This window comes from Blattabacterium cuenoti (genome assembly GCF_014252035.1).
In the GTDB taxonomy this organism is placed as follows: Bacteria; Bacteroidota; Bacteroidia; order Flavobacteriales; family Blattabacteriaceae; genus Blattabacterium; species Blattabacterium cuenoti_Z.
Genome location: NZ_CP059207.1, coordinates 1 through 57,671 on the forward strand (window position 1 = coordinate 1; position 57,671 = coordinate 57,671).

45 protein-coding genes, 3 tRNA genes, 1 other RNA gene and 1 pseudogene (1 of these 50 running past the window's edge) are annotated in these 57,671 nt (G+C 23.8%); 34 read left to right on the top strand and 16 right to left on the bottom strand.

Annotated elements, in window-relative coordinates:
* From nusA to aspS, 3 genes are all read left to right on the top strand, one after another.
* Positions 1 to 1,257, top strand: coding sequence for a transcription termination factor NusA (gene nusA, locus H0H49_RS00005; protein ID WP_185864471.1), 1,257 nt, complete (start codon positions 1 to 3; stop codon positions 1,255 to 1,257).
* A gap of 75 nt (positions 1,258 to 1,332) precedes the next feature.
* On the top strand, positions 1,333 to 3,888 hold the full coding sequence (gene infB / locus H0H49_RS00010; RefSeq protein ID WP_185864472.1) for a translation initiation factor IF-2: 2,556 nt from the start codon (positions 1,333 to 1,335) through the stop codon (positions 3,886 to 3,888).
* 17 nt (positions 3,889 to 3,905) lie between these two features.
* The gene (aspS, locus tag H0H49_RS00015; RefSeq protein WP_185864718.1) at positions 3,906 to 5,627 is read left to right on the top strand and encodes an aspartate--tRNA ligase; all 1,722 of its coding nucleotides are present in this window, start codon (positions 3,906 to 3,908) and stop codon (positions 5,625 to 5,627) included.
* A gap of 56 nt (positions 5,628 to 5,683) precedes the next feature.
* On the opposite strand, the gene H0H49_RS00020 is transcribed toward aspS, so the two are convergent.
* Positions 5,684 to 6,196 (bottom strand): inorganic diphosphatase, encoded by a 513-nt coding sequence (locus H0H49_RS00020; protein WP_185864473.1) that lies wholly within the window; start codon positions 6,194 to 6,196, stop codon positions 5,684 to 5,686.
* Positions 6,197 to 6,210: 14 nt separating this feature from the next.
* Positions 6,211 to 7,434: a dihydrolipoamide acetyltransferase family protein gene (locus H0H49_RS00025; protein ID WP_185864474.1), complete on the bottom strand. Its 1,224-nt coding sequence runs from the start codon at positions 7,432 to 7,434 to the stop codon at positions 6,211 to 6,213.
* 107 nt (positions 7,435 to 7,541) lie between these two features.
* On the opposite strand from H0H49_RS00025, the gene H0H49_RS00030 reads away from it, so the two are divergent.
* Positions 7,542 to 9,098 (top strand): NAD(P)H-hydrate dehydratase, encoded by a 1,557-nt coding sequence (locus tag H0H49_RS00030; RefSeq protein ID WP_185864475.1) that lies wholly within the window; start codon positions 7,542 to 7,544, stop codon positions 9,096 to 9,098.
* Here the strand turns inward: H0H49_RS00030 and lnt are convergent.
* The 6 genes from lnt to H0H49_RS00060 all read right to left on the bottom strand — a co-directional run bounded on the left by lnt (position 9,081) and on the right by H0H49_RS00060 (position 16,806).
* Complete coding sequence (lnt, locus tag H0H49_RS00035) at positions 9,081 to 10,751, bottom strand: apolipoprotein N-acyltransferase (RefSeq protein WP_317168708.1); 1,671 nt, start codon at positions 10,749 to 10,751, stop codon at positions 9,081 to 9,083. The genes H0H49_RS00030 and lnt overlap by 18 nt on opposite strands.
* A gap of 15 nt (positions 10,752 to 10,766) precedes the next feature.
* Positions 10,767 to 11,179: a transfer-messenger RNA gene (gene ssrA / locus H0H49_RS00040) on the bottom strand.
* A 74-nt stretch (positions 11,180 to 11,253) separates the two neighbouring features.
* Positions 11,254 to 12,498: a rod shape-determining protein RodA gene (gene rodA, locus H0H49_RS00045; protein ID WP_185864476.1), complete on the bottom strand. Its 1,245-nt coding sequence runs from the start codon at positions 12,496 to 12,498 to the stop codon at positions 11,254 to 11,256.
* Complete coding sequence (mrdA, locus tag H0H49_RS00050; protein ID WP_185864477.1) at positions 12,482 to 14,380, bottom strand: penicillin-binding protein 2; 1,899 nt, start codon at positions 14,378 to 14,380, stop codon at positions 12,482 to 12,484. The genes rodA and mrdA overlap by 17 nt, the downstream gene beginning before the upstream one ends.
* A 523-nt stretch (positions 14,381 to 14,903) precedes the next feature.
* Positions 14,904 to 15,734 carry a rod shape-determining protein MreC gene (gene mreC / locus H0H49_RS00055; protein WP_185864478.1) on the bottom strand — a complete coding sequence of 277 codons (831 nt, stop codon included), beginning with the start codon at positions 15,732 to 15,734 and terminating at the stop codon, positions 14,904 to 14,906.
* A 31-nt stretch (positions 15,735 to 15,765) separates the two neighbouring features.
* Positions 15,766 to 16,806, bottom strand: coding sequence for a rod shape-determining protein (locus H0H49_RS00060; protein WP_185864720.1), 1,041 nt, complete (start codon positions 16,804 to 16,806; stop codon positions 15,766 to 15,768).
* Between the two features lie 63 nt (positions 16,807 to 16,869).
* Here H0H49_RS00060 and folK point away from each other — a divergent pair, with 63 nt between their 5' ends.
* The 7 genes and pseudogenes from folK (at position 16,870) to H0H49_RS00090 (ending at position 22,898) form a co-directional block, all read left to right on the top strand.
* A complete protein-coding gene (folK, locus tag H0H49_RS00065; protein WP_185864479.1) occupies positions 16,870 to 17,376 on the top strand; it encodes a 2-amino-4-hydroxy-6-hydroxymethyldihydropteridine diphosphokinase in 507 nt (168 codons plus the stop codon).
* A gap of 20 nt (positions 17,377 to 17,396) precedes the next feature.
* Entirely contained in the window at positions 17,397 to 17,768 is a 372-nt protein-coding gene (locus tag H0H49_RS00070; RefSeq protein WP_185864480.1) for a RidA family protein, read from the top strand.
* A gap of 179 nt (positions 17,769 to 17,947) precedes the next feature.
* Positions 17,948 to 18,124, top strand: a pseudogene (locus tag H0H49_RS03095) (hypothetical protein); the annotation flags it as partial.
* A gap of 168 nt (positions 18,125 to 18,292) precedes the next feature.
* A complete protein-coding gene (locus tag H0H49_RS03025) occupies positions 18,293 to 19,132 on the top strand; it encodes a hypothetical protein (RefSeq protein WP_238784945.1) in 840 nt (279 codons plus the stop codon).
* Between the two features lie 84 nt (positions 19,133 to 19,216).
* Positions 19,217 to 20,395: an aspartate aminotransferase family protein gene (locus H0H49_RS00080; protein WP_185864481.1), complete on the top strand. Its 1,179-nt coding sequence runs from the start codon at positions 19,217 to 19,219 to the stop codon at positions 20,393 to 20,395.
* Positions 20,396 to 21,157 (top strand): tRNA pseudouridine(38-40) synthase TruA, encoded by a 762-nt coding sequence (gene truA, locus H0H49_RS00085; RefSeq protein ID WP_185864482.1) that lies wholly within the window; start codon positions 20,396 to 20,398, stop codon positions 21,155 to 21,157. It begins immediately after the preceding gene.
* Positions 21,135 to 22,898 (top strand): ABC transporter ATP-binding protein, encoded by a 1,764-nt coding sequence (locus tag H0H49_RS00090; RefSeq protein ID WP_185864483.1) that lies wholly within the window; start codon positions 21,135 to 21,137, stop codon positions 22,896 to 22,898. The genes truA and H0H49_RS00090 overlap by 23 nt, the downstream gene beginning before the upstream one ends.
* On the opposite strand, the gene H0H49_RS00095 is transcribed toward H0H49_RS00090, so the two are convergent.
* The gene (locus tag H0H49_RS00095) at positions 22,895 to 24,151 is read right to left on the bottom strand and encodes a peptidylprolyl isomerase (RefSeq protein ID WP_185864484.1); all 1,257 of its coding nucleotides are present in this window, start codon (positions 24,149 to 24,151) and stop codon (positions 22,895 to 22,897) included. The two genes, H0H49_RS00090 and H0H49_RS00095, sit on opposite strands and share 4 nt — an antisense overlap.
* A gap of 64 nt (positions 24,152 to 24,215) precedes the next feature.
* On the opposite strand from H0H49_RS00095, the gene lptB reads away from it, so the two are divergent.
* Positions 24,216 to 24,944, top strand: a complete 729-nt coding sequence (gene lptB, locus H0H49_RS00100; RefSeq protein ID WP_185864485.1) for an LPS export ABC transporter ATP-binding protein — start codon at positions 24,216 to 24,218, stop codon at positions 24,942 to 24,944.
* A 6-nt stretch (positions 24,945 to 24,950) separates the two neighbouring features.
* Positions 24,951 to 25,577: a thiamine diphosphokinase gene (locus tag H0H49_RS00105; RefSeq protein ID WP_185864486.1), complete on the top strand. Its 627-nt coding sequence runs from the start codon at positions 24,951 to 24,953 to the stop codon at positions 25,575 to 25,577.
* A gap of 12 nt (positions 25,578 to 25,589) precedes the next feature.
* On the opposite strand, the gene mdh is transcribed toward H0H49_RS00105, so the two are convergent.
* A complete protein-coding gene (mdh, locus tag H0H49_RS00110) occupies positions 25,590 to 26,516 on the bottom strand; it encodes a malate dehydrogenase (protein ID WP_185864487.1) in 927 nt (308 codons plus the stop codon).
* Between the two features lie 111 nt (positions 26,517 to 26,627).
* Here mdh and gcvP point away from each other — a divergent pair, with 111 nt between their 5' ends.
* On the top strand, positions 26,628 to 29,537 hold the full coding sequence (gcvP, locus tag H0H49_RS00115; RefSeq protein ID WP_185864488.1) for an aminomethyl-transferring glycine dehydrogenase: 2,910 nt from the start codon (positions 26,628 to 26,630) through the stop codon (positions 29,535 to 29,537).
* Here the strand turns inward: gcvP and tsaD are convergent.
* Positions 29,534 to 30,562, bottom strand: coding sequence for a tRNA (adenosine(37)-N6)-threonylcarbamoyltransferase complex transferase subunit TsaD (tsaD, locus tag H0H49_RS00120; RefSeq protein ID WP_185864489.1), 1,029 nt, complete (start codon positions 30,560 to 30,562; stop codon positions 29,534 to 29,536). The two genes, gcvP and tsaD, sit on opposite strands and share 4 nt — an antisense overlap.
* A 228-nt stretch (positions 30,563 to 30,790) precedes the next feature.
* On the opposite strand from tsaD, the gene H0H49_RS00125 reads away from it, so the two are divergent.
* The 5 genes from H0H49_RS00125 (at position 30,791) to H0H49_RS00145 (ending at position 33,715) form a co-directional block, all read left to right on the top strand.
* The gene (locus tag H0H49_RS00125; protein ID WP_185864490.1) at positions 30,791 to 31,285 is read left to right on the top strand and encodes an Lrp/AsnC family transcriptional regulator; all 495 of its coding nucleotides are present in this window, start codon (positions 30,791 to 30,793) and stop codon (positions 31,283 to 31,285) included.
* An 84-nt stretch (positions 31,286 to 31,369) separates the two neighbouring features.
* Positions 31,370 to 33,409, top strand: coding sequence for an HDIG domain-containing metalloprotein (locus tag H0H49_RS00130; RefSeq protein WP_185864491.1), 2,040 nt, complete (start codon positions 31,370 to 31,372; stop codon positions 33,407 to 33,409).
* A gap of 50 nt (positions 33,410 to 33,459) precedes the next feature.
* Positions 33,460 to 33,545, top strand: a tRNA-Ser gene (locus H0H49_RS00135).
* Positions 33,546 to 33,550: 5 nt separating this feature from the next.
* Positions 33,551 to 33,625: transfer RNA gene (locus H0H49_RS00140), tRNA-Pro, on the top strand.
* 16 nt (positions 33,626 to 33,641) lie between these two features.
* A tRNA-Arg gene (locus tag H0H49_RS00145) sits at positions 33,642 to 33,715 on the top strand.
* Between the two features lie 4 nt (positions 33,716 to 33,719).
* Here the strand turns inward: H0H49_RS00145 and clpP are convergent.
* Positions 33,720 to 34,397 carry an ATP-dependent Clp endopeptidase proteolytic subunit ClpP gene (gene clpP, locus H0H49_RS00150; RefSeq protein WP_185864492.1) on the bottom strand — a complete coding sequence of 226 codons (678 nt, stop codon included), beginning with the start codon at positions 34,395 to 34,397 and terminating at the stop codon, positions 33,720 to 33,722.
* 124 nt (positions 34,398 to 34,521) lie between these two features.
* On the opposite strand from clpP, the gene H0H49_RS00155 reads away from it, so the two are divergent.
* From H0H49_RS00155 to odhB, 12 genes are all read left to right on the top strand, one after another.
* A complete protein-coding gene (locus H0H49_RS00155) occupies positions 34,522 to 35,985 on the top strand; it encodes a lipopolysaccharide biosynthesis protein (protein WP_185864493.1) in 1,464 nt (487 codons plus the stop codon).
* Complete coding sequence (locus H0H49_RS00160; RefSeq protein ID WP_185864494.1) at positions 35,986 to 36,357, top strand: dUTP diphosphatase; 372 nt, start codon at positions 35,986 to 35,988, stop codon at positions 36,355 to 36,357. It begins immediately after the preceding gene.
* 13 nt (positions 36,358 to 36,370) lie between these two features.
* A complete protein-coding gene (locus tag H0H49_RS00165) occupies positions 36,371 to 37,408 on the top strand; it encodes a sugar phosphate nucleotidyltransferase (protein ID WP_185864495.1) in 1,038 nt (345 codons plus the stop codon).
* 160 nt (positions 37,409 to 37,568) lie between these two features.
* Positions 37,569 to 37,763, top strand: a complete 195-nt coding sequence (locus tag H0H49_RS00170) for a Sec-independent protein translocase subunit TatA/TatB (RefSeq protein ID WP_185864496.1) — start codon at positions 37,569 to 37,571, stop codon at positions 37,761 to 37,763.
* A 322-nt stretch (positions 37,764 to 38,085) separates the two neighbouring features.
* Positions 38,086 to 39,096 (top strand): recombinase RecA, encoded by a 1,011-nt coding sequence (gene recA, locus H0H49_RS00175; RefSeq protein ID WP_185864497.1) that lies wholly within the window; start codon positions 38,086 to 38,088, stop codon positions 39,094 to 39,096.
* 4 nt (positions 39,097 to 39,100) lie between these two features.
* The gene (locus H0H49_RS00180) at positions 39,101 to 39,871 is read left to right on the top strand and encodes an MBL fold metallo-hydrolase (RefSeq protein ID WP_185864498.1); all 771 of its coding nucleotides are present in this window, start codon (positions 39,101 to 39,103) and stop codon (positions 39,869 to 39,871) included.
* Positions 39,872 to 39,926: 55 nt separating this feature from the next.
* A complete protein-coding gene (locus H0H49_RS03030; protein ID WP_238784946.1) occupies positions 39,927 to 41,360 on the top strand; it encodes a cytochrome c biogenesis ResB family protein in 1,434 nt (477 codons plus the stop codon).
* Positions 41,350 to 43,125 carry a cytochrome c biogenesis protein gene (locus H0H49_RS03035; protein WP_238784947.1) on the top strand — a complete coding sequence of 592 codons (1,776 nt, stop codon included), beginning with the start codon at positions 41,350 to 41,352 and terminating at the stop codon, positions 43,123 to 43,125. The genes H0H49_RS03030 and H0H49_RS03035 overlap by 11 nt, the downstream gene beginning before the upstream one ends.
* 8 nt (positions 43,126 to 43,133) lie before the next feature.
* Positions 43,134 to 43,925 (top strand): lysophospholipid acyltransferase family protein, encoded by a 792-nt coding sequence (locus tag H0H49_RS00190; RefSeq protein ID WP_394798474.1) that lies wholly within the window; start codon positions 43,134 to 43,136, stop codon positions 43,923 to 43,925.
* Between the two features lie 4 nt (positions 43,926 to 43,929).
* Positions 43,930 to 46,641: an alanine--tRNA ligase gene (gene alaS, locus H0H49_RS00195; RefSeq protein ID WP_185864499.1), complete on the top strand. Its 2,712-nt coding sequence runs from the start codon at positions 43,930 to 43,932 to the stop codon at positions 46,639 to 46,641.
* Between the two features lie 58 nt (positions 46,642 to 46,699).
* Positions 46,700 to 49,504, top strand: a complete 2,805-nt coding sequence (locus tag H0H49_RS00200; protein ID WP_185864500.1) for a 2-oxoglutarate dehydrogenase E1 component — start codon at positions 46,700 to 46,702, stop codon at positions 49,502 to 49,504.
* A gap of 13 nt (positions 49,505 to 49,517) precedes the next feature.
* Complete coding sequence (gene odhB / locus H0H49_RS00205; RefSeq protein ID WP_185864501.1) at positions 49,518 to 50,789, top strand: 2-oxoglutarate dehydrogenase complex dihydrolipoyllysine-residue succinyltransferase; 1,272 nt, start codon at positions 49,518 to 49,520, stop codon at positions 50,787 to 50,789.
* Between the two features lie 3 nt (positions 50,790 to 50,792).
* On the opposite strand, the gene H0H49_RS00210 is transcribed toward odhB, so the two are convergent.
* From H0H49_RS00210 to H0H49_RS03085, 4 genes are all read right to left on the bottom strand, one after another.
* Positions 50,793 to 51,173 (bottom strand): hypothetical protein, encoded by a 381-nt coding sequence (locus H0H49_RS00210; RefSeq protein WP_238784948.1) that lies wholly within the window; start codon positions 51,171 to 51,173, stop codon positions 50,793 to 50,795.
* Positions 51,174 to 51,364: 191 nt separating this feature from the next.
* Positions 51,365 to 52,024 (bottom strand): alpha/beta hydrolase, encoded by a 660-nt coding sequence (locus H0H49_RS00215; protein ID WP_185864502.1) that lies wholly within the window; start codon positions 52,022 to 52,024, stop codon positions 51,365 to 51,367.
* 5 nt (positions 52,025 to 52,029) lie between these two features.
* Positions 52,030 to 52,494, bottom strand: coding sequence for an ABC transporter ATP-binding protein (locus tag H0H49_RS00220; protein ID WP_317168698.1), 465 nt, complete (start codon positions 52,492 to 52,494; stop codon positions 52,030 to 52,032).
* A 38-nt stretch (positions 52,495 to 52,532) separates the two neighbouring features.
* On the bottom strand, positions 52,533 to 52,712 hold the full coding sequence (locus H0H49_RS03085; protein WP_317168699.1) for an ATP-binding cassette domain-containing protein: 180 nt from the start codon (positions 52,710 to 52,712) through the stop codon (positions 52,533 to 52,535).
* Between the two features lie 95 nt (positions 52,713 to 52,807).
* Here H0H49_RS03085 and sucC point away from each other — a divergent pair, with 95 nt between their 5' ends.
* The 3 genes from sucC to H0H49_RS00235 all read left to right on the top strand — a co-directional run.
* Positions 52,808 to 54,001, top strand: coding sequence for an ADP-forming succinate--CoA ligase subunit beta (gene sucC, locus H0H49_RS00225; protein ID WP_185864503.1), 1,194 nt, complete (start codon positions 52,808 to 52,810; stop codon positions 53,999 to 54,001).
* A gap of 25 nt (positions 54,002 to 54,026) precedes the next feature.
* Complete coding sequence (locus tag H0H49_RS00230; RefSeq protein WP_185864504.1) at positions 54,027 to 55,511, top strand: DNA polymerase III delta subunit-related protein; 1,485 nt, start codon at positions 54,027 to 54,029, stop codon at positions 55,509 to 55,511.
* Positions 55,512 to 55,602: 91 nt separating this feature from the next.
* A protein-coding gene (locus tag H0H49_RS00235; protein WP_185864505.1) for an ATP-dependent Clp protease ATP-binding subunit crosses the window boundary here: on the top strand, positions 55,603 to 57,671 show its 5' portion. The gene runs 49 nt beyond the window's last position; 2,069 of the gene's 2,118 nt are visible here — the first part of the coding sequence; its start codon is at positions 55,603 to 55,605; its stop codon lies off the right edge, out of view.

Sequence of the window (57,671 nt, forward strand, 5' to 3'; positions counted from 1 at the left end):
ATGGATAATGAAGCTTTAATAGATTCTTTTTCAGATTTTAAGTCTGAAAAAAATATAGATAGAGTAAATCTTATGGCAATTCTTGAAGAATCTATACGATGTGTATTAAAAAAAAAATATGATTCATCTAAAAATTATGACATTATTGTAAATCCTGATCAAGGAGATTTAGAAATATGGAGAAATAGAATAGTAGTACAAAATGAAAAAATAAAAGATAAAAATAAAGAAATAACATTATCTCAAGCAAAAGAGATTGAACCTGATTTTGAAATTGGAGAAGAAGTTACTGAAAAAGTAGAGTTACAAACTTTAGGAAGACGTTCTATTTTAGCTTTAAAACAAAATCTACTTTCAAAAATTAATGAATATGATAATACAAATACCTATAATAGATTTAAAAAAAAAATAGGAGAAATTGTAAATGTTGAGGTTTATCATATTTTACCCAAACAAATTATCACAAAAGATGAAGAACAAAATGAAATGGTATTACCAAGACAAGAACAAATACCAAGTGATTTTTTTCGAAAAGGAGATCCTATAAGAGCATTAGTAAAAAAAGTAGAATGGAAAGATAATAAACCTTTTGCTATATTAACCAGAAAAGACGATTCTTTTTTAGAGGAACTTTTTAAGTTAGAGATACCAGAAGTTTCTGATGGTTTAATTACTGTAAAAAAAGTTGCCAGAATTCCAGGAGAAAAAGCTAAAATAGCTGTAGAATCTTATGATGATCGTATAGATCCAGTTGGAGCTTGTGTAGGTATGAAAGGATCCAGAATACATCCAATTGTGAGAGAATTAAAAAATGAAAATATAGACGTTATTAATTACACATCAAATATTCAATTATATATAACAAGAGCATTAAGTCCTGCGAAAATATCTATGATGGAAGTAAATGAAGAACATAAATATGTCAATGTTTATGTAAAAATTGAAGAAATATCAAAAGCTATTGGTAAAGGTGGACAAAATATAAAATTAGCAAGTTATCTAACTGGTTATAAAATACATATATTTAGAGATTTTCCTTTTGAAGATGATGTTGAGTTAACAGAATTTTCTGATGAGATAGAATCAGAAGTTTTAGAAAAATTTCATAAAGTAGGTTTAAATACTGCAAAATCTGTTTTAAGTTACGGAAAAAATGATCTTAGTAAACGTACTAAATTAGAAGAAAAAATCATTAATAAAGTTATAAACATATTAAAAAAAGAATTTGAGGAAGAGTTAAATAATATAAAAACCTAATAATACTAATAAAGACCTAAATTTAATCATATTTTTGTTTTTGTTCTTGCTGTGTTTTATTTTTATATTAGATGTATGACTGATAAGATCAGATTAAAAACTATATTGACTCAATTTAACATTTCTTTGCAAAGAGTAGTTAAATTTCTGCAAAATAAAGGTATTGAAATAGATAATAATCCTAATGCAAAAGTAGAAGATCGTATTTACAAATTTCTAGTACGAGAATTTCAAACTTATAAAGAAATACGAGATGCTTCTGAAAAGGTTTTTTTACAAAAAAGAATAGAAAAAGAAAAAATAAAAAAAGAGCTAATAAAATCAAAAAATATTGTTCGTACTAAATCAGAAAATTTTATTGAATTTAGAAAAAAAAATATAAATACCAATACTTTGGATAAAAAAAAATATGAAAATAAAGAAAAAAAAAATAATAAAGAAAAAAAAATAGAAAGTTTTAAACCGGAACATATAGATACTATCTATCAAAAACTAGATGGAGTTATGTTGACGGGAGACAAAATAGATTTATCTCAATTTGAAAAGAAAAAAACAAAACAAGAAAGTTTTTTTAAAAAAAAACGTAAAAGAATTAAAAAAGAAATATCCTTTGAGGAAGTAAGAAATGTCAATAAAAAAAGACAGGATAAAGAAAGAAAAAATTCATATGAAAAAAAAGGAGAAAAATTCAGAAATAAAAAAAATATTCAAAAACAAAAACAAATCGTCACAGATGAACAAATAAAAAAACAAATTAAAGAAACTTTAGAAAAATTATCCTCAAAAAAAACAAAATCAAAATCTTCAAAAATTAGAAAAGAAAAACGTCAGCAAAAAAAAGAAAAAAGGCTACTTCAAAAGGAAAAAAATAGTGAAAACAAAGAAAAACTACTTAAAGTAGCTGAATTTACAACAGTAAATGAACTAGCATCTATGATGAAAGTAAATCCTGCTGATGTCATTGTATCTTGTATGTCTTTGGGAATTATGGTTACTATGAATCAAAGATTAGATGCAGAAATATTAACTTTAGTTGCAGATGAATTTGGATATAACGTAGAATTTGTTGGATTAGATTTAGAAGAAGCAATTCAAGATGATAAAGATTCGGAAGATAGCTTGAAACCAAGACCTCCTATAATAACAGTAATGGGTCATGTAGACCATGGAAAGACATCTTTATTAGATTATATAAGAAATACGAATGTCATTGCTGGAGAAGCTGGAGGTATTACTCAACATATAGCTGCATATAGCGTAGAATGCTCCAATAATCAAAGTATTACGTTTTTAGATACTCCAGGTCATGAAGCATTTACTGCTATGCGTGCAAGAGGTGCTCAAATAACAGATATTGCAATCATAGTAATTGCTGCAGATGATGAAGTTATGCCTCAAACTAAAGAAGCTATTAGTCATGCTCAAGCTGCTAATGTCCCTATAATTTTTGTATTTAATAAAATAGATAAAAAAAATGCTAATCCTGATAAAATTAGAGAACAATTAGCAAATTTAAATTTTTTAGTAGAAGAATGGGGAGGAAAATATCCATCTCAAGAAATATCAGCAAAATTAGGAGATGGAATAGATAAACTATTAGAAAAAGTATTACTAGTATCAGAATTATTAGATCTCAAAGCTAACCCAAATAAACCAGCAGTAGGAACTATAATAGAAGCTTCTTTGGATAAAGGAAGAGGTTATATTACAACTTTACTTTTGCAAGGAGGTACTTTAAAATGTGGAGATTATGTGTTGGCAGGAAGATATCACGGTAAAGTAAAAAATATTTTAGATGAAAGAGGGAATTCTATTTCTTCAGCAGGTCCATCAAAACCAATAACTATACTAGGCCTAAATGGAGCTCCTACAGCTGGAGACAAATTTAAAGTTTTTGAAGATGAAAAAGAAGCAAAACAACTTGCTTCTAGAAGAGAACAGTTACAAAGAGAACAAAATATCAGAGCTCAAAAACATCTGACACTTGATGAAATAGGTAGAAGAATAGCATTAGGAGATTTCAAAGAATTGAAAATAATTCTTAAGGGAGATGTAGATGGATCTGTTGAAGCTATAGCAGATGCTCTTCAAAAATTATCTACAAATACTATAATGATAAATATTATTTATAAAGGTGTAGGACAAATAACGGAATCAGATGTTTTACTAGCAAGTGCTTCTGATGCTATTATTATAGGATTTAATGTAAGACCTAATGTTGGCTCCAAAAATATAGCAAAAAAAGAAGATATAGAAATACGTACTTATTCTATAATATATGATGTTATTAATGACATTCAAGAGGCAATGGAAGGAATGTTATCTCCTGAAGTAAAAGAAAAAATATTGGGAAATGCAGAAATAAGAGAAATATTTAAAATTTCGAAATCAGGAGCTATAGTAGCTGGATGTATGGTTACTGAAGGAAAGTTATCTAGACAATCAAAAGTTAGATTAATTAGAGAAGGTATTGTTATTCATAATGGTGGAGAATTTATGTCTTTAAAACGTTTTAAAGAAGATGTTAAAGAGGTTCATAAAGGATATGAATGTGGTATAAGCATAAAGAATTTTAATAGTCTGAAATATGGAGATCTTGTAGAAGTTTATGAAGAGTTATCTACTAAATGAAAAAAAGTAACCCTAAAATGTATAGAACACATAATTGTGGAGAATTACGTAAAAAAGATATTGGAAAAAAAGTTATTTTATCTGGATGGATACAAAATATAAGAAATTTTGGTTCTCTATTTTTTGTAGATATGCGAGATTATTTTGGAATAACACAAATTATTTTATCTAAAAATTTATTAAAAATAAATAATATTATTATATCCTTAGGAAAGGAATTTGTAATTAAAATTCATGGAGAAGTAGTTGAAAGACATTCTAAAAATTATAATTTAAATACGGGAGAAATAGAAATAAAAGTATCTAAAATAGAAATTTTAAATATTTCTATTCCACTTCCTTTTTCTATAGTAAATAAAACTGATGGTAGTGAGGAAGATAGAATGATTTACAGATATCTTGATATAAGAAGAAGTCCTATAAAGAATAATCTTATCATACGTCATAATATATCTTTAATGATACGTAATTTTCTTTCTATGAAAGGATTTATAGAAATAGAAACTCCTGTATTAATTCGTCATACATCAGAAGGTGCAAGAAATTTTGTTGTTCCTTCTAGAAATCACATTAATAAATTTTATGCATTACCTCAATCTCCTCAATTATTCAAGCAGTTATTAATGATAGGAGGAATAGATAAATATTTTCAAATAGTAAAATGTTTTAGAGATGAAGATGCTAGATCTGATAGACAAGTAGAATTTACACAAGTAGATTGTGAAATGTCCTTTATAGATGAGAAAGATATTTTAATTTTTTTTGAAACTTTTATTAAATTTTTATTTAAAAAAGTAAAAAATATTGATTTAGAACCTTTTCCTATAATATCTTATTTTGATTCTATTAAAATGTACGGAACCGATAGTCCAGACCTTCGTTTTGGAATGAAATTTTTTGAATTAAATGATTTAATTCAAAAAAAGAAGATTCCATTTTTAATAAAACAAGAATTAATAGTTGGTATAAAAACAAAAAAATGTGAATGTTGTAATACATATAATAAGATTAATTCCATATTAAAAAATAATATTAATAATGAAAGATTTTTTTGGATAAAACATTTATCGAATAAAACTTTTATTTTTTCAAATAAAAGTTTTTTAAATGAAAAAGTATGTTTTTTTATTACAAAACATTTTAAATCTGATCCTGGTGATTTATTATTCATAGTTTATGGTAAAAAAAAAGAATCTAGATCTATTTTACATAAAATACGTTCAGAAATTGCTAATCATTTAAATTTAAAAAATAATAAAGAATTTAAACCATTATGGATAAAAGATATACCTCTTTTTGAATGGGAAAATAATAGGTATAAATCTATACATCATCCATTTACAAGTCCAAAAGAAGAAGATTTACATCTTTTAGAAAGAAATCCAGAAAATGTTCGATCTAAATCTTATGATTTAGTTATAAATGGAATAGAAATTGGAAGTGGTTCTATACGAATTAATAAAAAAAATATACAGGATATAGTATTTAAACATTTAGGACTATCTAAAGAAGAAATAGAATCAAATTTTAGTTTTTTTATTAAAGCATTAACATATGGGGCCCCTCCTCATGGAGGTATAGCTTTTGGTTTAGATAGATTGATAAATCTTATAGAAGGAGGGGATGATATAAAAAATTTTATTGCTTTTCCTAAAAATAATTATGGTAAAGATGTAATGGTAAATTCTCCATCTTTTTTAGATAATGATAAATTAAATGAATTGCATTTACGTTATTAATAATAAATAATTAGTTAGTAGTAGTCAATTATTGATATGATAATAATAAATTATTATTATTCATTATCATTTGTATGATTATTTTTTTTATTATTATATCTAATACAAGATTGTTTATATACATATACAGCTTCATTTTTACTTTTCCAATCTCCTATTGTGACTTTTTTATCTTCCAAATCTTTATATACTGAAAAAAAATGTTCTATTTCTTTCTTAGTATGTGAACTTATTTCTTCTATATCATTAATATTGTTATAGTTTGGATCAGCAATAGGAATACAAATAATCTTTTCATCCTTTCCTTTTTCATCTATCATAAAGAAGACTCCAATTGGTTTTACTGTTATTAAACATCCAGGAAAAGTTGGTTCTGTTAAAAATATTAATGCATCTAATGGATCTCCATCTGTGGAAAGTGTTTTTGGAATAAATCCATAATCCGTTGGATAATTCATAGGGGAATATAAAACTCTATCTAAACGAATACAATTATTTTTTTTATCAAATTCATATTTATTTCTACTACCTCTTGGGATTTCAATTAATACGTCAAAAACTATTTTCATAATTATTATTATTTTTATATTTTTGTATAATAGTTAAATTTTTCTAAATATAAAGCAACTTTTTTAGCAAAACTACCACCTAATACACCATCTATTACACGATGATCATAAGAATGGGATAAATATATTTTATGTCTTATTCCAATACAATCTCCTTCCGGAGTTTCTATTATAGATAATTTTTTTTGTATTAATCCTATTGCCATGATAGCAACTTGCGGTTGATGTATAATTGGAGTACCAAAAAGATTTCCAAAACTTCCAATATTACTTATAGTATAAGTTCCTCCTTGCGTTTCTTCAGGTTTTAATTTATTAGATTTAGCTCTTTTTATTAAATCATTAATAATTTTTACTAATCCTCCTAAACTATAAGAATCTGCATGCTTTATAACAGGAACAATTAAATTGCCGTTAGGTAATGCAGTAGCTAGTCCTATATGAATGTTTCTTTTTTTTACTATATTTTTTCCCTCATTAACGACAGATATATTTATCATAGGTAAATCTTTTATCGCTTTTACTACACATTCTACAAAAACAGACATTAAAGTCAATTTTTCTCCTGTATCCTTTTGAAAAGATTCTTTTATATTTTCTCTCCATTTTACAATGTTTGTAACATCTGCTTCAACAAAAGAAGTAACATGTGCAGCTATATTTTTACTTTTTACCATATGTTCTGCAATTATTTTCCGCATTCTATCCATTTCTAAAATTTCTTCATTACTACTACTTATACAATCATGCATCATCACATTAGTAGTATGATAATTTTTTACTATTTTTTTTGTAGTAGGAGTAATTCTATTTTTTTTTATACGGATGTACTTTAATATGTCTTCTTTAGTAACTCTATCATTTATTCCAGTCCCTTTTATGGTTTCTAATTCATAAAAATTAATTCCTTCTTTATGGGCAATAGTACGAACAAGAGGAGAATAAAAACGTTTTTTTTTCTCTTTAGTAGTAGGTATTGAAATAATTTTTGTTTTATTTTTTATTTCTAAAACAGCTATAGAACTTCCAATTTTAGCTACTTCATTAGGAAGAAATAATTTCTTTTTTAAAATTCCATTCACAGGGGAATAAACTTCTGAATCAACTTTATCGGTTGCAATTTCTACTAAAATTTCTTCTTTTTTTACAGTATCTCCTTCTTCTTTTAACCAACGAATGATAGTAGCTTCAGCTATACTTTCACCCATAGCTGGAAGAATCAAGTTATATTCGGACATCTAAGTTTATCGTTTTAATTATATATTTGCATAATAATTATAATTAGATTTTATAATCTAATATAAAATCCATTGTAAGGTAAAAAATAATAAATTCATTTTAAAAAATGAAAATTCTTTCGTTGAATCAGATAAAGAAAATGGATCAATATTGTATTGATTACGAATCAATTTCTTCAATTCATTTAATGGAAAGAGCAGCAAGAAGTTGTTTCAATTGGATTATTAATCATCCATACTTTACATCCATAAATATTCCATTTATAATTTTATCAGGAAATGGAAATAATGGAGGAGATGGTCTTTGTTTAGCTAGAATGCTTCATTTACATGGATACACTGTATCAGTATACATTATCAATATTTCTAATAGTTTATCAAAGGATTTCCTTATTAGTAAAAAAAAAGCATTAAGATATGGAGTTGAACTAAAAAATATTTATGAAGGAGATCAATTTCCTACACCATTGTTAAACAATAAAAAAGATATCTATTTGATAGATGCAATATTTGGAGTTGGATATAATAGACCTATAAAAAGTAGATATTGGAAATACTTTTTTTATCATATAAACAAAAATAAATTTAAATATGTTATATCCATAGATATTCCTTCTGGATTATTTATGGAAAAAAATAATAATAATTTTGATACTATTATAAAAGCTAATTATACCTTAAGTTTTCAAACCCCGAAGATTCCTTTTTTACTTCCAAATTTTGTTGATTATGTTGGAGAATGGTATTTATTAGATATTGGATGGGATAATATTTTTTTACAAAAAATGAATACAAAAAATATTCTTGTTGACAAAACGTATATTAGAAATTATTTATTTAATAATAAAAGAAAAAAATTTTCTCATAAAGGAAACTATGGTCACGGAATCATTATAGGTGGAAGTTATGGAATGATAGGTTCTATCGCTCTTTCTGGAGAAGCAGTTCTTCGTTCTGGTATAGGAAAATTAACTATTTTTATTCCAAATTGTGGATATGATATAATACAAAACCTTGTTCCAGAAGCTATAGTCAAAACAAATGGTGATAAATATTTAAATGAAATTGTTGTTCATGATGATGGTATCAATGCGATATGTATAGGAATGGGAATGAGCAAAAATTCGGAAACTATAAATGCTTTGGAAAATTTTTTAAAAAATAATAAAAAAAATTCTATTCCTATGGTTATAGATGCAGATGCAATTAACATATTATCTGATCGTATAGATTTATTAAATTTTTTACCAAAAAATACTATTATAACACCACATCCAAAAGAATTTAATAGATTATTTGGTTTATGGAAAAATGAATACCATAAATTAAATATACTTAGAAAAAGTTCTAAAAAATATAAAATATTTATTGTTTTAAAAGGAGCTCATTCAATTATATGTACTCCAAAAGGGGTACTGTATTTTAACAGTACTGGAAATCCAGGAATGTCTACTGCAGGAAGTGGAGATATTCTTAGTGGAATTATTATGAGTTTTTTATCTCAAGGATATTCTCCGAAAAAATCATGTATCATAGGAGTTTATTTACATGGATTAGCTGGGGATATAGGATCCAAAAAATATAGTGAACAATCTGTAATATCTAGAGATATCAATAAATGTATAGGAAAAGCATTTAGTAATATATTAAAATATGAAATTTAAATTTTTATATCTATGATAAATAAGAAAAATAACGAAATAAAATACTATAATTAGTAAACTTATTCTAAAGATATAATCTCCATGTTTGACATAAAAAGTTTTTTGATTATTAATAGGTATTTTACTGTATAATACGCCTTCTTTTCCATAAGGTAACAAGGATAAAAACTTACCTTTTTCATCAATAAAACAAGACACCCCTGTATTGGCCGATCTAGCTATAAATTTTCTATTTTCAATAGCTCTTAAACGTGCATAATATAAATGTTGTTTATGTCCTTGTGAATTTCCCCACCAACCATCATTAGTGATAATGGTCATTAATTGAGCATTTTTATTAAAAAATGAAGAAACATATTCTCCATAAACAGATTCATAACATATAATAGGCGCTATTTTAATTTTTGAGTAAGGATGTTTAAAAACATAAGGTGTTCTTTGTTTCCCTAATTCTACTTTTGTTCCACCAAAATTCAGTAAAATATCTCCTAATATAGAAAATATAATCCTTTTATAAGGAAAACTCTCTACACCTGGTACTAATTTTGATTTATGATGAAATATTGTTTTTTCAACAGAAGAAATTTGAATTATTGAGTTGAAAAAATCTATCCATTGTATTGAGTTTTTAAAAAAAATTGGAACAGATGTTTCACTTTTTTTTTCTTTTTTATAAAAAGTAAATAATTCTGCTCCTGTTATAAAAATAGTTTTGGGAGATTTATTTTTTAGATAACTTTTGAAAAAAGAAACTATACTGTTTTTATCAATATTGTCTATTAATATTTTGTTACCATTTCCTGGTAATATAGTTTCAGGAGCTATTATGATTGTAGGTTTTTTAGAAATTTTTTTATTTATTAAATTTTCTAAACGTAGAATTATATTTTTTGTAGAAATTTTATATTTTTGATTATATGGATCTATATTAGGTTGTAATATGAGTACATTTGTATACTTATTGTAATTTTTATGTTCAAATTTTATATATATAAAATTTGAAATAAAAATTACAATAAGTATTATGCCTATATTTAACAATATATTTTTATATAATGACAATATATTTTTATTTTTTTCATATTTTATAATAGATTTTGTCAATCCAATATTGACTATCCATATCCATACAGATCCTCCTAAAGTTCCAGTATATTCATACCATTGAATCCATTTTATCCGATTAGAAAATCCATTTCCTAAATTCAACCAAGGCCAAGATAATTCCCATTCTAAATGTACTTTTTCAAATAAAATCCATAAACAAACTAATAGAATATAACCTAGATCTTTACTTTTTTTTATATTATTCTTGATATAAGAATAAAAAGTAAAGATAACTGACATAAAAAAAGCATTAAAAAATGTTGGAATTAAATAAGCTTCTAAAGCAAAAGATCCATTAGTTCTTTTTGCATAAGATAACCACCATGTGCTCATACAATTCCATACTAAAAATGTTATAAAAGAAAATAAAAATATATATAAAAAAGAAAAATTGAAATTATTTTCTGCATATAATAAAGGAATAAAAGCTATAAATAAATAGATAGGATCTCCATTAGTAGGCCATCCATATCCTAATAAAAATCCCGATAGGATACTATATATAAAAAATTCAGTCCTTGTTATTATTATACCCCGTTCCGTTATAAAAGTTTTTTTTGATTGTGGAGCTGGCGGGAGTCGAACCCGCGTCCAAACAAGAAGTTTTAAAAGAATTCTACATACTTATCCAAAAGTTATTTTATTCAGTTTTTATTTAAGTTTTGGCCCCTAATAATAAAAACCTACATATTCAAATATATTTTTCAGAAAATTTAAGAATCATCCATTTTCCTTATCCTTAATATCTTTTGTATCTCTAATATTCAGAAATCATAAGGAAAGATCTCTAAGAGATATTTTGCTTCTACTTTATGCAGATAAAGCTATAATGAAATTACATTAAGCAGCAAAAGCGTATTGTTTTTCGCCGTTTATATTTTTGTAATGCTTTATTTACGTGTTATGCATTACGTACGTTACACGGTATGCTATCTTTTACAACTAATCTTGCTGTCAATTCCATAAACAGCCCCGATATATATCGTTGTAATAATGTTTAATTAAGTTAATAAAAAAAAATTATAAAAAAAAACATATTTCCATTTTTTTATATCAAAGTAGTTTGATCTGATGCATCTATTCTTAGAAATAAAAATAATAAAACAGTAAAAGACCATAAAGAAGAACCTCCATAACTGAAAAATGGCAATACAATTCCTATTGTAGGAATTAGTCCCATAACCATACCTAAATTAATAATTAAATGAATAAAAATAATATTTCCAACAGAATATCCAAAAATCCTACCAAAAGAATCTTTTTGTCTTTCAGACAAGAAATAAATACGACTAATAAATAATAGATAAAATATGATAAAAATTACGCTTCCTATAAAACCCCATTCTTCTCCAATAGAACAAAAAATATAATCAGTATGTTGTTCTGGTACAAATTTTCCTTTTGTTATAGTTCCTTTTTGATATCCTTTTCCAAATAATTTTCCAGAACCAATAGCTGTTTTTGAATATAATAAATTATACCCAACATTATCTCTGTATTTTTTATCAAATTCATTTTGAAATAATATATCAATTCTATCCTTATGATGTTGTTTTAAAAATTTTTGAAAAAAAAATGGTGAAAAAATAGAAATAATAGAAAAATTTATTAATAAAAATATATAAAATAATATTCTTTTTAAGAAAAAACTTTTTCTAAAAATAAAAATAAGTACAAAAACACAAAATAAAAAAAATTCTATAATACAATATGGGACTTTTAACGAAAAAAAAAATAGAAAAATAGAAAATAGAAAATAAATAATAAAATAAATAGAAAGTCCTTCTCTATATAAAGTTAAAATGAAAGAAGAAAATATTACAGAAGAACCAGGATCTGGTTGAATAAAAATTAAAATAGAAGGGATTATAAATACAGTCATTATATATAATAATGTTCTTTTATTATTTTTTATATCATACTGATAACTACTTATTAAATGAGATATCATCAAAGATGTTGATATTTTTGATAATTCAGAAGGTTGAAAACTAATAGGACCTAAAACATACCAAGATTTTGAACCATTTATATTTTTACCAAAAAAGAAAACTCCAATAAGAAGAAGTAATGTAAATAAAAAAAATATCGGAGTAATATACTTATAATGTGTTGGTTTAAATAAAAAAATAATGAATATAAAAATAAAACTAAAAATAATCCATATTAATTGTTTTTCAGCTTTTTCATGTGAAACAGAATATAAATTAGTATATCCAAAAATAACCATCATAATATAAATGATTACGATAATCCAATCAATATTTCTTAGTATTTTATTTCTTTTTATCAAAGGAATATTTTAATTTTTTCGTTTTCGCTATAGTATCATATACTTTTTGTAATCCTGAATTCATTATTTTTTTTTCAAGATTTTTTCTATTTACATAATTTTTAATATATTTTTCTGCAATTAAACTTGCAATTGGTCCAGCCCAACGAGAACCATATCCTCCATTCTCTATTATAACAGATATAGCTATTTTTGGATCTTCTACTGGGGCAAATAAAATAAAAATTGAATGATCAGGTAAAGAAACTACTTTATGATTATTTATCCTTATAAAATTTTGAGCTGTTCCAGTTTTTCCCGCCATTCTAATATCCGAAGATTTAAAATGTTTTCCTGTTCCAATTATGAAAACTTTTTCCATTCCATTAATAATAGATTGAAAATATTTGTGTTCTACTTTAGTGAAATTGGCTAAAGTAGAATTATTATTAAATGTAGGATAGTGGTTAATATATTTAACAATATGTGGAGTGTAAAAAAAACCTTTATTTGCTATAGCACAAACCATATTTGCCAACTGAATAGGGGTCACATTAATTTCACCTTGACCTATACTATTAGAAATAATAGTAATAGCATTCCATTTTTTTGGACTCCCATATTTTTTATTATAATAATCTCCAGAAGGAATTACTCCTTTTTCTCCTGTTGCTAAATCACTAGATAAATAATTTCCGAATCCAAAACTTTTAATAATGTCACACCATTCATTAACTCCTTTTGTTAAATTTTTAGGATATTTTTCTATCATACGTTTATAAACTTGCGCAAAATAATTATTGCAAGAAATAGCAACTGCAGTTTCTACACCTATAGGAAACCCATGAAAACCTGAATGACAATGAATTATTTTTTTACCATATCTGAATCCTTTGTAACAAATAAAAGTTGTATTAACATCAACTACTCCCATTTGTAGACCCGCTAATTCAGTTAATAATTTAAATGGAGAAGCTGGAGGATAACGTGCTTGTGTAGTTCTATCAAATAAAGGGTTATCTATTGTATTTTTCATTAATTTTTTAAATTCTTTAGTTCTATTTAATCCTACAAATAAATTTGGATTATTTATGGGACTAGATACTAATGATAGTATTTCTCCATTTTTTGGATTTATAGCAACAATACCACCTTTTTTTTGATACATAAGCTTTTCCGCATATTTTTGTAAATTCCAATCAATAGTAAGAGATATATCACTACCACTGACCGCTTTAACATTATTTTTTTGATTATTATAACTACCTATTATACACCCATTCCTATCTCTTGTCCAATATTTTATTCCTTTTTTTCCTCTCAACACTTTTTCATAAGATTTTTCCACTCCTGCCCAACCAATAAAATCACCCATTTGATAATAATTAGATTCTTTTTTTATATCTTTTTGTGTAACTTCTCCTATATATCCTAAAACGTTAGCAGAACTATCTACTTTATAATCTCTTATAGGTCTTTTTATCCAATCAAAACCTCTATATTTATATAATTTTTCTTGAATAGAAGCAAATTTTTCTTTTGATATAAATGGCAAAAAAACAGAAGGAAGATATTTTGAATAAGATTTTGCCTTTTCCAAATTTTTATAAAACGTTTCTTTTTCAATTCCTACAAGATTGCAAAATTCAACAATATTGAAATTTCCATCATCAATAAGTATTGGAATAACTATTAATTCATAAATAGATTTATTAAATACCAACAAGTTATTATTCCTATCAAAAATAGACCCCCGTTCAGGAATAATAACTTCTTGTTTTATAGAAGTATTAAATGCATTTAATATATATTTTTCAGTATATATTTGTATATAAAATAATCTAAATATAAAAATTACACCTACAATAGTTAATAAAATGTAAAACTTATACAGTTTTTTCAAAGTTTAATTTTTTTGAAAAAAAAATATATAATACATAAAATAGTTGTAAAAATACTGCTTAATATGAATCTAAATATGATTAGTTTATTAAAAAAATTAGCGATTTTTAATGACTGTAATACTAATAAAGAAATATAATGTGTAAATACTAAAAGAAATATATAAAATATTTGTCTAGAAAAACGGACATTGTAAATAGAAAAATCATTTTTATTGATGAAATAATTTCTGTAAAAAAATTGTAAAATTTTACTTCTTAAAAATGAAGATAATGTAGAGGAAAAAGCATGAATACCACCAGTATTCATACAATGATCAATAAACCATCCTATGAAAAACGACAGTATTAAAAACTTATATTTTTTTTTATTATTATATGGATATAATAAAAAAAATATAATATATATGTAAATACAATAATGTTTTCCTAATAAAAATAATGGATTTAGTATAGATATCTGTGTTATAAAGAAAAGTAAAATATAAAAAACATAAATAAAAAAATTTATAATATAGTTGTTCATTAGTTATTTTCAACTTTATAAAGTTGAATATTCCCCCATTCTTTTTGAAATAAATTTTTTACTACATAAGCACTTTCTATAGTAGAAAAATCTTCGATTAATTTTACTTTTATAATATAATTTGCATGTTCATGATCAAATTGGTAAGAATATACTTTTCCAATTGGAATTCCTTCAGGAAAAGTAGCAGATTTTCCATCTGTCTCTACAATATCATCTTTTTGAACAATAGAATGTTTTGGTATATCATACAATATCACATATTCATAATCTACTCCATCCCAAGTAAGCGTACCAAAATTTTTATTATTTTTTAATCTAGCATTTACTTTAATATTTGTATTTAGTAGAGATATACCTATACTAAAGTGTGGAGATGTTTTTATAATAATTCCGGCAATTCCATTAGGTAAAATAATTGCCATATCTGGTTTAATACCATCTATACTTCCTTTATTTATTGTTATATAATTTTCTTTTTCGTTAATAGTATGATTCAGAATTTTTACAGGAGTAAAAATATATTGTTGTAAGTATTCTACATTATCTTCTTTAAAATCAGATATTTTTTTTATTTTGTAAGATAAACTATCATTACGTAAAGACCTATTTTCTTTTATTAATCTTTTATTCTCAATTTCTAATAAAAAATAACGACGTAATTGATGAATTGCATTATAAATATTTCCAATAATTAAGTTCGAAGAACCTGTATAAAAGTATCTTTTTGTTTCAAAATTAGAATATGAAAAAAAAATTGCAGTAAATTCAAGTAAAATAAATGAAAATAGAAAACGACGTTTTAAAAAAAAATTAAAAAATTCATGCATAATAAAAATAATGATTCAACTAACTATTTTACTATTTCATTAAAAATGTAAATTTATCAATATTTTTTAAAGCAACACCTGTTCCTTTTACTACTGCCCTTAATGGGTCTTCTACTAAAGAAACGGGAAGTCCAGTTTTATTTGAAATTCTTTTATTTAAACCTCTTAATAAAGAACCTCCACCTGCCATATAAATTCCTGTTTTATAAATGTCTGCAGCAAGTTCTGGAGGGGTCATAGAAAGAGTTTCCATAACTGCATCTTCAATACGTAAAATTGATTTATCAAGTGCTGGAATTGTTTCTTTATAAGAAAGATGCATTTCCTTAGGTTTACCGGTAGGTAAATCTCTTCCTTGTATATGAATATCATCAGGTGGAGAATCAATATTTTCCATCGCAGCACCTATATCTATTTTTACTTTTTCCGCAGTCCTTTCACCTATATATAAATTATATTTAGTACGGAGAAAATAAGCAATATCATTTGTAAAAACATCTCCAGCTATTTTGATAGATCGTTGACAAACGATTCCTCCTAGTGCTATTACCCCACATTCAGTAGTTCCTCCACCTATATCAATTATCATATTACCTTCTGCTTTTGTTACTGATATTCCGGAACCTATAGCTGCTGCCATAGGTTCTTCAATAAGATATACTTCTTTAGCATTAAGATGTTGAGCTGAATCTTTTACCGCTCTTTTTTCTACTTCTGTAATACCAGAAGGTATACAAATGACCATGATAAGTGATGGTGTGAAAAATTTATTATTTATTCCTGGAACTTTTTTGATAAATTCTCTTATCATAAGTTCTGCTATCTGATAATCAGCAATTACTCCATCTTTTAGCGGTTTATATATTTTAATATTTTCATGAGTTTTACCTTGCATTTTTTTTGCTTCCTCACCAACTGCTAATACTTTTTTCGTTCTTACATCTATGGCAATTATAGAAGGAAAATCTACAACAACTTTATTATTATGCATAATCAAAGTATTAGCAGTCCCCAAATCTATAGCTATTTCTTGAGTAAAAAGATTTTTCATAAAATCTACTACTAATGTCATTGATATTTTTTGAAAAAGTAAGTTTTTTAAATAAAACTGTATATTAATACAAATTTTTCGATTTTGCAAGAACATAATATTTTTTTGTTACAAGGAAGTAATAAAGAAAATAGAGAAATAAATATAGAAAAATCTTTGGCTTTAATAGCTGATAATATTGGAACTATTATTAAAAAATCTTCCTATTTTGAAAGTCAAGCGTGGAATATGAGTAATAATACATATTCATTTTATAATAGAGCTTTACATATAAGAACACATCTTACTCCAATGAGCATCATTCAGGAAATAAATAAAATAGAATTATCTATGGGAAGAAAAAAAGTACACCATGATAAAAAAATAAAAAAATATCAGGATAGAGAAATTGATATAGATATTATATTTTACGATAATATAATTATATATAGTTCAATTTTAACTATTCCACATCCATTATTTCATTTACGTAGATTTGCATTAGAACCTATGTGTGATATAGCTCCAAATAAAAACCATCCTGTATTTAACATACGAGTTATAGAAATATTAGGTTTATGTTTAGATAAATCAAAAATTGAAAAACTTTAACATTAGTGTAATTTTATATTATGAATTTAAAAAAGACTTCAATTAAAAAAATTCCATGTTATGGTCCATATAGTACTTGTGTACTTTCTGGAAATTTTTTATTTATTTCTGGACAAATAGCTGAAAATATAGAAGAAAGTAGTAGTATAGAAAGAGAAACAAAAGAAATTATGAAAAATATAGAAATTATATTGAAAAAAAATAAAATTGACTTTACAAATATTGTAAAAGCTACAATATTTGTAAAAAATATTAATGATTTTTCAAAAATCAATAAAATTTATTCACAATTTTTTATAAAGGATAATTATCCAGCAAGAGAAACTGTTCAAGTCAGTGGTCTACCAAAAAATGCTAATATAGAAATCTCTATGATTGGATTCATTGAATAATAATTCAAATAAATGTCATATATCATAATCTATCGCATTACAACTTTTTTTTTAAAAATTATTTATGGATAATTATATTATTATTTGTTCTATTAACTAATAAAATAGGATGCAGTAATATAAAAATTATACATGTTGATTCTATACAAAAAAATGATAGTACTCATTCTATTTCTTTAATAGGAAATGTTCATTTAAAATATAATGAATATCATCTTTTTTGTAAAAAAGCTGTTTATTATTATCATAATAAAATAAGGAAATTTTATGGATTTGGACAAGTTAAGTTAATTTCGAAAGAAAATAAAATACTTTCTAAAAAGATAGAATATATAGGGAGAACACATCTACGATTTTCAGGAGGTACAAAATTATTTTATGGAAATACTAAACTTTTCGCAGATACCATTAATTTTTTCTTTCACAAAAGAATATTTAGATCTGTTGGTCATGTTATCTGTTATTATAATAAAGTTATAAAGATAAAAACTAATGTTTTAGAATATAACTTAAAATCTAAAGAATTGTATTATAATAATGGAGCTTGGATTCATTATTATAATAATAAATTAAAACTAACTATATATAGTAATAAAGGTTATTTTTTTTCCAAAAAAAGAAAAGCAAATTTAAAAAATAAGGTTAAAATTTTTGATGGAAATTATACTTTATATTCTAATGCAATGGAATTTTTATTAGAAGAAAATATAATAAATTTTTATACTCCTGCTATTCTTAAAAAAGAAAGAAATGTTAAAAATAAATTAAATAATCATTTATTACTATCTAATAAAACATCTTTTTTGATAAATAAAAGAATTTTTATATTTAGAAAATACAAAATATATTATAAAGAAATAGTATTCATAGGAAATTCACTTTTTTTTGATCAAAAAAATGGTAAGTTGTTATTTGATAATCTATCGATAAAAAATAGAGAAAGAAAATTTTTATTTAAAGGACATGGAATTTTCGATTTAAATCAAAAAAATATTTCTCTCAAAAAAAGACCAAATATTATTTATAGTAATAAATCAAGTAATAGTAAATATTCAATATACATTAATGCAGATTTTATAAAAATTTTAGAGAAAAATTCAACATATTTAACTTATGTTTTTTCCGTTAAAAATATTATTATAAATAAATATATCAAAGGAAAATGTAAGTTTTTAATTATTGATTCCTCAAAAAGAAAAATTAAATTTTTTGGTTCCCCTATAATATTATGGATTGATAAACAAAAAATTACTGAAATACCTATTCATTTTATTGATTTTGATGAAATAAAAAGAAAAATTACAATCATATTTCTTAACAAAGAAAATATTTATAAAAAAATTTTTATTAAAATTCGAAGATAATATTATTCAAAATCAAAAATTTTTTGGAAAAAAATTATAAATACTATGTTGTTAAAATTTTGTAAAATAACGAAATAAAACTTTATGGAAATAGAAAATGATTTTTTAAAATATCAAGCACAAATAAATCCTAGACCAATGAAAATAATAGTTGATTATGCTGATGGAAATTATATTTATGGAAAAAATGGAAAAAAATATTTAGATTTTGTATCGGGAGTTTCTGTAAACGTATTAGGACATGGCAATAAAAAAATTAAGAAAGCAATAAAGAAACAAATAGATAAATATTTGCATACTATGGTTTATGGAGAATTTATACAGGAACCTTCTGTTTTACTTTGCAAAAAAATAGCAGATAATCTTCCGTTTCCACTTAAAAATACATATTTAGTTAATTCAGGAACTGAAGCAGTAGAAGGAGCTTTAAAATTAGCTAAAGCTTATACAGGTAGAGAAGAAATTATTTCTTTTAAATTATCATATCATGGAAGTACTCATGGTTCTATGAGTATTATGGGAAATGAAGATAAGAAAATATATTTTAGACCTCTTATTCCTTTAGTAAAATTTATTAATTATAATAATATAGAAGAATTAGTTGATTCTATATCAGAAAAAACAGCATGTATAATTTTAGAAACTATTCAATGTTCTTCTGGAATTATATTACCTAATATCTCTTTTTTAATAAAAATCAGAAATTTATGCAACCATAAAAAAGTTTTAATGATTTTTGATGAAATACAAACTGGATTTGGAAGAACAGGAAAACTATTTGCATTTGAACATTATGGAATCATCCCTGATATATTAATAATGGGAAAAGCAATGGGAGGAGGTATACCAATTGGAGGATTTGTCTCATCTAAAGAAATTATGAAATCTTTTATTCCACTCGGACATTTGACCACGTTTGGAGGAAACGCTGTAGCAGCTTCTGCTGCGTTATCTACTTTAGATCAAGTTATAAATTCTGATTTAATGAAAAAAGTTTCAGTAAAAGAAGAATTGATTAGAAAATATTTAATACATGATAAAATTAAAAATATCAGTGGAAAAGGATTACTTTTATCTATTGAATTAAAAAATAAAAATTATACTAGGAAAATATTAGAATATTGTTTAAAAAATGGATTGATATTATTTCCTTTTTTATTTAAGGAAAATGCGTTACGCATATCTCCTCCATTAACTATTACAGAAGATGATATTTTTAAAGGATGTTCGATTATTATGGATAGTTTAACAAAAATAAAATAATTGAGATTTTTTATAGAATTATCTTACAATGGAAAGAATTTCCATGGATGGCAAGTCCAAAAAAAAGTAAATACTATAGAAGGTCAATTAGAGTATTGCTTTTCAAAATTATTGAAAACTCCTATAAATATAATAGGAGCTAGTAGAACAGATACGGGGGTCCATGCTAAACAAATGTTTGCACATTTTGATTACGAAAATCAAATTCATGATAATTTTTTATATAAACTAAATATATTTCTACCTCATTCCATTAAAGTAAACAGTATTTTTCCAGTTAAAAATTATGCTCATGCTAGATTTAATGCTACAAGTCGAACCTACAAATATTTTCTTACATGTGAAAAAAATCCATTCTATCGTGATATTTGTTGGTATTATTTTTATTCATTAGATATTAAAAAAATGAATCAAGCCGCAAAAATTTTAATGGATTATAAAGATTTTAGTTCTTTTTGTAAAAAAAATTCTAGCAGTAACAATAATATATGTCATATCTATCAATCTTATTGGTCGTTTAAAAAAAATATTTTTTGTTTTACTATTGAAGCTAATAGATTTTTGAGATCTATGGTAAGATCTATAATAGGAACAATTTTAGATGTAGGTAGAAAAAAAATTGACATTGATGAATTCAATGAAATTATAAAATTAAAAAAAAAATATCATTATTCTAGTTCTATAGTTCCTGCATGTGGTTTATTTCTTACTAATATTATTTATCCAGAAGACATTTTTTATGAAAAAAAATTCGAAAAATAGAAAATCTTCTTTCATGGAATTTATTAAAATTAGTTTGAATTATAAATTTATTTTAATATCAACAATACTCATATCTATATTAATATCTTTTATTTCTGCTTATCGACCAAAATTAATTCAGAAAGCTATAGATTTTTATATTTTATACAAAGATTTTATTGGTCTACAAAAGATAATAATCTTAATAATTTCTCTCATTTTTTTAGAAAGTATATTTCATTTTATCTTGTTGCATTTATCAAATGTTTTAGCACAAAATGTAATTGAAAAAATTAAAATATTATTATTTAACAAATTATTGCATTTCAATAGTACTTATTTGAACAAAACTCCTATAGGAAAATTGGTTTCTTATTCTGTTTCTGATATAGAAACTATCACAGTAATATTTAATGATGGTATATTACTTGTTTCAGGAGATATTTTAAGAATCATTATGATCATAATTATGATGTATACTGTGCATAAAAAATTATGTTTTATTGTTTTTTTAACAATACCTTTTATGTATTTTATCACTCGTTTTTTTCAAAAAACGTTAAAAAAGACATTTCATGAAGAACGAATATATTCGTCTCGTTTAAATAGTTTTCTTCAAGAAAATATTATAGGAATGTCTATTGTTCAGTTATTTAACAAAGAAAAGGAAAAATATTTAAAATTTAAGTCCATTAATTATAGTTTAATGAAATCTCATTTTAAAACTATATTTTACTTTTCCATTTTTTTTCCTATAGTTGAATTAGTATCTTCTTTTACGATAAGCGGTGTAATATTTTATGGAGGAATTTATGCTATTGGTAAGGATAATATTCAACCAGGTCAAATTATTGCTTTTATATTTTTTATTTATCTTATATTTCGTCCAATGCGACAAATTGCAGATCGATTTAATATTATACAAAGAGGTATAGCTGGAATAGAGAGGATTTTCTATATATTAAATTCTGATGAAGAAATAACTCCTAATAATGGAAAAATTTATTTAAGGAAATTAAAAGGACATATTGTATTCAATAATGTTTACTTCTCATATATGGAAAATAATGATGAAATGGTTCTAAATGGGATTTCTTTTGAAATAAAACCAGGAGAAAAAGTTGCTATAGTAGGATCTACCGGGTCTGGAAAATCTACAATTACACATTTAATTTCTAGATTATATGATATAAAAAAAGGAAATATATGGATTGATGGACATAATATACAGGATATTGAATTAAAAAATTTAAGATCTCATATAAGAGTAGTAGCACAGGATACATTTTTATTTAATGATTCTATTATGAATAATATTACTTTAGGAGATACTTCTATTGGTATAGAGGAAATAAAAAATGTAGCTAAAAAAATAGGAGTACATAATTTTATTACTTCATTACCTAATGGGTATCAATATGTAGTAAAAGAAAGAGGAGGGTATCTTTCTCTTGGAGAAAAGCAACTAATTTCTTTTTTAAGAGTACAGATGCATCCTTATTCTATTCTCATTTTAGATGAAGCTACAGCATCATTAAATAAAGAATTAGAAAAAATGATATATCAAGCTACTGAAATTTTAACTAGAAAAAAAACTTCTATAATTATAACTCATCGTTTATCTACATTAAAAAATGCAGATAAAATACTTGCGATTCATAAGGGACATATTGTGGAAAAAGGTACTCATGATGAATTAATATATTTAAATGGATATTACGCAGGATTATACAAAGAATCTTTTAAAAAGAATTTAAATTAAGAAGAGTATGAACAATTATTAATTCTTATATAGGTTTTATTTGATATACTTTTTGCCCATTCTTTTATTTTTTCTTTTTTTTTCATTTCTCTTATGAAATTTTCTAGTATAATATAATCTTTATCAAAAGATAAAGGACGAGATGGAATTTCATCTAAAAATTTTAGAATAAAGAATATTTTTTTGCCATTTATAGTATCCTCATATGGATAAGAAATTTTTCCTTTTCTTAAATGACGTAATGCTTTAATCATATTTTTTGATAAATTATTTTCATTAACCCATATATTTTCCAATATAGATACATTTTCTATTTTATTTTTAGATATATCTTCTAAACTAATTTTGTTATTAAGAATACGTTTTCTAATAGTATTAGCATACAATTTTGTTTTATACAATGTATTTTTATCATATTTATTATCATTATTATTTTTTCTGTCTATTACATGTATTATGTCTACTTCATCGTTTCTATTATCTTCTAATTTTATTAAATGAAATCCTAAGTTTGTTTCAAAAGGTTCAGATATTTCTCCCTTTTTTAAATTACGAATCACATTTCCAAATTCTTTTGGAAGAAGATTAATTTTCAATTTTTTTATTGAAACTATGTCTAATCCTGGGTATTTAAATTTTTCAGAAGAAAAATTTAAATCAGAACGTATTTTATTTTTAATATTATTATATAAACTAGTAATTTTATTATGTTTTTTTTTTGATTTAGGATAAAAAATTATGTAAGAAATATTTAACATTTTCGGTAAAAAAGGTATTTTATTTTTATTAATATGTAAAAAATCACGTATTTCTTTAGGAGTAACTTCAATATCACTTGTTATTTTTTTGATAAAATTTTGAATATACTGTTCATTTTTAATCATTTCAATTATCTCTTCTTGAGATAAATTTTTTATATTTTTGTTATTTCTTATTATTAATTTAGGAAACAACATTTGATATTGTAATTTTAATTCTTTATCATCTATTTTTATGAATGGATCTTTTTTTGCATGATATAACATTAATTTTCTAATAAAAAATTGATCTTTAGGATCAAAAAAATCTTTACAGTTTTTATTTGTTCTAATTTTTTTAGAAAAAGTAATATCATTTCCTATAATCATTGGAATATATCCTATTTTTTCCAATTTTTCTTTTTCTATATCATTTATCTTAGTAGAAGAATAAGAATATGTAAAAAAAACAATAAAGAAAATGAAAAAATATTTTTCAAAAAAACTGTTTATCATAAATAAAATATTTTAAATAAAATTAATAGAAAAATTTTATACAATACAAATTATTATTGTTCTAATGAACTTAATAGCTCAAAATATATACAAAAAATATAATAAACAATATGTAGTTGAAAATATTTCTTTTCAATTATCTCAAGGAGAAATAGTCGGATTAATAGGACCGAATGGATCAGGTAAAACAACATGTTTTCACATGATAGTTGGAATAGTAAAACCTACAAAAGGTAAAATTTTTCTTAATGAAAAAAATATTACAGAATATCCAATGTATTTACGTTGTAGAAATGGTATTGGATATTTATCTCAAGAACCATCTATATTTAGAAAACTTTCTGTAGAAGAAAATATATTATGCATATTAGAAATGCAAAAAAAATATTATAAAAATAAAAGTGAAATAACAGATAAATTAATTATAAAATTAAAATTACAAAATATCCGTAAAAATCGGGGAGATCTTCTTTCAGGTGGAGAAAGAAGAAGGACTGAAATTGCTAGATGTTTAGCAATAAATCCCAAATTTATACTTTTAGATGAACCTTTTTCTGGAATAGATCCCATATCTGTAGAAAATCTACAAAATATAATTCTTTCTCTTAAAAAAGAGAATATAGGGATTTTAATAACAGATCATAATGTACAAGATATATTTATGATAACTGATCGTGTTTATTTAATGTTCAATGGAAAATTGCTAAAACATGGAACTACTACAGAATTCATGAAGGATTCTTTAGTAAGAAGAATTTATTTAGGGAATCGTTTTTTTACTCATTCTAAATAAATAAAAATGAATAATCATCGTTTTAAAGGACCTAAAGTAGGATTATTTCTTAATGGAGATCCATCTTTTATATCACACAAAAAAATATCCTTTTATGAAAAAATTTTTTCTGTTGATGGAGCTTTTTACTATTTAACTAAATTAGGAATATCCATTGATTATATAATTGGAGATATTGATTCAATATCAAAAAAAGATATTCCTTTAGAAAAAACTATTTTCACTTATAATCAAAAATATACAGATTTTGATAAAGCTTTAAATATAGTTTATAAAAAAGGATTTTTTAATATCGATGTTTGGGGTGGTAGTGGTAAGGAACAAGATCATTTTTTAGGTAATTTATCCACAGCTTTAAAATATAAGAAAAAACTGTCTATTATATTCTATGATAGATATCACTTTTATTTTTTTTCTGATAAAAATAATGTTTTCTATCAGAAAAAAAATAAAAATATATCGCTATTTCCATTCCCTTTAGTAAAAGGATTAAAAACTAAAGGATTAAAATACAAAGTTAATAAAGGTTGTTTCAAAATAGGTAAAAATATAGGAATAAGAAATAAATCTTGTAATGAAAGAATAGAAATAAATTATATAGAAGGTGAACTATTAATTTTTATAGAAAGATAAAATAATAAAGAATCAATGATTTATTACTTTATTTATCATATTTTTTACATGATTAGATGACTTTTTTAAAAGATTCATTTCATTATTATTTAATTTTAACTCTATAATTCTTTCAATTCCACATTTACCTAATATAACGGGAACTCCTAAATATGTATCTTTTATTCCATATTCTCCTTTTAATAAAACAGAACATGGAAAAATTCGCTTTTGATTTTTTATAATAGATTCTATCATTTTAACAATAGATGCGCCTGGTGCCATCCAAGCAGATGTTCCCAACAAATTGACTATCTGTTCTCCTCCTTTTTTTGTCTTTTCAATAATAATATTATTCTCTTCTTCCGATAAAAATTCTTTTATTGGAATTCCAGATATAGAAGTATACCTATATAATGGAACCATTGTATCACCATGTCCCCCTAACAATAAAGATTGTATATCATGATATGACAAACCCAATTTTTTTGATAAAAAATATTTATATCTTGTTGTATCAAGTACACCAGCCATTCCTATAATACGAGAAGAATCTATTTTTGCTGTTATATAACTTACATAAGCCATAACATCTAATGGATTAGAAACGATAATAAATTTAGCGTTTGGAGAAAAAAAAATAGATTTTTTAGTTGCTTCTCTTATTATATTTGCATTGGTATTTACTAGGTCATCTCGACTCATACCTGGTTTTCTAGTAACACCACAAGTTATTACAACTATATCAGAATTTTTTGATTGAGAATAATCATTAGTAACACCAATTAACTCAGTACTTGAATCTGTTAAAGATATCATTTGAGAAATATCTAAACTTTTTCCTTCAGAAAAATTTTTTCTAATATCTAATAGAACAATTTGATCCACTATATTCTTCTGAGCTAAAAAACTAGCACAAGAAGATCCTACATTACCAGATCCGACAATAGTTATTTTCATTTTTTTATTACGTAATATTTTTTTTATAAGCTCTATTTAATTTACCTAAATTTGTAATCAAATAAGGAAAATAAAATAAATCAAAGATAAATACAATTTCTAATTTAGATTATGAAAAAGGATTCCGTGAGAATAAAAAAATTCCATGATAGACATATAGGTCCATCTTGTAGCGATATTAAAACAATGTTGAAAACTCTACATTGTTCATCTATCATAGATTTGATAAAAAAAACAATTCCCAAAAAAATACTTTCTCAAAAAAAAATAAACATTCCAAATCCCATATCTGAATATAAATACTTAAAGCATATTCATAGAATAGGAAAAAGAAACAAAATTTATCGTTCTTACATAGGATTAGGATACAAAAATACTATAACACCAAGTGTTATTCAAAGAAATATTTTAGAAAATCCAAATTGGTATACCCCTTATACACCATATCAATCTGAAATATCCCAAGGACGTTTAGAAGCTTTAATGAATTTCCAAACAATGATTTCAGATTTAACTGGAATGAAAATAAGCAATGCATCTATGTTAGATGAATCTACAGTATCAGCTGATGCTATGTTTATGATTTATCAAGAAAAAATAAGAAATCAAAAAATAAAAAAAAATCCCTATATTTTTGTTTCAAACAATTTATATCCACAAACTGTATCCGTTTTAAAAACAAGATGTTTTGGGCTTGGAATCAACGTAATACATGATGATTATGATAAAATATTTCAATATGAAAAAAATATATTCTGTTTATTAATATCTTATCCTTCTTGTTCAGGAGAAATAAATGATTATCGTAATGTTATCAAATATGCAAAAGAAAATAATGTATCAATAATAGTATCAACTGATTTATTATCACTTTCTTTATTAAAACCACCTGGAGAGTGGGGGGCAGATGTTGTCGTAGGAACCAGTCAAAATTTTGGTATTCCTATGGGGTATGGAGGACCTCATGCCGCATTTTTTGCTACTAAAGAAAAATATAAACGATTTATTCCTGGAAGAATTATAGGAATTTCTATAGATAAAGAAAGTAAAAAAGCATTTCGAATGTCTTTACAGACTAGGGAACAACATATTAGAAGAGAAAAAGCGACTTCTAATATTTGTACATCACAAGTATTACCTGCCATAATGGCTTCTATGTATGCTTTATACCATGGTAAAAATGGATTGATAAATATAGCAAATAGCATTCATGAAAATGCTAAAAAATTAGAATTACTATTGGTAAATAATATAAAAAATATTTTCCAAATAAATACATCTTATTTTGACACTATACGAATAAAAGTGGAATCAACATATTTAAAAAATTTGAAAAAAATAGCAAATAAAAAAAAAACAAATTTTAGATATATAGATCAAAACCATTTGACTATTACTGTGGATGAAACAACAGATCAAGAAGATTTAAATCATATATTTTCTATATTTTATGAAGCAAATAATAAAAAATATGATCGTAAAAAAAAGAATAGAAATTCTTATTCTATGATTCCTATTAATAGGATACCATCTTTTCTAAAAAGATTTTCTAGTTTTTTAGATCATGAAGTATTTCATAAATATTATTCAGAACATGAAATAACTCGATATATAAAAAGGCTGGAAAAAAAAGATATTTCACTAACTCAATCAATGATTCCATTAGGATCATGTACTATGAAACTTAATGCTTGTAGTGAGCTTTATTCTTTAAGTCAATACGAATGGAGAGATATTCATCCATTTGCTCCAAAAGAACAAACAAAAGGATATATTTTTATAATAAAAAATTTAAAAAAATATTTAAAAGAAATAACAGGACTTGATGGGGTGTCTTTACAACCAAATTCTGGAGCACAAGGAGAATATGCAGGATTGATGGTTATAAAAAAATATCAAAATTTATCACAAAAAAATGAAAAAAATATAGCTTTAATACCTTCTTCTTCTCATGGTACAAATCCAGCCTCAGCAAATATGGCAGGAATGAAAATAGTTTCAATAGCAACAAAAAATGATGGATCTATTGATAAAAAAGATTTACTAAAAAAAGTAAAAGAAAATCAAAAATCATTATCTGTTTTAATGATAACATATCCATCTACTAATGGTGTATATGAAGAACATGTAAAAGAAATAACAGAAATAATTCATGATTATGGTGGTCAAGTTTATATGGATGGGGCAAATATGAACGCTCAAATAGGTTTAATTAAACCATCAGATTTAGGGGTAGATGTATGTCATTTAAATCTTCATAAAACATTTGCTATTCCACATGGAGGAGGAGGTCCAGGTATGGGTCCAATATGTGTAGCTTCTCATTTAAAACCATACCTACCTAATCATCCATTTTCAAAATGGAATAGCAGCAGCAATGATAACAGAAAAAATTATAAAGGAGACTTCACTATTTCTTCTTCTCAGTATGGTTCTTCTTTAATCTTAACAATATCTTATGCTTATATTCGTTTATTAGGAGCAAATGGACTTAAAAAATGTACAGAAGTATCCATTTTAAATGCTAATTATATAAAAGAAAAATTGAAAAATTTTTATAAAATTTTATATGTAGGAAAAAATGGTATGGTAGCTCACGAACTAATCATAGATTGTCGAAGTTTTAAATCCATAGGAATAGAAGTTATGGATATAGCAAAAAGAATGATAGATTATGGATATCATGCTCCTACAATTTCTTTTCCTGTAGAGGGATGTATGATGATAGAACCTACGGAAAGTGAATCTAAAGAAGAAATAGATCGATTTATTGAAACTCTTATATCTATACGGAAAGAAATTAAAGAAATTGAAAATGGTATTTTCTCTAAGGAAGAAAATGTTTTAGTAAATGCTCCACATAGTATAGATGTCTTAACAAAAGATAAATGGAATTATTCTTACAGCAGAGAAAAAGCCGCTTATCCCCTATCCTGGGTAAGAGAAAGAAAATTTTGGACATCAGTTAATCGTGTAAATGATGTATATGGGGATAGAAATTTTGTATGTACGTGTATTTAAAAAATTTTGAATTTTGAATATGGACTAACATAAATAGAATCAAATAAGTTTTCTTTATATTTCAAGAGTCCTGTTATTGCTATCATAGATCCATTATCCGTAGTATATTTTTTTTTCAAAAGGAAAATTTCCCATTTTTCTTTTTCTGCAAAAGAAGTGAATATTTCTCTAATTTTTGAATTAGAAGAAACTCCACCTACTAAAGACACTCTAAAAATATTTGTTTTTAGAGTGGCTTTTTTTACTTTATCTAAAAGAATTTCTGATATACATTTTTGTATAGAAGAACATAAATCATGCAAATTATTTTTAATAAATAATGGATCTTTTTTTAGGTTAGTACTAATAAATTGTAAAACATTACTTTTAAATCCACTAAAACTAAAATTTAATCCTTTCACCATTGGTTTTGAGAATAAAAATTTTTTATCACATCCATTTTTGGAAAAAAATTCTATTATAGGACCACCTGGATAAGAAAATCCTAAAAATCTGGCTATTTTATCAAAAGTTTCTCCTACAGAATCATCTAAAGTAGATCCTAATATTTCCATATGAAAAAAATTAGAAACTTTTAATATTTGAGTATGTCCGCCACTTATAACTAAAGATAAAAATGGAAATATAGGATAATAATTACTTACATTTGCATTTTTTATAAAATGAGAAAGTACATGTGCTTGTATATGATTCACTGCTAATAAAGGTATTTTTAATCCAGTTGAAAATGACTTTGCAAAACATGCACCTACTAATAAAGATCCTATTAAGCCTGGACCTATAGTAAAAGAAACAGCGTCAATATCATTTTTTTTTATATTAGCTGATAATATAGCTTTATTCACAGCTTTTACAATATTTTTATCATGTAATCTTGCCGCTAATTCAGGTACAACCCCTCCATACTTTTTGTGAATTTCTTGAGAAATAATAATATCAGATAATACTTCTCTATTTTTAATAATGGAAACAGCTGTTTCATCACATGATGATTCTATTCCTATGATAATAGGTTCCTTTTTCATTGGTAGTTATTATTTATTATCCAATATCCAATACTTATATAAAAATTAAGGTTAATTAATATAAAAATAATAATGTCATAAAAATTATGAAAAAATTTTTATAACTTAAAATTTAAATAAGGTTATCCATAAATAAATTCATAATATTTTGTAAAAATAATAATACTTTTCTTCAAAAGAAAGTTTTGTATCTTGGTACTTTTAATTAAGAAATAAAAATATAAAATAATGATTCTAAGATATAATACAGATGAAATAGATAATACTATTGTCAAAAAATTAAATATCAACGCTAGAACACCATACACTGAAATAAGTAAAGAAATAAGTAAAGAGATAAAACCATTGTCAGTTGGAACTGTTCATGTTAGGGTAAAAAAACTAGAAGATGCAGGGATTATAAAAGGAAGTACTTTAATTATTGGTTATGAGGCTTTAGGATTTCATTTAATAGCATTTGTAGGTATTTTATCAGATTCTAGAGAATCTAAATTGGTAAAAGAAGAATTAAAGAAAATCCCCAATATAGTACAATTATATATCACTTCTGGAAAGTATAATCTTTTTTGCAGAATTATTGCTAAAGATCCTTCAGATGCTAGAGATGTAATATCAAAAATTGGTGAAATTAAAGGAGTACTTAGAACTGAATCTACTATTTGTTTGGAAGAAAGTATTAACGACGAAAATAGATTATTATCTAATATATTGCAAAAACATTAGTCATAAAAAAATACTTCTTTATATCTTCCTTCATTCTTCTTCAAGACTTACGGAAAAAATTGCATAAGATCAATTTTTTAGGTAATGTATAGCTTTTTAAAAAAGTTTTCTACATACAATAATAAAAAAAATATTTCGTATAAGATTTTAGTTACAGTGATTATAGTCTTATCATTGACATTTTTTTTTCCGAAAAAAGAAATTTTTAAATATGAATTTTACAAAGGAAAAATTTGGTATTATGAAGATTTATTTTCTCCATTTAATTTTATTGTTTTAAAAAGTAAAAAAGACATTAATTTAGAAATTAAGAATCTTAAAAAAAGTCAAAAAATATTCTATAATAAAAATGAAAAAATATTTCAAAGGGTAATAAAAATTATTCATAATAATTCTTTTTTAAGAAAGAAAGAAAATAAACATTACTATAAGATTATTTTTCGTTTATTAAATATTATTTATAAATATGGATATTTAAAATATCAGTATTTTCCGAGTATAAACAGTAGAAATAAAATATTTCTTTTGAAAAAAAATAATGAGACAATAGCAATTTCATATAATAAGATTTTCACCTATAAAAAAGTAAATAATATTATTGAAAAGCATTTCTTAGATAGAAAAAAAAATGAAAAAAAAATTAAAAAATTATTAAAAAGAATTATAGCTCCTAATTTTTTTTATAATAAAAAATATACAGATAATTATTTTTATAAAAAAATAAAAAATATCAGTAAAATAAAGCATTCTTTTGGAAAAGGAAAAATTATAATAAAAAAAAATAAAGTAATAGACGATGAAAAATTTTATATTTTATCTTCTTTAAAAAAAGAATATGAAAATAAAATATGGAATAAAAATAAAAATATTTACTTAAAAATAGGTTATTTTTTAATAATAAGTATTATATTTTTAATATTTTTATTGTATTTCTTTTACTTTCAAAACAAGATATTTCATAAAAATAGAGAATTTAATTTTTTGATTACCAGTATATTTTTCACATCAATTATAACAATATTCATACTCAAGTATAATTCTAGAATATTATATATAATTCCTTTTTCTATACTTCCTATTAGTGTTCGTTCCTTTTATAATTTTGATGTCAGCATTATTATTCATTTAACAACTATTCTATTACTATCTTTGATTACACCAAATAGTTTAGAATTTATTTTACTTCAAATTATTACAGGATTTTTAGTACTACTGACGAATAAAAATATCTCTAAAATGGAAAACCTATTCGTATCTGTAGTAAAAATAATTATTACTTATAGCATAACTTTTATTTCACTTACCTTTATTCGTAAAGGAACTATAGAAAATATCCCATTACAAACTTTTTATTTATTTTTTTTTAGTGGAATTTTTACGTTATTTGTACATCCATTAATATTTATTTTCGAAAAATTATTAAATATAACTTCAGATATTTCTTTACTAGAATTATCAAATATGAACAACCCAATATTGAGATTATTATCTCAGAAAGCTCCAGGTACTTTACAACATGTTCTTACTGTAGCAAATATAGCAGAAGAAGCCGCGGTGGCTATTGAAGCTAATTCATTATTAGTAAGAATAGGAGCAATATATCATGATATTGGAAAAATTAAAAAATCAGTTTTCTTTATTGAAAATCAAAATAATTTGTTAAATCCTCATGAAAAATTAAGTCCAATAGAAAGTGTCAAAATTATTTTAGAACACGTATCAATTGGAGTAAAATTAGCTGAAAAATATCATTTACCTAATCGTATCACTGATTTTATTAAAACTCATCATGGCGATAGTACGATTCAATTTTTCTATGAAAAACAAAAAAAAATAAATGCAAAAGTAGATAAAAAACAGTTTCAATATCCAGGACCTAAACCATTTTCAAAAGAAACTGCTATTGTAATGATAGCTGATTCTGTAGAAGCAGCTTCAAAAAGTATAAAGAATCCATCTAATAAAGATTTGGAAAATTTAGTAGAAAATATTATAAATAAACAAAAAAAAGAAAATCAATTTTCTGATACTGACATAACTTTGAAAGAAATAGAAAAAATAAAAAAAGTAATTAAAGAAAAATTAATCAGTATCTATCATCCTAGAATAGAATATCCTAGATAATTAAATTAATTTGTTTATTTTTATTAGTGTTTTTTTTAGTAGTAATTTTTGGAGAGTTGCCGGAGTGGTTAACGGAACAGTTTGCTAAACTGTCGGTATTATAAATACCGCGTGGGTTCGAATCCCACATTCTCCGCTTTTCGGGGTATAGCGTAGTTTGGTTATCGCGCCTGGTTTGGGACCAGGAGATCGTAGGTTCAAATCCTGCTACCCCGACGTATAAATAAATATAGATCACGTAGCTCAAAAGGATAGAGCAACTGCCTTCTAAGCAGTAGGTTACAGGTTCGAATCCTGTCGTGATCATTTTTTAATTTTGATTTTTACCTTTTAATACTTCATCAATCATACCATATTCTTTTGCCTCTTCAGATGTCATCCAATAATCTCTATCTGAATCTTTCTCTATTTTTTCAATAGAAACACCAGAATGATTAGATACAATTTCATATAGTTCTCTTTTCAATTTGAGAATTTCACGAACTGTTATTTCTATATCTGAAGCTTGACCCTGAGTCCCCCCTATAGGTTGATGAATCATAATTCTAGAATGTTTCAACGCAGATCTTTTATCTTTTGCTCCAGAACATAAAATGATAGCTGCCATTGAAGCGGCCATACCAGTACAAATAGTAGCAACATCAGGTTCAACAATTTGCATTGTATCATATATTCCTAATCCTGCATAAACATCCCCTCCAGGAGAATTTATATATATTTGTATATCTTTCAAAGAGTCTACTGATTGCAGAAACAATAATTGAGCTTGTACTATATTAGCAATTTGATCTTCTATAGCCGTACCTAAAAAAATAACACGATCCATCATTAAACGAGAGAAAACATCCATTTGAGCTACATTAAGTTTTCTCTCCTCTACAATATAAGGAGTCATATATTTAATATAATCATCCATTACCAATCGATTGATATTTTTATGTTTTATAGCATAATTAATAAAATCTTCTGATTTTTTATAAAAATCCATTTTCGTATTTTAATTTCAGACAATTCATCAATATAACTACTTTTAATTTTCAATACAAAATTAAATCAAAATTTGATATATAAATTTTTCAGATATTAGAAACTTTTATAAAAAGTTATTGAATTTGTACAAAAAACTAGCGATACAAACAATTATTTATTCTATAGGATTAATTCTACCAAAAATTATTAATTATTTTTTTTTAAAAATTTTTACTGAATTTTTAAAAAGGGAAGAATTTTCTCTTTATACAGATATGTATTCTTTGTCTTTTTTAATAATAGGATTCCTTTCTTTTGGACTAGAAAATACTTACTTTAGATTTTTATATAAAAAAAATTATACCAAGGATATTGTATTTTCAACAGGAATTATAACACAACTATTAATTAGTTCCATTTTTTTTATTTTTTCTATTTTTTTTATTGAAAAAATATCATATATATTTGGATACCATAAACATCCAGAGTATCTTTTAATGTTTTTTTTAATTATATTTTTTGATACAATCTGCATTTTACCTATGGCTTGGTTACGTGTAAATGACAAGTCTATATACTATTCTAGTGTGAATATAGTCAATATATTAATACAATCTTTTTTTATAATTTATATGTTTTTTTGTTATAAATATATGTTTTATAAAAAAAACGAGTATTATTATTTTTATGTTTTTAATCTTGTTAATTCGGTTACAGATAAAACAGGTTCTATATTTTTTTCTAATGTCCTTTCGTCCATAACTAATTTATTTTTAATTTTTCCTATTCTTATAAAAGAAGTAAAAATAAAAAAATTTAATAAAATTCTTTCCATAAAAATGTTAAATTATGGAATCCCTATTATGATTGGAACTATTGCGTTTTCTATCAATGAAAATATGGATAAAATTATTATAAAAAGATGGATTTCCGATGAAATTAATGGAGCATATTCTGCTTGTTATAAAATAGCTTCTTTTATGAATTTATATATCAGAACTTTTAGACTAGGAATTGAACCTTTTTTTTTTAAAAAATCATTAGATTCTAATGCAAAATATTACTATGAAGAAATAACCTATATATTTATTTTATTCGGATTATTTTTTTATGTACTAATATGTGGTAATATTTCTATTTTTATAAAATTATTAATAGATGAAAAATATCATATTGCAACATCTATCATTCCTATTATCATGATGGGAAACCTTTTCCTTGGAATTTATAATAATTTATCCATATCTTATAAAATCATAGATAAACCAATTATTGGGACCTATATATCCTCAATAGGAGTTTTAGTTACATTTTTATTTAATATCATTTTTATTAATACTTCTACCAAAAGTTTTATGATTCCAGCTTGGGGAACATTTACATCCTATATATGTATGTTATTAGCTATATTTTTTTGGGGTAAAAATAATTTTCTAAATTTTTGTAAAAAAAAAATAAAGAGTATTATATACTATTTTTTATTTTCAATTTTATTAGTTGTTCTTACTAAAGAAAATGAATTTAAATTCAACATTATTTTACAATTTTTATATTTTTTTACTATTTTTTTATTAGAAAGAAAAAGATTTATTAATTTAATTAAATAAGTGATTTTAAAAGCTAATATAGAGAAATCTATTTTTATTAATTTCTTAGAAAGGAAATTAATACCAACAAATTTATTTTTTAAATTTTCTAAAAAAATAGATAAATATTTCTTTTCATTAAAAGAAGAATTCATACAAGCTATTTCTATTATCCATATCACTAAAAAAAAACATAATAATTTATTATACTATTATAATATGAATATTATTATAATAAATCCATTTTATAAAACAATAATTATTCACCAAAATGATCGACTAGCAAGAATAAATTTATTAAAAAAAGTAAATAAAATAAAGTGGAAAAAATGTTTGACTATAAGTAATTCAAACATAAGATCAAATAATGGTTTTGGAAGTACTGGAATATGAAAAAAAAAGATATATGAAAATTATAATTCCAATGGCTGGAAAAGGGACCCGGCTTCATCCTCATACTTTAAAAACGCCAAAACCATTTTTTCCAATAGTAGGAAAAACAATTTTAAAAAGATTATTAGAAAATCTATCCAAACTTATTAAAATATTTTCTATTGACGAAATTGTTTTTATTGTAAGTAGTAATAACAATAATGGAAACTATAATATTGAAAAAAATTTAATAAAATTATCTAATGAAATAGGTGTTCATCCAATAATATATTATCAAGAAAAACCATTAGGAACTGCAGATGCTTTATTAAAAGCTAAAAATTCTTTGATAGGCCCAATAATTATTATTTATTCTGATACTTTATTTTACAACAATAATTTCGAAAATGAATTGGATAGCAAATTAGATAATATCATATGGACAAAAAAAGTTAATAATCCAAATATTTTTGGTGTAGTAAAATGTAATTCACTAGGATTAATTACTCATTTTATAGAAAAACCAAATGATTATATTTCTAATCTAGCTATTATTGGAATATACTATTTCAAAAATAGTACTCTTCTGAAAAAAGAATTGGAATACATATTAGATAATAATATAAAAAATGAGCAAGGAGAATATCAATTAACATCTGCTTTAGAAAATATGAGAAAAAAAGGAATAAAATTTTTTAGTAAACAGGTTAATGAATGGATGGATTTTGGTTGTAAAAAAACTATTATATCTTCTAATTCAAAAATATTATCTATTGAATATTCCAAAAAAGAAAATAAATTGATTCATAAAAAATCTATCATAAAAAATAGTTTAATCATAAATCCTTGTTATATAGATGAAAATACTATTATTAAAAATAGTATTATAGGACCTTATGTATCAATAGGAAAATATACTAAAATAATAAATAGCAATATAAAACAATCTATTATACTGGATAATACGGAAATAAATTCTGTAATTTTGCATTATTCTATGATAGGAAACTATTGTTACTACATAGAAAAAATAAAGGAACTAAATTTAGGAGATTATTCCACTAGTAGGTAGGTGGTGGTGGTAGCATTAGCTAATAAAAAGAATAGTATCTGAAATATAAGTTATTAATACTGATTAATTTTAATATTCTAGTTCTTGTTTATATTATTCATTATTACTTTTTACGAAGTAAGGAATATTTTTTATATTTGATGAAAAATTCTGCACAACAATGAATTTCATTTTATTTTCTCTTATATTTCTTGGTACTTTTGGAACTACAGAAATAGTAGTTATTGTTATTCTTGCTTTATTGCTTTTTGGAGGGAAAAAAATACCAGAATTAATGAGAGGTTTAGGAACAGGATTAAAAGAATTTAAAAAAGCTTCTGAAGGAAAAAGTTCAGAAGAAGAAGAAAAAGAGTAAATAAAAAAAACATAGGTAGTATCTATTATATTTTTATTTATTGTAGTTGATTTAGTGATTAATTTTTATTTTATTTCCATCACGTTTACAATATAAATTTTGTATAAAAATATCATTAATAGAAATTAAAGCAATTTTTACATAGAAATATATCCATATATAATAGCATTATTTATAATTTTTCATGTTCATTCGTAATGAAGTTCATAATTCAAATATTAAAGTATTCATAGATATAAAAAATTTAAATTAATTACCATAAGAAATATTGCTTATTATTAAGTTCATATTTTTTGTGAAAAAATATGTTAAAATTTACTCTATGAATGAAAAATTTGAGAAAAAAAGAAAATCTTTGGATCTCGTATTAGAAAAAATGGATAAAATATATGGAAAAGGGACTATCATGCGAATGGGGGAAAAACATGACCAAAGTTTAGATGTTATTTCTTCTGGATCAATAAACTTAGACATTGCATTAGGAATAAAAGGATTTCCTAAAGGTCGAATTATTGAAATATTTGGTCCAGAATCTTCTGGAAAAACTACTTTAGCTTTACATGCCATTACTCAATCCCAAAAATCCGGTGGATTTGCTAGTTTTATAGATGCCGAACATGCTTTCGATTCTATATATGCAAAAAAAATAGGAGTGGATTTAAAAGATTTACTTATATCTCAACCAGATAATGGAGAACAAGCTCTTGAGATAGTAGATAATTTAATTAGATCAGGTGTTATAGATATGATAGTAGTTGATTCCGTGGCCGCACTAACACCAAAAAGTGAAATAGAAGGAGAAATGGGGGACTCTAAAATAGGATTACAAGCAAGACTTATGTCTCAAGCTTTGAGAAAATTAACCTCTAGTATAGGAAAATCTAAAAGTATTTTAATATTTATTAATCAATTGAGAGAAAAAATAGGTGTATACGGAAATCCAGAAGTAACAACAGGAGGAAATGCATTAAAATTTTATTCATCTATAAGACTAGATATACGGAAAGGAATACCAATCAAAAGTGGAGAAAAAATATTAGGAAATAGAACAAAAGTAAAAGTAGTGAAAAATAAACTTTCTCCTCCTTTTAAAATTGCTGAATTTGATATTATGTATGGAGAAGGAATATCAGAAATAGGGGAAATTATTGATTTGGGGATTAGTTTAGGATTCATAAAAAAAAATGGTTCTTGGTTTAATTATAATAATATATCCTTAGGACAAGGAAGAGATTCAGTTAAAAAATTTTTGATAGATAAAAAAAATATTACGTTAAAAAATAAAATACAAAATGATATTTTGAACAAAACAATGAAAAATTTTTATAAGTAAAAATATGAAAATTACTTTTTTAGGTACTGGAACATCACAAGGAGTTCCCGTAATAGGATCCAGTCATCCAGTATGTTTATCTAGAGATCCAAAGGATAAAAGACTCAGAAGTTCCGTTCTAATTGAAAAAAATGGAAAATTTTTTTTAATCGACTGTAGTCCAGATTTTAGATATCAAATGCTCAGAAATAATAATGAAAAAATAGATGCTATTTTTATAACACATGAACATCAAGACCATATAGGTGGATTAGATGATGTAAGGCCTATAAGTAATAATATGAATAAATCTATTCCTATTTATGCATTACGTAGAGTTTTAGATAATTTAAAAATAAGATATTATTATTTTTTCTCTGGTAAAAAAAATACTACAAATATAAATTTGTTTGAAATAGATAAATACAAAAAATTTTTTTTTGTAGAAGAATATTGTAAAATATTTTTATTATATGTTTACCATGGAGATCTTCCAATATTAGGATTTAGAATAGATAATTTTGCATATATCACAGATGCAAGTAAAATACCATGTTCTACAATTGATAGTTTAAATAAATTAGATATTTTAGTGATAAATGTTCTTAGAAAAAAACCATTACATCATTCTCATTTTACACTTTCTGAATCATTAAATATTATTCATCAAATAAATCCTAAAAAAACTTATTTAACACATGTTAGCCATTTACTTGGATTCCATGAAAAAATACAAGAAAAATTACCAAAAAATGTTTATTTAGCTTATGATGGTTTAGTTATTAATTCATCATAAAAACGTCTATTTTAATTTAAATATTATTATAATAAATAAAAATATATTAATAAATATGCAAAAAATATTAAAAAAAATTATTTTTTCAACAAAAATGACTTCTTTTTTATTTTTAATATTGGTATTTTATATGGCTTTAGCTACTTTTTTAGAACAAAAATATTCTACTGATGTAGCAAAAGTACTTGTCTATGAATCTATTTGGTTTGAAACTATCATTTCATTAATTATTCTAAATTTAATAGGAAATATATGGAAATATAAATTGTGGAATAAAAAAAAATTTCCTCTTTTTATTTTTCACTTATCATTTGTTATTATTTTCATTGGAAGTGTTATTTCTAGATATTATAGCCAAGAAGGAATAATCTCTATAAGAGAAGGAGAAAAAACTAATAAAATTTTATCAAAGAAAAATTATATTAAATTGAACATTAATACAGGTAATAGTAAATACGTTAAAACTTATTATCAACCTTATATATTTTCACATTTTCACAATAATTACAGTGGTAAATTTTTTTTTCATAACCATCCAATAATAATAAAATTTACTAATTATATTCCATGTGCAAAAATGATTTTTTCAAAAAAAGAAAAAGAAGATAAAATTATAAAACTCATTTTCTCCGTAAAAGAGAATAATATGAAAGAAATTTTTATTAAAAATGGAGAAATAAAAACGATAAATGGAGTTCATTTTTCTTTTAATAAAGATAACCCTTTGGGAATAAAAATTTTTGATATAGATGATGATAGAATCTATATCAAATCTTTTTTTCCAATAAATACCATAAATATGGTAACTAAAAAAAATAGTTATTTGTCAAACAATCATTATCATGTATTACATACCAAAAAATTATATCAAATATTAGTTAATCATGATACAAAAATAAATATTGTTATTCCAGAAGGAATTATAAAAGGAAAATTAAAATACATTCCTTGTGACAAAAAAAATGAAAATACAGTAGAAAAAAATACTTTTTTTAGTGCTTTTACTGCAAGAATATATTTTAATAATCAATCCAAGCTAGTTACATTTTTAGGTGGTAAAAATACAATGAATATGAGTGATCCTATTATATTTAACAATGGTTATAAAATATCTATTGGATATGGATCTATATTTTGGACACTACCCTTTTTCTTAAAACTAAATAAATTTAAACTGGAAAATTACCCCGGATCTAATTTACCTTCTTCTTTTATGAGTTATGTAACTATTTTAGATAAAAAAAATTATCATTATTCTATTCATATGAATAGAATACTAGATTATAAAGGATATCGATTTTTTCAATCTGGATATGATCCAGATGGAAAAGGGTCACATTTTTCCATAAATGATGATTATTTAGGAACATATTTATCATATTTTGGATATGCTCTTATGAGTATTGGTATGTTTCTTAACTTATTTTGGAAAGGTACTAGATTTTATTTTCTAAAAAAACAGTTAAAAAAATACTTACATGAAAAATAAATATTTTTTTATTATCATATTGTTTTTTACAAGCATAAATTATTCTTTTTCTCAAATACATGAATCAAAAAAAATAATACCGTTAAAAAATATACCTGATGTTATACACATTCCTAAAAAACATGGAGATAATTTTGGTCATTTATTGGTGCAAGATGATAAAGGAAGAATTAAACCTATTAATACTTTAGCAATAGAATTACTTAGAAAAATACATAAAAAAAATTCTATAGAAAATTTAGATGCTAATCAATGGCTGATATCTATGCATCAAGATAATTTTTTTTGGATAAAAGTGCCATTTATAAAAGTAGATTCAAAAGGAGGATTCAATTTTTTAAGAAAAGTAAACGCAAATCAAGATAATTATGTTTCTATGATGAATCTTTACAGTTTTAATCCAAAATCAAAAAAAATAAAATTTCTTTTACAAGAAGATTATAAAGTAGCTTTATCTAAAAATCCTATGCATAGAAATGAGTATGATAAATCTGTTATTCTTCTTAGTGAACGTATAGGTATTCTTCATGAGATTTTTCAGGGTAAATATTTACGTATTTTTCCTATTCCAAACGATATACATCATACTTGGTCAAGTTGGATTATTATGGATTCTAAATATAGTAGACTTAACCCCTATGGTTTTTCTATGTTTAATGATTACTTAAAATCCTTATTTAGAGCACAAAATGAAAAAAATTGGAAAATTGCTGATCAAGAAATTGAAAAAATACGACTATATCAAATTAAATATGCTAAATCTATATTACCTACAAATAGAAAGATTTCCGTAGAAATTATGTATAATAAAATACATATATTTTACACATTATCTTTTTTATATGCTATTTTAGGATTAATAATCATTTTTAATTCTTTTTTAAGCATTTTTTTTCACAAAAAATATTTATCTATTTCTTATAAAATATTAGTTACTATTGTATTAATTTTATTTATTCTTCAATCATTAGGTTTAATTTCAAGATGTTATATATCTGGTCATGCTCCATGGAGTAATGGATATGAATCAGCGATTTTTATTAGTTGGTGTTTAACTGTTATAGGTTTGATATTTTATAATAATCAATTTGTATTAGGAATAACTTCTTTGATATCATCAATTTTACTAATGATAGCACATAGTAATATTATGGATCCAGAAATAACCAATCTAGTTCCTGTATTAAAGTCCAATTGGCTTATTATACATGTAGCAACAATAACATCAAGTTATGGATTTTTTTTTACCGGATCTCTTTTAGGATTTTTAGTATTAATATTATATATATTAAGTGGTTTTTTCCCTTTACATAAAAAAATGATAAAAATTCATATTGAACGATTAACTATTATTAATGAGATGTGTTTAACTATAGGTATTTTTTTATTGACTATAGGAACTTTTTTAGGTGCAATTTGGGCAAATAATAGTTGGGGAAGATATTGGAGTTGGGATCCAAAAGAAACTTGGGCGTTGATTAGTATTATAATTTATGCATTTGTATTGCATATACGGCTAATACCCTCTATTAGAGGTCTATATTCTTTTAATTTTTTTAGTGTATTATCTGTATTTTCTATAATTATGACCTATTTTGGAGTTAATTATTATCTATCTGGTTTGCATTCTTATGCTAAAGGAGAACCATTAGAAATATCTTATTGGGTATATTGCAGTTTATTACTATTCATAATTATTACAATAGCATCTTACTATTGCAAACAAAAGTATAACAACATAAATAAAAAAGTTAATTATAAATAATAGTGAATATCCATTTATCATTTTTAAAAAAAATAAAGAAAAAACGTTTTACAAGTAATATATTGAAGGATGTTTTTGGAAATTATCATTTTATTAAGCGTTTTTTAATCTTTACTCTTGGATGTATATCTTATAATTCTTATAATAAAGGTAAATTGCAATTACAAGGAACAGAATATATTAAAAACCTTCCTGATAAAAGAGTTCTTTTTGTATCTAACCATCAAACTTATTTTGCAGATGTTTTTGCTATGTTTCATGTTTTTTGCAGTGTAAAAAATGGATTTATAAATACAATTGAAAATCCTATTTATCTTTTAAATCCAAAAATCAACATCTATTATGTAGCTGCTAAAGAGACTATGAATCAAGGTTTTTTAACAAAATTATTTACTTATTCTGGAGCTATTACTGTAAGTAGAACATGGAAAGAAGGTGAAAAAAAAGTGAATCGTATTGTGAATAGTTCTGATATAACTAAAATGGGGATGGCTATTAAGGATGGATGGTTAATAACATTTCCGCAAGGAACTACTCAAGATTTTGCTCCAGGAAGAAGAGGGATTGTTCATGTTATAAGAAAATATAATCCTATTGTTGTTCCTATTGTTATAGATGGATTTAATAAAGCTTATGATAAAAAAGGCATTCGTATTATTAAAAAAGAAGTATTACAAAAAATGATTTTTAAAAAACCTATAGAAATAGATCTTAATAAAGATTCTACTGAATTAATTATGGAAAAAATTATGGATGGAATAGAACAATCTTCTAAGTATTACAAAAATCATATTTTATGAAGTTATGAAGTATGAATATATAAAAAATACTTTTTTAAAATTTTTTCAAAAAAAAAATCATAAAATTTTTTCTTCTTTTCCTATTTATTTAGAAAATGATCCATCATTATTATTCATTAATGCAGGTATGAATCCATTCAAAGATTATTTTTTAGGATATAAGAAACCATTATATACAAGAATAACAAATGTACAGAAATGTCTTAGAGTTTCTGGTAAACATGATGATTTAGAAAATGTTGGATATGATAATTATCATCATACAATGTTTGAAATGTTAGGTAATTGGTCTTTTGGTGATTATTCTAGAAAAGAAGCTATTGAATGGGCATGGGAACTTTTAACAAACATATACAATATTCCGAAGGAAGATATATATGTATCTATATTTATTGGGGATAAAGAAGATGATAAATTGTTAATGGATAATGAAACTTTTATTTGTTGGAAAAATTTAATAAGTGAAAAAAATATTATTTTTTTTGGAAAAAAAGAAAATTTTTGGGAAATGGGAGATGTTGGCCCATGTGGTCCATGTACTGAAATCCATATAGATATACGTCATAAAAAAGATAAAAAAAAATTATTAGGTAGATATCTTGTTAATAAAAATCATCCAAAAGTGATAGAAATATGGAATATTGTTTTTATAGAATTTTTGAGAAAAAACAATGGAAAATTGGAAAAACTTGATAAAAAACATATAGATACAGGAATGGGACTAGAAAGACTATGTATGATTCTTCAAGGAAAATCTTCTACTTATGAAACTGATATATTTTATCCTATTGTTAAAGATATAGAAAAATCCTTAGGAAATATTTATAAAAATGAATTTTATCAAAATGTATCTATACGGATAATAGCAGATCATTTAAGAGCCATTGTATTTTCTATATGTGACGGAAAAATTCCATCTAATAATGGATCTGGTTATGTTATAAGAAAAATTTTAAGAAGAGCCGTATTTCATGTCAATCTATTTTTATTAAAAAAAGAACCGTTTATTTTTCAATTTGTTCCTTCTTTAATAAAAAAAATGAGAATTTTTTTTCCAGAATTAGAAAAAAATAACGAATATATACAATATGTAATAAAAGAAGAAGAATTATCTTTTATTAAAGTTTTAAATGAAGGAAATAAGAAAATACAATACGTTATTAATAAAACTAAAGAAAAAAAAAAACATATTATTAGTGGAGAAACTATTTTTAAATTATATGATACTTACGGTTTTCCATTAAGTTTATCTAAAATTTTGATAGAAAAACATCAATTGAAAATTGATGAGAAGTCGTACCAAAAAAAATTGTTAGAACAAAAAAATAGATCTAAAAAAAGTAATAATGCAGTTATAAAAGAAGATTGGATAGTAGTAAATACCACAAAAGAAGATTTATTGAATAATAGTGTAGAAGATAATTTTGTTGGATATTTTCATACAGAAATTGATAATGTTTTTATTATAAAATATAGGATAGTAAAAAATATATTAATTAAAAATAATTTTTATGAATTAGTTTTATCCAAAACTCCATTTTATCCTGAAGGAGGTGGTCAAATAGGTGATACTGGCTATATTATTAATAATATAAATGAAAAAATAAGTATACTGAATACTAAAAAAGAAAACAATACCATTGTCCATTATACTAACCAATTACCTTTTCATATCACTTTTCCATTTAAAGCAATTATAGATATAAATAGAAGAAAAGATATTGAGAAAAATCATACTTCTACTCACTTATTACATTTCGCTTTGAGAAGTATTTTAGGAAATCATATTCAACAAAAGGGATCTTATATAGGAAATGAATACTTACGTTTTGATTTTTCACATTATAAAAAATTAACTACTGATGAATTATTGGAAATAGGAAAATTAGTTCAAAAATTTATTTTTTCTGATTTTCATTTAAAAGAAAAACAATTTTCCTCTTTGATAGAAGCAAAGAAAATAGCATCTTATTATTCTAGTAATGAATTATTCAACTATGAAAATCAGAAAAAAATACGTGTAATAGCTTTTGGGGATTCTTCTGAACTATGTATTGGAACGCATGTAAAAAATACTCGTTCTATTGAAGTTTTTCAAATAATATCAGAATCCTCTGTATCACATGGAATTCGTAGAATTAAAGCGTTGACTTCTAGAAAAGCTATAGAATATTTAAAAAATATTTATCATCAATATGATTCATTAAAAATGATAATGAAATATCCTAATTCGATTACTAAAAGTTACAATTATATTTTAGAAATTAATAAAAAACTGAAGCAAGAAAAATTAAAAATAGAATTTCATCAAATAGAACTTCTTAAAAGGATTTTTTATTCAAATAGTATTCAACTAAATAATAAAATAAGATATTTATGTGATATAAATAATTTATTAAAAAAAGAAAAATTAGACATAAATATTATAAAAAAAACTCTTTTATCTCTAAGGATAAAAATTGAATATTTCATTTCTATTATAGGATTTATTAACAATGAAAAACCTATGATATTTATTTGCATTTCAGATAAAATTGCAAAAATGAACAGTGCATTATATGCAGATAATCTAATACTAAAAATATCAGATTATATAAGCGGAAAATATTGGGGTAACCATTTATTTTCTACATCTGTGGGAAAAAATAAAAATGGACTAATTTTAGTTAAAAACTATATGGATAAATATATAATAAAACTTATAAAAAATCAGTAATCTTTAGTTTAGATATTTAAAATGTTTAAATTTAAAGTAAAAAAATAATCAACAATCTATGAATGATAGATATTCTTTTCTAAACGCTATCCATTTTGAAGATATAGAATCTCTTTATCAAAAATATAAAGATAACCCGAATTTACTAGAATCTAGTTGGAGCGCTTTTTTTCATGGATTTGATTTTGGAGAAAAAAATTATAAATGGAACAATACATCAAGCCAACATTTAATACATGAAAAAAATAATGATAATGGTGGTGTAGTAATTAATTATAATGATTTTATTTATAAACTTAAAAAAGAATTTTCTGTATTTAGTTTAATTAATACCTATAGAAAGGTAGGTCATTGTTTTACGAACACCAATCCTATACCTATAAAAAAAAATAAAAAAAAATATCATTTTTTAGATTTAAAAGATTTAAATAATTTCAATTTATCCGATAAAGATCTTGATACTTTATTTGAAGCTGGTCAATTAATAGGCATTGGGAAAACATCATTAAGAAATATAATTAATTATTTAAATAATGTTTATTGTCATTCCATAGGAATAGAGTATGAATATATTGTGGATTATAATAAAATTAAATGGATTGAAAAATGGTTTAATCAAGAAAAAACAATTTTATCTGTCATTGATAAAAAATTAATTTTAACAAAATTACATCAAGCTTTAGCTTTTGAAAGTTTTGTTCATAAAAAATTTATAGGTCAAAAAAGATTTTCTATAGAAGGAAATGAATCTGTACTACCTGCATTAGAAGAAATATTAGAATACTCTTCTAATAAATATCATACGGAAAGTTTAATGATAGGAATGCCACATAGAGGACGTTTAAACGTTCTTTCTAATTTCTTGGGAAAGGACTATTCTCACATATTTAGTGAATTCCAAAGTAAAGAATATAAAGATAAATATTTTTCAGGAGATGTTAAATATCATTTAGGTTATCATAGAATGAAGAAAACTAGAAATGGAAAATATGTTGATTTATATTTAGTTCCTAATCCTTCTCATTTAGAATGTGTTAACCCTATTGTAGAAGGAATCACTCGTGCAAAAATAGATCATCATTATAAAAATGACTTTAATTCTAATAAAATTATTCCTATTCTTATTCATGGAGATGCCGCTTTATCAGGACAAGGAATAGTATATGAAGTTATACAACTTTCTAAATTAAAAGGTTATACAACAGGTGGAACAATTCATATCATTATTAATAATCAAATAGGATTTACTACAAATTGTGAAGAAGGAAGATCTAGCATTCATTGTACTGATATAGCAAAAGTAATTCTTTCTCCAGTTTTACATGTCAATTCAGATGATATAGAATCTGTTATTAAATCAATTCGTTTTGCTATAGATTTTAGAATGCGTTATCATGAAGATGTATTTATTGATTTAGTAGGATATAGAAAATATGGTCATAATGAAGGAGATGAGCCTAGATTTACTCAACCTTATTTATATAATATGATATCTAAACATGTAGATTCTTACAAAGAATATAAAAAAAAATTAGAAAATGATAATGTTATTGATACCTATGATATCATAAAAATGGAAAAAAAATACGAGAATATTCTTTATAAAGGTTATAATGAATCAAAAAATATAGAATATTCTGAGCAAGAATCTTTTTTAGAAAAAAAATGGAAAAATTTTCCTATAGTATATAGTAATGAAGATGTTATGAAAGAAGTGGATACAAAATTTTCAACTGAAAATATCAAACATATTTCTAGAAAAATTTTTTCTCTTCCAAAAAAGAAAAAATTTTTCAAAAAAACAGAATCAATTTTTAATCAAAGATTGGAAATGATTAAAAAAAATTCAGTGGATTGGAGTATGGCAGAATTATTAGCTTATGGAACATTATTATATGAAGGAGTTAATATTCGTTTATCAGGAGAAGATGTTGGAAGAGGTACATTTTCACAACGTCATGTTATCATCAAAACAGAAGATAAAGAAGAAGATATCATTCTTCTAAATAAAATATGTATTAATCAAGGTAAAATACAAGTATATAATTCTCCTTTATCTGAATATGGAGTTTTAGGTTTTGATTATGGATATGCTATGTATTCTCCTAATGTTTTAACATTGTGGGAAGCTCAATTTGGAGATTTTGGTAATGGTGCACAAATTATCATAGATCAATACATTTCTTCTGCAGAAGACAAATGGAAAATTAGAAATGGAATTGTATTGTTGTTACCTCATGGATATGAGGGACAAGGACCAGAACATTCTTCTGCACGGATAGAGAGATATTTACAACTTTGTGCAAAAAATAATATGTTTGTAGTAAATTGTACAACTCCTGCAAATTTTTATCATTTACTCAGAAGACAGATGAAATTAAAATTTCGAAAACCTCTTATTATCTTTACTCCTAAAAGTTTACTAAGAAATACAAAATGTATTTCTTCTATTAATGATCTTTCTCATGGATCATTTAAAGAAATATTAGATGATGATTCTTGTCATATTGATAAAATAACTAGGTTAATTTTTTGTTCTGGAAAAATATATTATGACTTGCTAAATAAAAAACAAAAAATAAAAGATGAAAAAACAGCATTAATTCGCATAGAACAAATATACCCATTGAAAATAGAAAAAATAGAATATATATTAGAAAAATATATAAATAAAAAAGATATTTTCTGGGTTCAAGAAGAACCGGAAAATATGGGTGCATGGAGTTTTATTTTAAGAAAAATGAGTAATATTACGCAATTAAATTTAATATCTCCATATGAAAGCTCTAGTCCATCTACAGGTTCTTACTCAAATTTTTTAAAAATTCAAAATGAAATACTAGAAAAATCTTTTAACCAATAAAATTTTATACACTATGATAACAAAGGTAAAAGTTCCTTCACCCGGAGAATCTATTACAGAAGTAGAAGTAAGTTCCTGGTTTGTTAAAAGTGGGGATTATGTACAAAAAGGACAAATAATAGCTGAAATTGATTCAGATAAAGCTACTTTAGAAATTTCTTCGGAAGAAAATGGAGTAATAACCTTAATGGTAGAAAAAGGAGAAAGAGTAAAAATAGGAGATGTATTATGCATTATTGACAATTCTTCTAAAAAAAATTTAGAAAATATTCAGAATAATCAAAATATAAAATCTAAAATAGATGAAAATAAAGAGCATGATAAAGATAGTAAAAATGCATCTCCAGCTTCTAAAAAGATCATAAGAGAAAATAATATTCCTTTAGAATCAATTAAAGGAACTGGAAAACATAAAATGATTACAAAATCAGATTGTGTTTCATATTTAATAAATGAAAAAAATAATTTTTCTACATATTCAGATGATAATTATTCCACTATAAATAGAAATATAGCACCACCTATGTACCGTTCAAAAACGGTAAAAAATCTTTCTTCTCTAAGAAGAAAGATATCGGATAGATTAGTTTCATCAAAAAATGAAACAGCCACATTAACTACATTTAATGAAGTGGATATGCAAGAAATATTTATCATAAGAAAAAAATATAAGGATATATTTAAAAATAAACATGGTGTTAACTTAGGTTTTATGTCTTTTTTTACTCTTTCTTGTGTTAGAGCTTTAAAATTATATCCAGATGTAAATGCGATGATTGATGGAGATAAAAAAGTAAATTTTAATTATTATGATATTAGCATTGCTATATCTGGTCCAAAAGGACTAATGGTTCCTGTAATAAGAAATGTAGAAAATTTATCATTTAGAGGAATAGAACAAGAAATAGTTAGATTATCTAATCGTGTTCATAATGGTACGATTTCTATAGATGAAATGACAGGAGGGACTTTTACTATAACAAATGGAGGTATTTTTGGATCTATGCTTTCTACTCCTATTATAAATCCTCCACAAAGTGCTATTTTAGGAATGCATAAAATTATGAAAAGACCGATAGTATTATCTGATGTTTGTGGTAATAATGGTGGTGATTCTATTCATATTCGACCTATTATGTATTTAGCTTTATCCTACGATCATAGAATAATTGATGGAAGAGAATCTGTCGGATTTTTAGTTTCTGTTAAAGAAACTATAGAAAATCCCATCAAGTTTTTGATGGGTGGAGATGAAAAAAATATTCAAAGTGTATTGGAAATATAATAATTAAAAAAATTTGTTCCTTATGTAAGGATTTTGTTTATTTTTTACAATATTCATTTTTTTCATTTGCATTTTTACTATTTTAATTTGATCATGTAATATTCCGGATATATCTGTTTTTTTTGCTTCTAATAGAAGAATTTCCGCTTTTTTTTTGTCTCCTTTTGATAGACACGCTATGGCCAAACTAAATTTGGCTATTGCTATGTTTTGTTTAAATTTTAAACCATGATCAAGAGCTTTTTTCATATAATTTTCGGATTGAAAAATATTTATTTCTGAATATAAGATCCCATTTAAAAAATAAAAATAAGATAATTGATTATCAGTTAGTTGTGATTTTGGATTTTTGATATATGACAAATATTTTTTTAATCCTTTCATATCTCTATTTCTTATTTTGAAAAAAGACAATAATAAAAATTCATTTCTAAAAATAAGAAATATAGGGATAAGGCTTATTAAAAACGTAATAGTTCCAAAAAAATAATTTTTTTTGATAAAAAAAAAATAGATATTAAAAATATTGGTATAAATAAAATTAATTTTGTATGTTTTTTCATAAAAATATTTGATTAAAAATTTTTTTCTTTTATCCAGTTAATAAGATCTTCATAATTAGAATTACACAAAAAATGTCCAGAATCATATTCTTTAAAGGAATAAGAATATATTCCTTTCTTCTTAAGTATATTTAAACTTTTTTTTGCCCAACTTATAGGAATGATAAGATCATTTTTTCCATGAGAAATGAAAAATTCTAAATTTTTATTTAAAATAGAATTTTTTTTTATAATTTTTCTTTCTAAATATCCACTTAATATAATAGATTTTTTTACTTTTATATTTTCTAGACTTATAGCATAACATAGTATAGCACCTTGACTAAATCCACATAACCAAACATTATTATTATTCAATTGATATTTATTTATAACCTCATTGATAAAATGATTTATTTTTTCAATAGTTTTTTCAGCTTGTAGAACATGAACAAATTTTTCTTTGTTAGAAAAATCTATGTGATACCAAAAATATTTTCCTTTTTCAATGGAGTAATTTCCTTGTATACTAATAACACAAAAATTTTCTGGTATATCTTTTGTTATAGAAAAAAGATCTTTTTCATTACTACCATAACCATGAATCATTAAAAATAGACTATAATTATCCTTACTTTTTTTTGGTTTTCTAATAATATATTTAAAAGATAAGTCTTCATTATTTAAAAACATAATTATTAATAATTTTTATTTTTTACTAAACCATTTTTTATTTCCATTATTTCATCTGCCATGTTTGCTAATTCAATATTATGAGTAACAATCAAAAAAGTTTTTTTAAATTCTTTTTTAAGAAAAAAAAATAATTGATGTAAATTATCAGCGTTTTTTTTATCTAAATTTCCAGAAGGTTCATCTGCAAATATTATTTCAGGATCATTAATTAATGCTCTTGCTATAGATAATCTTTGTTTTTCTCCACCAGATAATTCATCAATTTTTGAATTAACATGTTTATAAATATTTAATTCTTTTAATAGATTTATTGCAGTATCTTGAATATTTTTTCTATTTTTTTTTCTATTTATTAAGCCGGGTAAACTTACATTTTCTAATACTGTAAGTTCTGGTAAAAATTCTGGATTCTGAAAAATAAAACCTATATTTTCATTTCTTACATAAGAAAGATTTTCATCAGACATAGATAAAATATCTTTTCCATTTATTTTTAAATAAGTTTTTACATTTTTTTTTTTGTAGGTTGATCTAGTGTTCCTAATATATGTAAAAGTGTACTTTTTCCAGATCCAGATTCTCCTAAAATACATGCTAAATGTCCTTTTTTTATGGATATAGTAACTCCTTTTAAAATATATTTTTTATTATCAAAAGATTTATAAATATTCTTGGCTTTAATCATTATAACTTAATTTAGTAAAAAATTGCAAAAAAAATATGATAATTATATTCATAAAATGAATTTTAATTTAAATTTACTTGAAAAAATTATTTTCAATGAATTTGCACGAATATCAAGGAAGAGAAATATTAAATTATTTTTCAATAAGAACTCCTAAAGGAATGTTAGCTTTTTCTCCAGAAGAAGCAGTACGATGTGCTAAAATTATAATTGATCGTACTAAAAAAAAATCTGTAATTATTAAAGCTCAAATACATGCAGGTGGAAGAGGAAAATCTGGAGGAATACAAATAGCAAAAAATTTAGATGAAGTTTATAAAAAATCTAAAGATTTATTAGGAAAATATCTTATTACTCCTCAAACTTCCGATAAAGGAAAATTAGTAAAAAAAGTATTAATATCTGAAGATGTGTATATTTCTGAATTAAAGCCACCTATAGAGTATTATATTTCAATACTACTAAATCGTGATTTAGAAAAAAATGTTATCGTCTATTCTAAAGAAGGAGGAGTAAATATAGAAGAAAAACATGATCTTTTTACTGAAGAAATAGATCCAATATTAGGTCTACAACTATTTCAAATTAGAAAAATAGGTTTTAATTTAGGATTACCCAAAAATTTATTTTCTAAATTCAACACTTTTTTAAAAAATATTTATCAGTCATATAAGTATTATAATTCTTTACTATTGGAGATAAACCCTATGATAATAAATAAAGAAAATGAAATAATTCCAGTAGATATAAAAATGATATTAGATGACAATGCTTTATTTCGTCATGAAAAAAAATATGCTAATATTCATTACGAATACGAAGATGTGAATCTTCTTGAAAAAGAAGCAATGAAATATGATCTAAACTTTATAAAGTTAAAAGGAGATGTAGGTTGTATGGTAAATGGAGCAGGATTAGCAATGGCAACTATGGATATGATTAAATTTTGTGGAGGAAATCCAGCTAATTTTTTAGATATAGGAGGATCTGCAGATATAACAAGAGTAGAAAAAGCTTTTTCTATTATTTTAGATGATAAATCAGTTCAAATTATATTAATAAACATATTTGGAGGTATAGTTCGTTGTGATACAGTAGCAAAAGGAGTAATTAATTCTTATTCAAAAAAAATAAATATTAATAATATACCAATTATTGTTCGTTTACAAGGTACAAATGAAAAAAAAGCAAAAGAAATACTCGATAATAGTCAATTACCTATTTATTATACCAATTCTTTAAAAGAAGCATCCAATAAAATAAAGAAAATATTATCCAGTTCTTTATAATACAGTAATAAAGAATATTAAATAAATGAACAATTTTTTTTCAAAAAATTTTGTATTATCTGATAAATATAGTCCTTTAAAATGGGATGATATTGTAGGTCAAAAAGACATTACTTCTTCTCTTAAAAATGCAATAAAGTATAATCAATTATCACAATTTTTATTTTTTGTTGGACCTGATGGAGTAGGGAAAAATACATGTGCCAAAGTTTTGGCTAATGAATTAAATAACAATTTTGATAAAAAATGTTATAATAATATATTTGAAATAGATTGTTTGTTAAATTCTTGTATTTACTCATATAATTTTCATGAAATAATAATAGATAGAATACTTTTTTATCCTAAATTAGAAAAGTATAACATTTTCATCATAAAAAATATACATGTATTTTCTCAAAAATTTATTAATTTTTTATTAAATTTTATAAAAGGAAAATATACAGAGATATTATTTATTTTTTGCACTAAAAAACAAAATAATATTCCTATATCTATTAGATCATATTCTCAAATATATGAATTTAAAAGTCTTTCTATAAAAGAAATTTTTTTTCATATCAAAATGATTTCTGATAAAGAAAATATAAAAGTAGATAGTGAAACTCTTTTTCTTCTTTCTCAACATGTTAATGGTTCTATTAGTAAAGCGATTTATGTTTTTGAAAAATTATTATTACTACATGAAAAAAAAATATCTAAAGATCTTTTAATGAAAGAATTAGGAATTGTAAATATTACATATTATTTTGATATAGTTAATTATTTGTTATTAGGGGATACACATAAAATATTTTTGTTACTAGACAAAATATTTCAAGAAAAAGTTAATTTTATCAATTTTATAATTGGACTAATAGAACATTTTAGAAATTTATTTTTATCTAAAAAAAATGAAACACTTTCTCTTTTAAAATTAAAAAAAGAAATAATTCAATCTTATATAGAGCAATCAGGAAATATATCTTATTCATTAATAATAAAATCGATAAATATGTCTTCTTATTTAATAGAAAAATACCAATTTGATAAAATTGATGATAAATTTATAATAGAGATATTTTTAATAAAATTAGCTAATTATTATGATAACACAAAAAATGTGGATAAAAAAAAAATAGAAAAAAATTTAGAATATTGTGATTATGATAATAATGATAAAATATCTTTTATTAAAAAAAATTGGATAGATTTTTTACAAAAATTTTCCGATAAAATGAATTCTATTTACATAGATTTTTTAAAAGAAGAAATACAATTTTGTATCGAAAATAATGATATATGCTGCTTTATAGTCCCTAATGAACTAAAAGGTCCTAATTTTTTATTAGTACAGTCATATTTTATAAAGTATTTAAAAAACAAATTCAATTATTCACAAAAATTTAAAGTAATAGGAAAAAAATCAGAAAAAGATACACTAAAAAATTATGCTTTTCTATCCAAAAAAAATAAATTTACAGAAAAATTAATAGAAAAATTAAATTTGAAAATATCTTCTATATCCTAGAAAAAAAATAAAAAAATAAAATAAAGGATATCTCATTTGTAGAAATGAAGTAGATATTTTATATTTCTTTTTTAATGAATAATCTTAGCTCATGATTTATCATTATTCGTCAAACAGTATAAAAAAACTTTTTTTATCTTCTACCTATTCAAATGAAGATATTGAAAATGATAATTCTACTTCTTCTTATAGCAGTAGCTCTGAAAGTGGAAATAGTGGAATAGGGTCTGGATATTACGGAAGGGGAACAGTAAGAAGTAAAACTCCAGTACTAGATAGTTTTGGAAGAGATTTAAATGCAATAGCTATGGAAGGAAAATTAGATCCTGTAATAGGTAGAGACAAAGAAGTAGAACGTGTTTCTCAAATATTAAGTAAAAGAAAAAAAAATAACCCTCTACTTATAGGAGAACCTGGAGTTGGAAAATCTGCTATTGCTGAGGGATTAGCTTTACGTATTGTTCAAAAAAAGATTTCAAGAGTTTTATACAATAGAAGGGTAGTTATTTTAGACTTAGCAAATCTAGTAGCTGGGACAAAATATAGAGGACAGTTTGAAGAAAGAATGAAAGCCATTATAAATGAATCAGAAAAAAATGTAGGACTTATTCTTTTTATAGACGAAATTCATACTCTGATTGGAGCTGGTGGCACTACAGGTTCTTTAGATGCATCTAACATTTTTAAACCAGCATTAGCAAGAGGATATATTCAATGTATAGGTGCTACTACATTGAATGAATATAGACAATATATAGAGAAAGATGGTGCATTGGAAAGAAGATTTCAAAAAATTATAGTGCAACCTTCATCTGAAAATGAAACTATTGAAATATTAAAAAATATAAAAGGAAAATATGAAAGTCATCATAACGTATTATACACAGAAAAAGCTATAAAAGCATGTGTTCATTTAACTTCACAATATATTGTAGATCGTTTTTTACCAGATAAAGCAATTGATGCTTTGGATGAAGCTGGATCTAGAGTTTATATTAAAAATATAAAAGTTCCACAAGAAATAGTTTTTCTTGAAAAGGAGTTAGAAAATATACGTAAAGAAAAATCTAAAGTAGTAAAAAATCAAAAATATGAAGAAGCAGCTCGTTTACGAGATACAGAAAAACGTATAGAAAAAAATTTATTAAAAGCACAAAAAAAATGGGAAACATCATCAAAAGAAAATAAGGAAATAGTTTCTGAAGAAAATGTAGAAGAAGTAGTATCTATGATGAGTGGCGTTCCAGTAAATAGAATAGCTCAAGCAGAAATGAAGAAACTAAATAAAATGGCAAATATATTAAAAGAAAAGATCATAGGTCAAGATGAAGCTATAGATAAAATCGTAAAATCTGTTCAAAGAAATAGAACAGGGTTAAAAGATGCAAATAGTCCGATAGGATCTTTTATTTTTTTAGGACAAACAGGAGTTGGAAAAACATATTTAGCAAAAGTTTTTGCTAAAGAACTATTTGATTCGGAAGAATCTTTAATACGCATAGATATGAGTGAGTATATGGAAAAGTTTTCTGTGTCCAGATTAATAGGGGCTCCTCCTGGTTACGTTGGTTATGAAGAAGGAGGCCAATTAACAGAAATTATCCGTCGAAGACCTTATGCTGTAATATTGTTAGATGAAATAGAAAAAGCTCATCCTGATGTTTTTAATATATTATTACAAATACTAGATTATGGAAGTATAACTGATAGTGTTGGAAGAAAAATAAATTTCAAAAATACCATAATTATTTTCACTTCAAATACAGGGACACAACAATTAAAAGAATTTGGAAAAGGTATAGGTTTCAATACACAATCTAAGAAAAATTATGACCACATTAGTAATATATTAGAACAAGCTTTAAAAAAAACGTTTTCTCCAGAATTTTTAAATAGAATAGATGATGTTATTATTTTTAATTCTCTAAAAACAGAAGATATATCTAAAATAACTAATTTAGAATTACAAAAAATAATTTTTCAAATTGAAAATTTAGGATATAAATTAATTTTATCACCTGAAGTAATAAATTTCATACAAAAAAAGGGGTTTGATAAATACTATGGAGCTAGACCATTAAAAAGAGTAATAGAAAAATTTATTAAGAATACAATATCAGAATGTATTATAAACGAAAAAATAAAGAAGGGAGACGTTAT

What these genes read in the sequence shown, in the direction of transcription:
- nusA (WP_185864471.1), top strand. Translation starts at nt 1, where the DNA reads ATGGATAATGAAGCTTTAATAGATTCTTTTTCAGATTTTAAGTCTGAA.
- H0H49_RS00220 (WP_317168698.1), bottom strand. Translation starts at nt 52,494, where the DNA reads ATGTCTGATGAAAATCTTTCTTATGTAAGAAATGAAAATATAGGTTTT.
- aspS (WP_185864718.1), top strand. Translation starts at nt 3,906, where the DNA reads ATGTATAGAACACATAATTGTGGAGAATTACGTAAAAAAGATATTGGA.
- alaS (WP_185864499.1), top strand. Translation starts at nt 43,930, where the DNA reads ATGAAGTATGAATATATAAAAAATACTTTTTTAAAATTTTTTCAAAAA.
- H0H49_RS00125 (WP_185864490.1), top strand. Translation starts at nt 30,791, where the DNA reads ATGATTCTAAGATATAATACAGATGAAATAGATAATACTATTGTCAAA.
- H0H49_RS03085 (WP_317168699.1), bottom strand. Translation starts at nt 52,712, where the DNA reads ATGATTAAAGCCAAGAATATTTATAAATCTTTTGATAATAAAAAATAT.
- H0H49_RS00210 (WP_238784948.1), bottom strand. Translation starts at nt 51,173, where the DNA reads ATGAAAGGATTAAAAAAATATTTGTCATATATCAAAAATCCAAAATCA.
- tsaD (WP_185864489.1), bottom strand. Translation starts at nt 30,562, where the DNA reads ATGAAAAAGGAACCTATTATCATAGGAATAGAATCATCATGTGATGAA.
- H0H49_RS00215 (WP_185864502.1), bottom strand. Translation starts at nt 52,024, where the DNA reads ATGTTTTTAAATAATGAAGACTTATCTTTTAAATATATTATTAGAAAA.
- H0H49_RS00030 (WP_185864475.1), top strand. Translation starts at nt 7,542, where the DNA reads ATGAAAATTCTTTCGTTGAATCAGATAAAGAAAATGGATCAATATTGT.
- gcvP (WP_185864488.1), top strand. Translation starts at nt 26,628, where the DNA reads ATGAAAAAGGATTCCGTGAGAATAAAAAAATTCCATGATAGACATATA.
- H0H49_RS03030 (WP_238784946.1), top strand. Translation starts at nt 39,927, where the DNA reads ATGCAAAAAATATTAAAAAAAATTATTTTTTCAACAAAAATGACTTCT.
- H0H49_RS00105 (WP_185864486.1), top strand. Translation starts at nt 24,951, where the DNA reads ATGAATAATCATCGTTTTAAAGGACCTAAAGTAGGATTATTTCTTAAT.
- infB (WP_185864472.1), top strand. Translation starts at nt 1,333, where the DNA reads ATGACTGATAAGATCAGATTAAAAACTATATTGACTCAATTTAACATT.
- H0H49_RS00170 (WP_185864496.1), top strand. Translation starts at nt 37,569, where the DNA reads ATGAATTTCATTTTATTTTCTCTTATATTTCTTGGTACTTTTGGAACT.
- H0H49_RS00230 (WP_185864504.1), top strand. Translation starts at nt 54,027, where the DNA reads ATGAACAATTTTTTTTCAAAAAATTTTGTATTATCTGATAAATATAGT.
- H0H49_RS00095 (WP_185864484.1), bottom strand. Translation starts at nt 24,151, where the DNA reads ATGATAAACAGTTTTTTTGAAAAATATTTTTTCATTTTCTTTATTGTT.
- H0H49_RS00020 (WP_185864473.1), bottom strand. Translation starts at nt 6,196, where the DNA reads ATGAAAATAGTTTTTGACGTATTAATTGAAATCCCAAGAGGTAGTAGA.
- H0H49_RS00025 (WP_185864474.1), bottom strand. Translation starts at nt 7,434, where the DNA reads ATGTCCGAATATAACTTGATTCTTCCAGCTATGGGTGAAAGTATAGCT.
- H0H49_RS00200 (WP_185864500.1), top strand. Translation starts at nt 46,700, where the DNA reads ATGAATGATAGATATTCTTTTCTAAACGCTATCCATTTTGAAGATATA.
- H0H49_RS00060 (WP_185864720.1), bottom strand. Translation starts at nt 16,806, where the DNA reads ATGACATTAGTAGTAGATTTTATGAAAAATCTTTTTACTCAAGAAATA.
- H0H49_RS00180 (WP_185864498.1), top strand. Translation starts at nt 39,101, where the DNA reads ATGAAAATTACTTTTTTAGGTACTGGAACATCACAAGGAGTTCCCGTA.
- recA (WP_185864497.1), top strand. Translation starts at nt 38,086, where the DNA reads ATGAATGAAAAATTTGAGAAAAAAAGAAAATCTTTGGATCTCGTATTA.
- H0H49_RS03035 (WP_238784947.1), top strand. Translation starts at nt 41,350, where the DNA reads ATGAAAAATAAATATTTTTTTATTATCATATTGTTTTTTACAAGCATA.
- clpP (WP_185864492.1), bottom strand. Translation starts at nt 34,397, where the DNA reads ATGGATTTTTATAAAAAATCAGAAGATTTTATTAATTATGCTATAAAA.
- mreC (WP_185864478.1), bottom strand. Translation starts at nt 15,734, where the DNA reads ATGCATGAATTTTTTAATTTTTTTTTAAAACGTCGTTTTCTATTTTCA.
- odhB (WP_185864501.1), top strand. Translation starts at nt 49,518, where the DNA reads ATGATAACAAAGGTAAAAGTTCCTTCACCCGGAGAATCTATTACAGAA.
- sucC (WP_185864503.1), top strand. Translation starts at nt 52,808, where the DNA reads ATGAATTTGCACGAATATCAAGGAAGAGAAATATTAAATTATTTTTCA.
- H0H49_RS00130 (WP_185864491.1), top strand. Translation starts at nt 31,370, where the DNA reads ATGTATAGCTTTTTAAAAAAGTTTTCTACATACAATAATAAAAAAAAT.
- mdh (WP_185864487.1), bottom strand. Translation starts at nt 26,516, where the DNA reads ATGAAAATAACTATTGTCGGATCTGGTAATGTAGGATCTTCTTGTGCT.
- H0H49_RS00080 (WP_185864481.1), top strand. Translation starts at nt 19,217, where the DNA reads ATGGAAATAGAAAATGATTTTTTAAAATATCAAGCACAAATAAATCCT.
- H0H49_RS00165 (WP_185864495.1), top strand. Translation starts at nt 36,371, where the DNA reads ATGAAAATTATAATTCCAATGGCTGGAAAAGGGACCCGGCTTCATCCT.
- lptB (WP_185864485.1), top strand. Translation starts at nt 24,216, where the DNA reads ATGAACTTAATAGCTCAAAATATATACAAAAAATATAATAAACAATAT.
- H0H49_RS00090 (WP_185864483.1), top strand. Translation starts at nt 21,135, where the DNA reads ATGAAAAAAAATTCGAAAAATAGAAAATCTTCTTTCATGGAATTTATT.
- H0H49_RS00070 (WP_185864480.1), top strand. Translation starts at nt 17,397, where the DNA reads ATGAATTTAAAAAAGACTTCAATTAAAAAAATTCCATGTTATGGTCCA.